This is a genomic window from Pandoraea oxalativorans (genome assembly GCF_000972785.3).
Taxonomy (GTDB): Bacteria; Pseudomonadota; Gammaproteobacteria; order Burkholderiales; family Burkholderiaceae; genus Pandoraea; species Pandoraea oxalativorans.
This window is the reverse complement of sequence record NZ_CP011253.3, coordinates 5,174,457-5,230,226: the sequence shown is the minus strand read 5'-3', so window position 1 is coordinate 5,230,226 and position 55,770 is coordinate 5,174,457. Positions and strand designations below refer to the sequence as shown.

61 protein-coding genes and 1 pseudogene (2 of these 62 running past the window's edge) are annotated in these 55,770 nt (G+C 61.2%); 52 read left to right on the top strand and 10 right to left on the bottom strand.

Features of this window, described 5'->3' with window-relative positions:
* Both MB84_RS23155 and MB84_RS23150 read right to left on the bottom strand, forming a co-directional pair.
* Positions 1-1,010: the 5' portion of a hypothetical protein gene (locus MB84_RS23155; RefSeq protein WP_052652711.1), read on the bottom strand. Its footprint begins 172 nt before the window's first position; only the first 1,010 of its 1,182 coding nucleotides appear in the window; its start codon is at positions 1,008-1,010; its stop codon lies beyond the left edge, outside the window.
* A gap of 190 nt (positions 1,011-1,200) precedes the next feature.
* On the bottom strand, positions 1,201-2,595 hold the full coding sequence (locus MB84_RS23150; protein ID WP_211279325.1) for an aminotransferase-like domain-containing protein: 1,395 nt from the start codon (positions 2,593-2,595) through the stop codon (positions 1,201-1,203).
* 451 nt (positions 2,596-3,046) lie between these two features.
* Here MB84_RS23150 and rpsL point away from each other — a divergent pair, with 451 nt between their 5' ends.
* The 35 genes from rpsL to dsbD all read left to right on the top strand — a co-directional run bounded on the left by rpsL (position 3,047) and on the right by dsbD (position 24,709).
* Entirely contained in the window at positions 3,047-3,421 is a 375-nt protein-coding gene (rpsL, locus tag MB84_RS23145; protein WP_010804142.1) for a 30S ribosomal protein S12, read from the top strand.
* Positions 3,422-3,547: 126 nt separating this feature from the next.
* Positions 3,548-4,018, top strand: coding sequence for a 30S ribosomal protein S7 (rpsG, locus tag MB84_RS23140; protein ID WP_023593821.1), 471 nt, complete (start codon positions 3,548-3,550; stop codon positions 4,016-4,018).
* A 117-nt stretch (positions 4,019-4,135) separates the two neighbouring features.
* The gene (gene fusA / locus MB84_RS23135; RefSeq protein WP_046290035.1) at positions 4,136-6,238 is read left to right on the top strand and encodes an elongation factor G; all 2,103 of its coding nucleotides are present in this window, start codon (positions 4,136-4,138) and stop codon (positions 6,236-6,238) included.
* An 82-nt stretch (positions 6,239-6,320) separates the two neighbouring features.
* On the top strand, positions 6,321-7,529 hold the full coding sequence (gene tuf, locus MB84_RS23130; RefSeq protein WP_046290034.1) for an elongation factor Tu: 1,209 nt from the start codon (positions 6,321-6,323) through the stop codon (positions 7,527-7,529).
* 113 nt (positions 7,530-7,642) lie between these two features.
* A complete protein-coding gene (gene rpsJ / locus MB84_RS23125) occupies positions 7,643-7,954 on the top strand; it encodes a 30S ribosomal protein S10 (RefSeq protein WP_010804138.1) in 312 nt (103 codons plus the stop codon).
* Positions 7,955-8,159: 205 nt separating this feature from the next.
* On the top strand, positions 8,160-8,816 hold the full coding sequence (gene rplC / locus MB84_RS23120) for a 50S ribosomal protein L3 (RefSeq protein WP_039401616.1): 657 nt from the start codon (positions 8,160-8,162) through the stop codon (positions 8,814-8,816).
* 2 nt (positions 8,817-8,818) lie between these two features.
* A complete protein-coding gene (rplD, locus tag MB84_RS23115) occupies positions 8,819-9,439 on the top strand; it encodes a 50S ribosomal protein L4 (RefSeq protein WP_010804136.1) in 621 nt (206 codons plus the stop codon).
* Positions 9,436-9,750 carry a 50S ribosomal protein L23 gene (gene rplW, locus MB84_RS23110; RefSeq protein ID WP_010804135.1) on the top strand — a complete coding sequence of 105 codons (315 nt, stop codon included), beginning with the start codon at positions 9,436-9,438 and terminating at the stop codon, positions 9,748-9,750. Before rplD ends, rplW begins: the two co-directional genes overlap by 4 nt.
* Before the next feature lie 2 nt (positions 9,751-9,752).
* Complete coding sequence (gene rplB / locus MB84_RS23105) at positions 9,753-10,580, top strand: 50S ribosomal protein L2 (RefSeq protein WP_039393727.1); 828 nt, start codon at positions 9,753-9,755, stop codon at positions 10,578-10,580.
* A 13-nt stretch (positions 10,581-10,593) separates the two neighbouring features.
* Entirely contained in the window at positions 10,594-10,869 is a 276-nt protein-coding gene (rpsS, locus tag MB84_RS23100) for a 30S ribosomal protein S19 (protein ID WP_010804133.1), read from the top strand.
* A gap of 10 nt (positions 10,870-10,879) precedes the next feature.
* Entirely contained in the window at positions 10,880-11,209 is a 330-nt protein-coding gene (gene rplV / locus MB84_RS23095) for a 50S ribosomal protein L22 (RefSeq protein WP_039393726.1), read from the top strand.
* A gap of 9 nt (positions 11,210-11,218) precedes the next feature.
* Positions 11,219-12,022, top strand: a complete 804-nt coding sequence (rpsC, locus tag MB84_RS23090; RefSeq protein WP_039393724.1) for a 30S ribosomal protein S3 — start codon at positions 11,219-11,221, stop codon at positions 12,020-12,022.
* Between the two features lie 2 nt (positions 12,023-12,024).
* Positions 12,025-12,441 (top strand): 50S ribosomal protein L16, encoded by a 417-nt coding sequence (gene rplP / locus MB84_RS23085; protein WP_010804130.1) that lies wholly within the window; start codon positions 12,025-12,027, stop codon positions 12,439-12,441.
* 14 nt (positions 12,442-12,455) lie between these two features.
* Positions 12,456-12,650, top strand: a complete 195-nt coding sequence (rpmC, locus tag MB84_RS23080) for a 50S ribosomal protein L29 (protein ID WP_046290032.1) — start codon at positions 12,456-12,458, stop codon at positions 12,648-12,650.
* Positions 12,647-12,919: a 30S ribosomal protein S17 gene (rpsQ, locus tag MB84_RS23075; protein WP_046290031.1), complete on the top strand. Its 273-nt coding sequence runs from the start codon at positions 12,647-12,649 to the stop codon at positions 12,917-12,919. Before rpmC ends, rpsQ begins: the two co-directional genes overlap by 4 nt.
* Before the next feature lie 265 nt (positions 12,920-13,184).
* Entirely contained in the window at positions 13,185-13,553 is a 369-nt protein-coding gene (gene rplN, locus MB84_RS23070; protein WP_010804127.1) for a 50S ribosomal protein L14, read from the top strand.
* 11 nt (positions 13,554-13,564) lie between these two features.
* Positions 13,565-13,873, top strand: coding sequence for a 50S ribosomal protein L24 (gene rplX / locus MB84_RS23065; protein WP_023593828.1), 309 nt, complete (start codon positions 13,565-13,567; stop codon positions 13,871-13,873).
* Between the two features lie 13 nt (positions 13,874-13,886).
* Entirely contained in the window at positions 13,887-14,426 is a 540-nt protein-coding gene (gene rplE, locus MB84_RS23060; RefSeq protein WP_023593829.1) for a 50S ribosomal protein L5, read from the top strand.
* Between the two features lie 7 nt (positions 14,427-14,433).
* Entirely contained in the window at positions 14,434-14,739 is a 306-nt protein-coding gene (gene rpsN / locus MB84_RS23055) for a 30S ribosomal protein S14 (protein ID WP_039393717.1), read from the top strand.
* 13 nt (positions 14,740-14,752) lie between these two features.
* Positions 14,753-15,148, top strand: a complete 396-nt coding sequence (gene rpsH, locus MB84_RS23050; RefSeq protein WP_046290030.1) for a 30S ribosomal protein S8 — start codon at positions 14,753-14,755, stop codon at positions 15,146-15,148.
* A gap of 15 nt (positions 15,149-15,163) precedes the next feature.
* Positions 15,164-15,697, top strand: coding sequence for a 50S ribosomal protein L6 (gene rplF, locus MB84_RS23045; protein WP_046290029.1), 534 nt, complete (start codon positions 15,164-15,166; stop codon positions 15,695-15,697).
* A gap of 11 nt (positions 15,698-15,708) precedes the next feature.
* Positions 15,709-16,074: a 50S ribosomal protein L18 gene (gene rplR / locus MB84_RS23040; protein ID WP_039393713.1), complete on the top strand. Its 366-nt coding sequence runs from the start codon at positions 15,709-15,711 to the stop codon at positions 16,072-16,074.
* A gap of 13 nt (positions 16,075-16,087) precedes the next feature.
* Positions 16,088-16,606, top strand: a complete 519-nt coding sequence (rpsE, locus tag MB84_RS23035; protein WP_039393711.1) for a 30S ribosomal protein S5 — start codon at positions 16,088-16,090, stop codon at positions 16,604-16,606.
* 11 nt (positions 16,607-16,617) lie between these two features.
* Complete coding sequence (gene rpmD, locus MB84_RS23030) at positions 16,618-16,800, top strand: 50S ribosomal protein L30 (protein WP_010804119.1); 183 nt, start codon at positions 16,618-16,620, stop codon at positions 16,798-16,800.
* Positions 16,801-16,811: 11 nt separating this feature from the next.
* A complete protein-coding gene (gene rplO / locus MB84_RS23025) occupies positions 16,812-17,246 on the top strand; it encodes a 50S ribosomal protein L15 (protein ID WP_039393709.1) in 435 nt (144 codons plus the stop codon).
* 23 nt (positions 17,247-17,269) lie between these two features.
* Positions 17,270-18,607, top strand: coding sequence for a preprotein translocase subunit SecY (gene secY / locus MB84_RS23020; protein ID WP_010804117.1), 1,338 nt, complete (start codon positions 17,270-17,272; stop codon positions 18,605-18,607).
* Between the two features lie 12 nt (positions 18,608-18,619).
* Complete coding sequence (gene infA / locus MB84_RS23015; RefSeq protein ID WP_007869286.1) at positions 18,620-18,838, top strand: translation initiation factor IF-1; 219 nt, start codon at positions 18,620-18,622, stop codon at positions 18,836-18,838.
* Positions 18,839-18,857: 19 nt separating this feature from the next.
* Complete coding sequence (rpmJ, locus tag MB84_RS23010; RefSeq protein ID WP_046290028.1) at positions 18,858-18,974, top strand: 50S ribosomal protein L36; 117 nt, start codon at positions 18,858-18,860, stop codon at positions 18,972-18,974.
* Between the two features lie 35 nt (positions 18,975-19,009).
* Positions 19,010-19,375, top strand: a complete 366-nt coding sequence (rpsM, locus tag MB84_RS23005) for a 30S ribosomal protein S13 (protein WP_039393701.1) — start codon at positions 19,010-19,012, stop codon at positions 19,373-19,375.
* A gap of 17 nt (positions 19,376-19,392) precedes the next feature.
* Complete coding sequence (gene rpsK / locus MB84_RS23000; protein ID WP_010804113.1) at positions 19,393-19,797, top strand: 30S ribosomal protein S11; 405 nt, start codon at positions 19,393-19,395, stop codon at positions 19,795-19,797.
* A 152-nt stretch (positions 19,798-19,949) separates the two neighbouring features.
* On the top strand, positions 19,950-20,573 hold the full coding sequence (rpsD, locus tag MB84_RS22995; protein ID WP_039393699.1) for a 30S ribosomal protein S4: 624 nt from the start codon (positions 19,950-19,952) through the stop codon (positions 20,571-20,573).
* A gap of 106 nt (positions 20,574-20,679) precedes the next feature.
* Positions 20,680-21,657, top strand: a complete 978-nt coding sequence (locus tag MB84_RS22990; RefSeq protein ID WP_039393697.1) for a DNA-directed RNA polymerase subunit alpha — start codon at positions 20,680-20,682, stop codon at positions 21,655-21,657.
* 152 nt (positions 21,658-21,809) lie between these two features.
* A complete protein-coding gene (gene rplQ, locus MB84_RS22985; RefSeq protein WP_039393695.1) occupies positions 21,810-22,202 on the top strand; it encodes a 50S ribosomal protein L17 in 393 nt (130 codons plus the stop codon).
* Positions 22,203-22,395: 193 nt separating this feature from the next.
* Complete coding sequence (gene cutA, locus MB84_RS22980; RefSeq protein ID WP_046290027.1) at positions 22,396-22,728, top strand: divalent-cation tolerance protein CutA; 333 nt, start codon at positions 22,396-22,398, stop codon at positions 22,726-22,728.
* Positions 22,631-24,709 carry a protein-disulfide reductase DsbD gene (gene dsbD, locus MB84_RS22975; RefSeq protein WP_245725587.1) on the top strand — a complete coding sequence of 693 codons (2,079 nt, stop codon included), beginning with the start codon at positions 22,631-22,633 and terminating at the stop codon, positions 24,707-24,709. The genes cutA and dsbD overlap by 98 nt, the downstream gene beginning before the upstream one ends.
* Positions 24,710-24,748: 39 nt before the next feature.
* On the opposite strand, the gene hemB is transcribed toward dsbD, so the two are convergent.
* Positions 24,749-25,747 (bottom strand): porphobilinogen synthase, encoded by a 999-nt coding sequence (gene hemB, locus MB84_RS22970; RefSeq protein ID WP_039393691.1) that lies wholly within the window; start codon positions 25,745-25,747, stop codon positions 24,749-24,751.
* Positions 25,748-26,284: 537 nt separating this feature from the next.
* Positions 26,285-26,953, bottom strand: coding sequence for a ribosome biogenesis GTP-binding protein YihA/YsxC (gene yihA, locus MB84_RS22965; protein ID WP_039393689.1), 669 nt, complete (start codon positions 26,951-26,953; stop codon positions 26,285-26,287).
* 298 nt (positions 26,954-27,251) lie between these two features.
* On the opposite strand from yihA, the gene MB84_RS22960 reads away from it, so the two are divergent.
* The 5 genes from MB84_RS22960 to MB84_RS22940 all read left to right on the top strand — a co-directional run bounded on the left by MB84_RS22960 (position 27,252) and on the right by MB84_RS22940 (position 33,376).
* On the top strand, positions 27,252-27,908 hold the full coding sequence (locus tag MB84_RS22960) for a c-type cytochrome (RefSeq protein WP_046290025.1): 657 nt from the start codon (positions 27,252-27,254) through the stop codon (positions 27,906-27,908).
* A 175-nt stretch (positions 27,909-28,083) separates the two neighbouring features.
* The gene (locus MB84_RS22955; RefSeq protein ID WP_046290024.1) at positions 28,084-30,219 is read left to right on the top strand and encodes a cytochrome c biogenesis protein ResB; all 2,136 of its coding nucleotides are present in this window, start codon (positions 28,084-28,086) and stop codon (positions 30,217-30,219) included.
* 11 nt (positions 30,220-30,230) lie between these two features.
* Positions 30,231-31,415, top strand: coding sequence for a c-type cytochrome biogenesis protein CcsB (gene ccsB, locus MB84_RS22950; RefSeq protein WP_046293178.1), 1,185 nt, complete (start codon positions 30,231-30,233; stop codon positions 31,413-31,415).
* 243 nt (positions 31,416-31,658) lie between these two features.
* Positions 31,659-32,657 carry a protein-methionine-sulfoxide reductase catalytic subunit MsrP gene (gene msrP, locus MB84_RS22945; RefSeq protein ID WP_046290023.1) on the top strand — a complete coding sequence of 333 codons (999 nt, stop codon included), beginning with the start codon at positions 31,659-31,661 and terminating at the stop codon, positions 32,655-32,657.
* A gap of 68 nt (positions 32,658-32,725) precedes the next feature.
* The gene (locus tag MB84_RS22940) at positions 32,726-33,376 is read left to right on the top strand and encodes a protein-methionine-sulfoxide reductase heme-binding subunit MsrQ (protein ID WP_084009944.1); all 651 of its coding nucleotides are present in this window, start codon (positions 32,726-32,728) and stop codon (positions 33,374-33,376) included.
* Between the two features lie 34 nt (positions 33,377-33,410).
* Here MB84_RS22940 and lysA read toward each other — a convergent pair whose 3' ends face one another.
* Both lysA and lptM read right to left on the bottom strand, forming a co-directional pair.
* The gene (gene lysA / locus MB84_RS22935; RefSeq protein WP_046290022.1) at positions 33,411-34,673 is read right to left on the bottom strand and encodes a diaminopimelate decarboxylase; all 1,263 of its coding nucleotides are present in this window, start codon (positions 34,671-34,673) and stop codon (positions 33,411-33,413) included.
* A 118-nt stretch (positions 34,674-34,791) separates the two neighbouring features.
* Positions 34,792-35,019: an LPS translocon maturation chaperone LptM gene (gene lptM / locus MB84_RS30080; protein WP_157122823.1), complete on the bottom strand. Its 228-nt coding sequence runs from the start codon at positions 35,017-35,019 to the stop codon at positions 34,792-34,794.
* A gap of 57 nt (positions 35,020-35,076) precedes the next feature.
* Between lptM and cyaY the strand changes: the two genes are divergently transcribed.
* The gene (gene cyaY / locus MB84_RS22925; protein WP_046290020.1) at positions 35,077-35,409 is read left to right on the top strand and encodes an iron donor protein CyaY; all 333 of its coding nucleotides are present in this window, start codon (positions 35,077-35,079) and stop codon (positions 35,407-35,409) included.
* Positions 35,410-35,530: 121 nt separating this feature from the next.
* Here the strand turns inward: cyaY and MB84_RS22920 are convergent, their stop codons facing one another.
* Complete coding sequence (locus MB84_RS22920; protein WP_046290019.1) at positions 35,531-37,987, bottom strand: penicillin-binding protein 1A; 2,457 nt, start codon at positions 37,985-37,987, stop codon at positions 35,531-35,533.
* Positions 37,988-38,230: 243 nt separating this feature from the next.
* Between MB84_RS22920 and pilM the strand changes: the two genes are divergently transcribed.
* The 8 genes and pseudogenes from pilM to MB84_RS22880 all read left to right on the top strand — a co-directional run bounded on the left by pilM (position 38,231) and on the right by MB84_RS22880 (position 46,922).
* On the top strand, positions 38,231-39,319 hold the full coding sequence (gene pilM, locus MB84_RS22915; RefSeq protein ID WP_084009943.1) for a pilus assembly protein PilM: 1,089 nt from the start codon (positions 38,231-38,233) through the stop codon (positions 39,317-39,319).
* Positions 39,316-39,981, top strand: a complete 666-nt coding sequence (locus tag MB84_RS22910; RefSeq protein ID WP_157122822.1) for a PilN domain-containing protein — start codon at positions 39,316-39,318, stop codon at positions 39,979-39,981. Before pilM ends, MB84_RS22910 begins: the two co-directional genes overlap by 4 nt.
* Positions 39,971-41,923 (top strand): secretin N-terminal domain-containing protein, encoded by a 1,953-nt coding sequence (locus MB84_RS22905; RefSeq protein ID WP_084009942.1) that lies wholly within the window; start codon positions 39,971-39,973, stop codon positions 41,921-41,923. The genes MB84_RS22910 and MB84_RS22905 overlap by 11 nt, the downstream gene beginning before the upstream one ends.
* 184 nt (positions 41,924-42,107) lie before the next feature.
* Entirely contained in the window at positions 42,108-43,091 is a 984-nt protein-coding gene (locus MB84_RS22900) for an IS110 family transposase (RefSeq protein ID WP_046290016.1), read from the top strand.
* Positions 43,092-43,137: 46 nt separating this feature from the next.
* A complete protein-coding gene (locus MB84_RS31735) occupies positions 43,138-44,004 on the top strand; it encodes a type IV pilus secretin PilQ (RefSeq protein WP_052652705.1) in 867 nt (288 codons plus the stop codon).
* Positions 43,910-44,428 (top strand): annotated as a pseudogene (locus MB84_RS30795) (shikimate kinase); the annotation flags it as partial. The gene MB84_RS31735 and the pseudogene MB84_RS30795, both read left to right, overlap by 95 nt.
* Before the next feature lie 264 nt (positions 44,429-44,692).
* Positions 44,693-45,769 (top strand): 3-dehydroquinate synthase, encoded by a 1,077-nt coding sequence (aroB, locus tag MB84_RS30790; RefSeq protein ID WP_046290014.1) that lies wholly within the window; start codon positions 44,693-44,695, stop codon positions 45,767-45,769.
* A gap of 16 nt (positions 45,770-45,785) precedes the next feature.
* A complete protein-coding gene (locus tag MB84_RS22880) occupies positions 45,786-46,922 on the top strand; it encodes a deoxyguanosinetriphosphate triphosphohydrolase (protein WP_046290013.1) in 1,137 nt (378 codons plus the stop codon).
* A 155-nt stretch (positions 46,923-47,077) separates the two neighbouring features.
* Here the strand turns inward: MB84_RS22880 and MB84_RS29175 are convergent, their stop codons facing one another.
* The 3 genes from MB84_RS29175 to MB84_RS22865 form a co-directional block, all read right to left on the bottom strand.
* Positions 47,078-47,455, bottom strand: a complete 378-nt coding sequence (locus tag MB84_RS29175) for an ElaB/YgaM/YqjD family protein (protein WP_052652704.1) — start codon at positions 47,453-47,455, stop codon at positions 47,078-47,080.
* A gap of 295 nt (positions 47,456-47,750) precedes the next feature.
* A complete protein-coding gene (locus MB84_RS22870) occupies positions 47,751-48,500 on the bottom strand; it encodes an OmpW/AlkL family protein (protein WP_046290012.1) in 750 nt (249 codons plus the stop codon).
* Positions 48,501-48,781: 281 nt separating this feature from the next.
* The gene (locus MB84_RS22865) at positions 48,782-49,630 is read right to left on the bottom strand and encodes an OmpW/AlkL family protein (RefSeq protein WP_046290011.1); all 849 of its coding nucleotides are present in this window, start codon (positions 49,628-49,630) and stop codon (positions 48,782-48,784) included.
* A gap of 198 nt (positions 49,631-49,828) precedes the next feature.
* On the opposite strand from MB84_RS22865, the gene MB84_RS22860 reads away from it, so the two are divergent.
* The 3 genes from MB84_RS22860 to MB84_RS22850 form a co-directional block, all read left to right on the top strand.
* The gene (locus MB84_RS22860) at positions 49,829-50,530 is read left to right on the top strand and encodes an REP-associated tyrosine transposase (protein WP_046290010.1); all 702 of its coding nucleotides are present in this window, start codon (positions 49,829-49,831) and stop codon (positions 50,528-50,530) included.
* A gap of 390 nt (positions 50,531-50,920) precedes the next feature.
* Entirely contained in the window at positions 50,921-55,654 is a 4,734-nt protein-coding gene (locus MB84_RS22855; protein ID WP_425415877.1) for a glutamate synthase-related protein, read from the top strand.
* Positions 55,655-55,752: 98 nt separating this feature from the next.
* Positions 55,753-55,770, top strand: the 5' end (the start) of a protein-coding gene (locus MB84_RS22850; protein WP_046290009.1) for a glutamate synthase subunit beta. Its footprint extends 1,449 nt past the window's final position; only the first 18 of its 1,467 coding nucleotides appear in the window; the start codon lies at positions 55,753-55,755; its stop codon lies beyond the right edge, outside the window.

Genomic DNA, 55,770 nt, shown 5'->3' with positions numbered 1-55,770 from the left:
CGCTTCACGCCGTTGTGCAGATATCTGGCGAGCGTCTGTTCGATGGTGCCCTTGCGGGGAATGCTGCGGAAGGTCGTGGCCTCCGGGGATTCCGACAGGTAGTTGGGACGGCGACCGAACGTCTGCCCGGAGTGACGAAAGAAGTGTTCGTGCAGCGCCCGGAATTCGACCTGGGAATCGGGATACGGCCCCGACTCCGCAAGCCATTCCTCGTAGCCGTTGTTGGCGGGCGGCCCTGATGGCCGGATGTCGTCGATGAGGTAAAAGCCCGCAAGCGAAACGATGAACGGTTGCACGGGGTGGTCCTTCGGTGGCACGACATACGCACCCAGCATGGCGTCGCGAAGGAAGCTGCGTCCGTCCATGACGAGCGAGGTGGCGTCGGGAGCGTTCGGTTTCACGCCATTGCGGCGGGCCTCATCGACGCCGGAGTAGAAGCGACGAAAACTGTGACGCGGTACCACGATCGATGTCTCGCTATGACGGAACGCCTGCTGGACGTCGTCCGGCATGGCATGAAGCGCGGTCCTGATCCGGGCCTCCAGCGACGCTATCGAATACTTGCCTCGTAGGTCGCGGCTGTATTGCTTTCGATACGCTCGTGCGAGTTGCCAGGCTTCGCGCTGCGTACTGGCCAGTTCGCACGCGATCGCCGGTGGCAGCGATCGGCTGCATCCGGACTCGACCAAGCGGCTGACCGGCACCATGCTCGGCTCACCGGGCGGCAGGTCGAGCAAGCAGTTCTTTCGGTCGTCGTGATGGCCGACGACGCACACGTCGACCAAATCGGCCAATCGGGTTTTCAGGAAATGGTGATAGGACTGCGGTTCGAGACCGATGGGCGGTAAAACGGGTTTGGGGACTTCGCGCGTGACATGGGGACATGGCGAATCCGACGTGATGTTGCGGGCGCGCTCAAAGGTCTGGCCGGGGCGATCCCTGAAGTTCGCGAACCATGGGGTGGCGCTCGCCGCCGCCAACACCTGCGTCGCAATATGGCTGATGTTCATGCGCTTGCTCCGGTAGATGGCGCGCGCAACACGGCACGCCCGACCGGACTTTGCGTGAGCCCGCCGGCAGGGGCTTCTGCCGTGCGCGCGGGGCCTGTCGGTATCGGGACGAAAGCGGGACGGAGGCGGGACGAAAGCGGGACGGAAGCGGGCCCCGATGCCTCCCGTACCCCGCTGCCGGCGGCAAGTCTCAGACGATCGCGGCGCGTAAGCTCGGCGGCGCTTCGCGCAGCAGCGACCGCAGACGCTTGAGCGCACTGGACAGGCGCTCCGGATCACGCACGCCGCCCAGTGAAATGCGGATCGCGTTGGGCGCGTCCGACGACAGGCAGAAGGCGTCTGCGGGCGTGACGGCGAGTCCCTCGGCGCGCGCGGCCAGGGTCAGTTCGCGGGCCGTCCACGGGGCGGGCAACGCGTGCCAGAGATGGATACCCTGAATCGGTGGGTCGCTAGCGTCACCCAAAATGTCGGCAGCGATGGCCTGACGCTGCGCAGCGGCTTCCTTTACACCCTCCATGAGGCGGTCGGCAGTGCCGTCATGGATCCACTGCGTGGCCAATCCCGCCATCAAGGGCGGTGCCATCAACGCGAACGAATGCAACGTACTGAGGAAGACATCGCGCTTGCGGTCGTCCGCCAGACGGACATATGCGGTGCGCAGGCCCGGCGTCAGACATTTTGACAGCGTGGATACATAGTGCACACGATGCGGCGAGAGGCGGGCGAGCGGCGGCGGGGCATCCGGCAGGAGACGCCAGTAGGGATCGTCTTCGATGAGCATCAGGTCGAGCTTGTCCGCCACGGCGAGCAGTTCCCGGCGGCGGCGCTCGGGCATCGTGCGCGTGGTCGGGTTCTGGAGTGTGGGGTTCAGATAGACGAGGCGTGCGTGATGCTCGCGGGCGGCAGCGGCCAGCGCGTCGGGCAGCATGCCGTCGGCATCGGCGGCCACACCCTCCAGACGACGGCCGAGCGAGCGCGCCGCACTGCGCACCCCCGGGTAGACGATCGGCTCACACAACACCGTTTCGTCCCGCTGGGTCTCGGTGAGCAGCAATGCCGCCAGCGTGGCTTGTGCGCCGGGGCAGACGAGCACGTCCGCCGGGTCGAGGGCGCCGAGCATCGGCGCAAGCCAGAGTGTGCCGGCCTGACGGTCGGCAACGCCCCCGTCCCCCAATTGATACGCCATGAGCATCGAGGCATCGGTATGCCGCAGGACTTCGTCGATTCCCTTCTGCAGCAACTCGCCAAGGAACTGCCCGGACGGCGCGGGCGGAATGTTCATGCCCAGGTCCAGCACCTGATCGAGCGCCACGCGCGGCTTGCTGACGAAGGTGCCTAGCGGGCCGCGTCCTTCGATGGCGCTCCGGTCGCGCGCCCGGTTGTACGCGCGTGTAACCGTGGTGAAGTCGATGCCCAGCCACGACGCCAGTTCGCGCTGCGCCGGCAGGCGGTCGCCGGGGCGCAGGCGACCGTCCGCGACCGACTGCTCGATGAAGCTCGCCAGCCTCAGATAGCGGGGGCCTTTGCCCGCAGTGAGCGCAGGTTTCCAGAAGGTGGCGCGAAGCGTGTCGTGGGAAGTGTCCATAACCATGTCGGTGTTATGTATGGAAATTCGTACGTAAATCAGCTGTGTATGCAGTGTAGTTTGCATACATGTGCGTCGCAAGTCTTGAATTTGGGAGGGAGGGACGCACCTTGAGCCGGGTGCCTGCGGCAGTGTGCGATCCGTGGTGACGACGACCATGACCGACCATGACCGACCATGACCGACCATGACCGACCATGACCGACCATGACCGTTAACAATCAACGACTTACGGCGAGAATTTGCGCGAGAGCGCGTTGACACTTGCCAAAGGCGGGGGTATAGTCGCAGGCTCCGGTTTTTCCGGCGGCATGCCCGTGTCCAATGCAAAGTGCTTATGCATCAAGCGTTTAGATGCGGACTATCCGCAAGAGCAGCCGGGGAGTACGCAGTAAAGTCGCATGACGGCCCGCCTTGGCTTTCATGCTTTTGACACGTTTAGGAAATCACAATGCCAACGATTAACCAATTGGTCCGCAAGCCGCGCACCTCTGCTCAAATCAAGAGCAAGAGCCCGGCCCTGCAGGACTGCCCGCAGCGTCGCGGCGTGTGCACCCGTGTGTACACCACGACGCCGAAGAAGCCGAACTCCGCACTTCGTAAGGTTGCCAAGGTGCGCCTGACGAACGGTTTCGAAGTCATTTCGTACATCGGCGGTGAAGGCCACAACCTGCAGGAACACTCGGTCGTGCTGATTCGCGGCGGTCGTGTGAAGGACTTGCCGGGTGTGCGTTACCACATGGTGCGCGGTAGCCTCGACACGCAAGGCGTCAAGGACCGTAAGCAAGCCCGTTCGAAGTACGGCGCGAAGCGTCCGAAGGCCTAAGCGGCTTAGCGGATATACGTTCGGTGATGGTGGTACATCGTCACTGAGTAAGTGGTCACTCGGCCCGAAAGTGGCTAGTAGGTGGCCTGGAGCCCAGCTCCAACTGAATCAATTAAGGAAGAAATCATGCCGCGTCGTCGCGAAGTCCCCAAGCGCGAAGTGTTGCCCGATCCGAAGTTCGGCAACGTTGAAGTCGCTAAATTCATGAACGTGCTCATGCTTGCCGGCAAGAAGTCGGTGGCAGAGCGCATCGTTTATGGTGCTTTCGAGCAGATCCAAACCAAGGCGGGCAAGGATCCGCTGGAAGTCTTCAACACGGCTCTCGGTAACGTGAAGCCGGTGGTTGAAGTCAAGAGCCGCCGTGTTGGCGGTGCAAACTATCAAGTTCCGGTCGAAGTGCGTCCGTCGCGTCGTATGGCATTGGCGATGCGTTGGTTGCGTGAGGCCGCGAAAAAGCGTAGCGAAAAGTCGATGGCTCTGCGCCTGGCTGGTGAGCTGATCGAAGCCTCGGAAGGTCGTGGCGGCGCCATGAAGAAGCGTGACGAAGTTCACCGCATGGCTGAAGCCAACAAGGCCTTCTCGCACTTCCGCTTCTGACGCTGGCAAGCAGTACCTAGAGCAGAAACCGGGGCGGGTGCGCATGAGAAATTGCGCCTCGCCCGTTTGTGTTAGTAGCCCCCTCAAAAATGGCGGCTACATTGAAAGAGGCTTAAAGTGGCTCGTACAACCCCTATCGAGCGCTACCGCAACATCGGTATTAGCGCTCACATCGACGCAGGTAAAACCACGACGACCGAGCGCATTTTGTTCTACACCGGTGTGAACCACAAAATCGGTGAAGTGCACGATGGCGCGGCGACGATGGACTGGATGGAGCAGGAACAAGAGCGCGGCATCACGATTACGTCGGCTGCCACGACCTGCTTCTGGTCCGGCATGGCCAGCAACTATCAAAAGCACCGCATCAACATCATCGACACCCCGGGGCACGTCGACTTCACGATTGAAGTCGAGCGCTCGATGCGTGTTCTCGATGGCGCGTGCATGGTGTATTGCGCTGTGGGTGGCGTGCAGCCCCAGTCGGAAACCGTGTGGCGTCAGGCCAACAAGTACGGCGTGCCGCGTCTGGCGTTCGTCAACAAGATGGACCGTACCGGCGCGAACTTCTTCAAGGTCTACGACCAGTTGAAGAACCGCCTGAAGGCCAACCCGGTGCCGGTGGTGGTGCCGATCGGCGCTGAAGAAAGCTTCAAGGGCGTGGTCGACCTCATCAAGATGAAGGCGATCATTTGGGACGAAGCTTCGCAAGGCATGAAGTTCGACTACGTCGACATTCCCGCCGAGCTGCAAGCTGAAGCCCAGAAGTGGCGCGAAGGCATGGTCGAGGCCGCTGCCGAGTCGAGCGAAGAGATGATGAACAAGTACCTGGAAGAGGGCGACCTCTCCGAGGCAGACATCATCAAGGGCATTCGTGTGCGTACCATCGCTTGCGAAATCCAGCCGATGCTGTGCGGTACCGCGTTCAAGAACAAGGGTGTGCAGCGTATGCTGGACGCCGTGGTCGACTTCCTGCCGTCGCCGGTGGACATTCCGCCGGTCACGGGTACGAATGACAAGGAACAGCCGGTCGAGCGCCGTGCTTCGGACGACGAGAAGTTCTCGTCGCTGGCGTTCAAGATCATGACGGACCCGTTCGTTGGTCAGTTGGCGTTCTTCCGCGTCTATTCGGGCGTTGTGAACAAGGGCGACACGGTGCTGAACTCGGTCAAGGAAAAGAAGGAACGCCTGGGCCGTATTCTGCAGATGCACGCGAACCAGCGTGAAGAAATCGACGAAGTGCGTGCGGGTGACATCGCCGCTGCTGTCGGTCTGAAGGATGTGACGACCGGTGACACGCTGTGCGATCCGTCGGCACCGATCGTGCTCGAGCGCATGGTGTTCCCGGAGCCGGTGATTTCGCAGGCTGTCGAGCCGAAGACCAAGGTCGACCAGGAAAAGATGGGCATCGCCCTGAACCGCCTGGCGCAGGAAGACCCGTCGTTCCGCGTGCAGACCGATGAAGAATCGGGTCAGACCATCATTTCGGGTATGGGCGAGCTCCACCTCGAAATTCTGGTCGATCGTATGAAGCGCGAATTCGGCGTGGAAGCCAACATCGGCGCTCCGCAGGTTGCTTACCGCGAAACCATTCGCGCGACGGCAGCCGACGTGGAAGGTAAGTTCGTCAAGCAGTCGGGCGGTCGCGGCCAGTTCGGTCACGCTGTCATTACGCTTGAGCCGAGCGAGCAAGGCGCTGGTTACAAGTTCTTCGACGAGATCAAGGGTGGTGTGATTCCGCGTGAATACATCCCGGCCGTTGATAAGGGTATTCAAGACACCCTGAAGAGCGGTGTTCTCGCCGGCTTCCCGGTCGTTGACGTGACGGTTCACCTGACGTTCGGTTCGTACCACGATGTGGACTCGAACGAAAACGCGTTCCGTATGGCTGGTTCGATGGCTTTCAAGGAAGCCATGCGCCGTGCCAAGCCGGTCATCCTCGAGCCGATGATGGCCGTGGAAGTGGAAACGCCGGAAGACTACATGGGTAACGTGATGGGCGACTTGTCGAGCCGTCGCGGCATTATCCAGGGCATGGACGACATGGTCGGCGGCGGCAAGATCGTGCGCGCTGAAGTTCCGCTGTCGGAAATGTTCGGCTATTCGACGTCGCTGCGTTCGGCCACGCAAGGCCGCGCCACGTACACGATGGAGTTCAAGCACTACGCTGAAGCTCCGAAGAACGTGAGCGAAGCCATCATCAGCAACAAGAGCAAGTAATTCATTTGTAGGGTGTCCGCATCATCCGGTGCGGCACCCGACACACTGTTTAATCGTCTATTCAGTATCTGAGGATTCGGAAATGGCAAAGGAAAAATTCGAGCGGACTAAGCCGCACGTGAACGTCGGTACGATTGGCCACGTTGACCACGGCAAGACCACCCTGACGGCTGCTATCGCAACGGTTCTGTCGGCCAAGTTCGGCGGCGAAGCCAAGAAGTACGACGAAATCGACGCGGCGCCGGAAGAAAAGGCACGTGGTATCACGATCAACACGGCACACATCGAGTACGAAACGGCTTCGCGCCACTACGCACACGTTGACTGCCCGGGCCACGCCGACTACGTCAAGAACATGATTACCGGTGCTGCCCAGATGGACGGCGCAATCCTGGTTTGCTCGGCTGCTGACGGCCCGATGCCGCAAACGCGTGAGCACATCCTGCTCGCCCGTCAGGTCGGTGTGCCGTACATCATCGTGTTCCTGAACAAGTGCGACATGGTCGACGACGCCGAGCTGCTCGAGCTGGTCGAAATGGAAGTTCGCGAGCTTCTCTCGAAGTACGACTTCCCGGGCGACGACACGCCGATCATCAAGGGTTCGGCCAAGCTGGCGCTGGAAGGCGACAAGGGCGAACTGGGCGAAGTGGCGATCATGAACCTGGCCGACGCGCTGGATTCGTACATCCCGACGCCGGAGCGCGCTGTTGACAAGCCGTTCCTGATGCCGGTGGAAGACGTGTTCTCGATCTCGGGTCGCGGCACGGTGGTCACGGGTCGTATCGAGTCGGGCGTGGTCAAGGTCGGCGAAGAAATCGAAATCGTCGGTATCAAGATGGACGGCGACAAGCCGCACATCGACAAGACGACCTGCACGGGCGTTGAAATGTTCCGCAAGCTGCTCGACCAAGGTCAGGCAGGCGACAACGTTGGTCTGCTGCTGCGCGGCACGAAGCGTGAAGACGTTCAGCGTGGTCAGGTTCTGGCCAAGCCGGGCTCGATCAAGCCGCACATGGAATTCACGGCCGAAGTGTACGTGCTGTCGAAGGACGAAGGTGGTCGTCACACGCCGTTCTTCAACAACTACCGTCCGCAGTTCTACTTCCGTACGACGGACGTGACGGGCTCGATCAGCCTGCCGGCCGACAAGGAAATGGTCATGCCGGGCGACAACGTGTCGATCAGCGTCAAGCTGATCGCCCCGATCGCCATGACCGAAGGTCTGCGCTTCGCAATCCGCGAAGGTGGCCGTACGGTTGGCTCGGGCGTCGTTGCCAAGATCGTCGCCTAATAGCGGATTGAACGACGATGCGGGGTTTCGGCCTCCATCGTCGTGATTCTGTTTGCTCTTTGTGATTTACCCGGCGCCCGAACGAGGGTTGCCATGCTCTTTGGTGAAATTCCATGCAGAACCAAAAGATCCGTATCCGCCTGAAGGCTTTCGACTACCGCCTGATCGACCAGTCGGCTGCCGAAATCGTTGAAACCGCCAAGCGCACCGGCGCAATCGTCAAGGGCCCGGTGCCCCTGCCGACGCGCATCGAGCGTTTCGACATCCTGCGTTCGCCGCACGTCAACAAGACGTCGCGCGACCAGCTCGAAATCCGCACGCACCAGCGCCTGATGGACATCGTCGATCCGACGGACAAGACGGTTGACGCGCTGATGAAGCTCGACCTGCCGGCTGGCGTCGACGTCGAAATCAAGCTGCAGTAAGGCTTGAGAGCGATTTCGCTCTTGAAAGCCCCGCCAATGCTGGACCGGCGGGGCTTTTGTTATGTGATTTAGCAACACTTGTCAAGCGATAAAAGTCCGCCTATAATGGCGGGCTCAAGTGTAGTTTTGAAAAGATGGCCCACATCCGTGGACCATCCTTTTGTCATTTAGGCCCGGCCAATCGCAGTCGGGAATGGAGAAAATCATGAGCCTTGGCCTTGTCGGTCGCAAGGTTGGCATGACGCGTATTTTCACGGACGACGGCGATTCGATTCCCGTCACCGTGCTCGACGTGTCTAACAACCGTGTGACGCAAATCAAGACGGATGAAACGGACGGCTATACCGCCGTTCAAGTCACTTTCGGCAATCGTCGCGCTTCGCGCGTGACCAAAGCCGCCGCCGGTCACTATGCGAAAGCTGGTGTTGAAGCCGGTGAAATCCTCAAGGAATTCCGCATCGATGCTGCCAAAGCTGCTGAACTGCAGCCGGGCGCAGCCGTGGGTGTCGATCTGTTCCAGGTAGGCCAGAAGGTCGACGTGCAAGGCGTGTCGATCGGTAAGGGCTACGCAGGTACCATCAAGCGTTACAACTTCGCTTCGGGCCGCGCATCGCACGGTAACTCGCGTTCGCACAACGTGCCGGGTTCGATCGGTATGGCGCAGGATCCGGGCCGTGTGTTCCCGGGTAAGCGCATGACGGGTCACCTGGGTGACGTCACGACGACGGTACAGAATCTCGAAATCGCGCGCATTGACGCTGAACGTGGCCTGATCTTCGTGAAGGGTGCCGTTCCGGGCGCCAACGAAGGCAAGGTTTTCGTGACCTCGGCAGTCAAGGCCAAACTCGCGAAGGGAGCGTAACAATGGAACTGAAGCTCCTGAATGAGCAAGGTCAGGAAGGCGCTGCGGTCAACGCGTCGGACGTCGTGTTCGGCCGTGACTACAACGAAGCGCTGATCCATCAGGTTGTGGTGGCTTATCAAGCCAACGCCCGCAGCGGCAATCGTGCGCAGAAGGACCGTGAACAGGTCAAGCACACGACGAAGAAGCCGTGGCGTCAGAAGGGTACGGGCCGCGCTCGTGCCGGTATGTCGTCGAGCCCGCTGTGGCGCGGCGGTGGCCGCATCTTCCCGAATTCGCCGGAAGAGAACTTCACCCACAAGGTCAACAAGAAGATGTACCGCGCCGGTGTGTGCTCGATTCTGTCGCAGCTCGCCCGTGAAGGTCGTCTGTCGGTGGTCGAGGACATCAAGCTGGATGCGCCGAAGACCAAACTGCTCGCTGAAAAGATCAAGGCCATGGGTCTTGAGTCGGTGCTGCTGATCACGGATAGCGTGGACGAGAACCTGTTCCTGGCCTCGCGCAATCTGGCTCACGTTGCCGTCACCGAGCCGCGTTTCGCCGACCCGCTGTCGCTCATCTACTTCAAGAAGGTGCTGCTGACGAAGGGCGCGATCGCCAAGATTGAGGAGATGCTGTCATGAGCGACGTGCGTAAAAACGACCATCGTCTGTACCAGGTCTTGCTCGCGCCGGTGATCTCCGAAAAGGCGACGCTGGTGGCTGACAAGAATGAACAAGTGGTGTTCCAAGTTGCACGCGACGCGAACAAGCAAGAAGTGAAGGCTGCTGTTGAGCTTCTCTTCAAGGTTGAAGTCGAGTCGGTGCAGATCCTGAACCGTAAGGGCAAGCAAAAGCGCTTTGGCCGCTTCATGGGTCGTCGCGACCACGAGAAGAAGGCTTACGTGAGCTTGAAGCCGGGTCAGGAAATCAATTTTGAAGCGGAGGCCAAGTAATCATGGCACTCGTCAAAACGAAACCGACGTCGCCGGGCCGCCGTTCGCTGGTCAAGGTCGTCAACAAGGATCTGCATAAGGGCAAGCCGTTCGCCCCGCTGCTCGATACCAAGAGCAAGACCGCTGGCCGTAACAACAACGGTCACATCACCACCCGTCACATGGGTGGCGGTCACAAGCAGCACTACCGTATCGTCGATTTCCGTCGTAACAAGGACGGCATCACGGCGAAGGTTGAGCGTCTTGAGTACGATCCGAACCGCAGCGCGAACATCGCACTGCTTTGCTACGCCGACGGCGAGCGTCGTTACATTCTTGCACCGAAGGGCATGACCGTCGGCCAGCAAGTGGTGAGCGGCTCCGAAGCCCCGATCAAGGCTGGCAATGCACTGCCGATCCGCAACATTCCGGTCGGTACCACGATTCACGGCATCGAACTGCTGCCGGGCAAGGGCGCCCAAATCGCTCGTGCCGCTGGTACGTCGGCAATGCTGCTGGCTCGTGAAGGCACGTACGCTCAAGTGCGTCTGCGTTCGGGCGAAGTCCGTCGCGTGCACATCGAGTGCCGCGCCACCATCGGTGAAGTCGGCAACGAAGAGCACAGCCTGCGCCAGTTGGGCAAGGCCGGTGCAAAGCGTTGGCGCGGTATTCGCCCGACCGTTCGCGGTGTGGCGATGAACCCGGTGGATCACCCGCACGGTGGTGGTGAAGGTCGTACGGCAGCTGGTCGTCATCCGGTCAGCCCGTGGGGTCAGCATACCAAGGGTAAGCGTACCCGTTCGACCAAGCGCACCGACAGCATGATCGTTCAGCGTCGCAAGAAGCGCTAATTGGAGCTAGCAAATGACTCGTTCTGTTAAAAAAGGTCCGTTTTGCGACGCTCATCTGCTGAAGAAAGTGGAAGCGGCAGCTGCATCGCGTGACAAGAAGCCGATCAAGACCTGGTCGCGTCGTTCGACCGTCCTGCCCGATTTCATCGGCCTGACGATCGCCGTACACAATGGCCGTCAACACGTGCCGGTGTACGTGACGGAAAACATGGTCGGCCACAAGCTGGGTGAGTTTGCACTTACCCGTACCTTCAAGGGCCATGCGGCCGACAAGAAGGCGAAGAAATAAGGGGCCGATCATGGAAGTGAAAGCAATTCACCGCGGTGCCCGTATCTCGGCGCAGAAGACGCGTCTGGTCGCTGACCAGATCCGCGGCCTGCCGCTGGAACGTGCACTGAATGTACTGACCTTCTCGCCGAAGAAGGCCGCGGTCATCATCAAGAAGGTGCTGGAGTCGGCAATTGCCAACGCCGAGCACAATGAAGGTGCTGACATTGACGAACTGCGCGTTAAGGGCATCTTCGTTGACAAGGCGACCTCGCTCAAGCGTTTCACCGCGCGCGCCAAGGGCCGTGGTAACCGCATCGAGAAGCAAACCTGTCACATCACTGTGACGCTGGGCAACTAAGGGGTCACGATGGGACAGAAAATTCATCCGACTGGCTTCCGTCTGGCTGTCAGTCGTAACTGGGCTTCGCGTTGGTACGCGAACAACCAGGATTTCGCGAAAATGCTGCAGGAAGATATCGGGGTTCGCGATTACCTGAAGAAGAAGCTGAAGAACGCTTCGGTTGGCCGCGTGGTCATCGAACGTCCGGCCAAGAATGCTCGCATCACGATTTTCAGCTCGCGTCCGGGCGTTGTGATCGGCAAGAAGGGCGAGGACATCGAAATCCTCAAGGCTGAGCTGCAAAAGCGCATGGGCGTGCCCGTGCACGTGAACATCGAAGAAATCCGCAAGCCGGAAACCGATGCGCAGCTGATCGCCGATTCGATCGCTCAGCAGCTTGAGCGCCGTATCATGTTCCGTCGCGCAATGAAGCGCGCGATGCAGAACGCGATGCGTCTGGGTGCCCAGGGCATCAAGATCATGAGCGCTGGCCGTCTGAACGGTATCGAAATCGCCCGTACCGAGTGGTACCGCGAAGGCCGTGTGCCTCTGCACACCCTGCGCGCTGACATCGACTACGCAACCTCGGAAGCGAAGACGACGTACGGCATCATCGGTATTAAGGTGTGGGTGTACAAGGGTGACACGCTGGGCCGCAACGACGCTCCGGTGGCTGAAGAGCCGGCCGAAGAAAAGCGTCCGCGCCGCAATGCGCGTCCGGGCGACCGTCGCCCCCGTCGTGACGATGCTGGCGACAAGGCCGGTGCGAAGCGCGGTGGTGCACGCCGTCCGGCTGGCAAGCCTGAAGGCGACGCCAAGACTGGAGAATAATCATGCTGCAACCGAAACGCAGAAAGTATCGCAAAGAGCAGAAGGGCCGTAACACTGGCGTCGCCACCCGTGGCAACGAAGTGTCGTTCGGCGAATTCGGCCTGAAGGCGGTCGGTCGTGGTCGTCTGACGGCTCGTCAAATCGAAGCTGCTCGTCGTGCCATGACCCGCCACATCAAGCGCGGTGGTCGTATCTGGATTCGTATTTTCCCGGATAAGCCGATCTCGCAAAAGCCGGCAGAAGTGCGTATGGGTAACGGTAAGGGTAACCCGGAGTACTACGTCGCCGAGATTCAACCGGGCAAGATGCTGTACGAAATGGACGGTGTGGATGAAGCGCTGGCACGCGAGGCGTTCCGCCTGGCTGCCGCTAAGCTGCCGATTCAGACGACGTTCTTTGTACGTCGCCTTGGCGCCTGAAGGGAGAATTTGAAATGAAAGCATCCGAACTTCGTGCCAAGGATGCCGACGGCCTGAACAAGGAACTGTCGGATCTGTTGAAGGCCCAATTCGGTCTTCGCATGCAGCAAGGCACCCAACAGCTGAGCAATACCAGCCAGCTGAAAAAGGTGCGCAAGTACATCGCGCGTGTGCGTACCGTGTTGACTGAGAAGGCGAGCCAGAAATGAACGATACCGCTAAGACTTCGCTGAAGCGCACCCTCACGGGTCGCGTTACCAGCGATAAGATGGATAAGACGGTTACCGTGCTGATCGAGCGTCAAATGAAGCACCCGCTCTACGGCAAGTACATCGTGCTGTCGAAGAAGTATCACGCGCACGACGAAACCAACCAGTACAAGGAAGGCGACCTGGTCGAGATTCAAGAATCCCGCCCGCTGTCGAAGACCAAGGCCTGGACGGTTACCCGTCTCGTGGAAGCTGCCCGCATCATCTAAGGTAGGCTGAAGCGAAGGCTTGACTTGCAAGTCCAGAATTATCATTGTATAATTCTGGACTTTCCGCTTCTTTCGCTAAAACCGGTCTTTGGTTTCGCAAGGGAGTGGATGGCTTCCGAGGCCGACTCGTATCCTCTATGAGTCCGGGTGAGGTAGCAAAGTTGTCCACTTTTGAACGACTCAACCCAAACGGCACCCTTTGGTGCTGACGGGGACCAAGACTGACCGACGCTTATGTGTCGGATTAAGTTGGGAAGATAACACCATGATTCAAACTGAAACCCGGCTCGAAGTAGCCGACAACACCGGTGCGCGCGAAGTGATGTGCATCAAGGTGCTGGGCGGCTCCAAGCGTCGCTACGCCGGCATTGGCGACATCATCAAGGTCAGCGTGAAAGATGCTGCCCCGCGTGGTCGCGTCAAGAAGGGCGAAATCTACAACGCAGTGGTCGTGCGCACCGCCAAGGGCGTGCGTCGCCAGGACGGCTCGCTGGTCAAATTCGACGGCAATGCCGCCGTGCTGCTTAACACCAAGCTCGAGCCGATCGGCACCCGTATCTTCGGGCCGGTTACGCGTGAACTGCGTACCGAACGCTTCATGAAGATCGTGTCGCTGGCCCCGGAAGTGCTGTAAGGAGCCGACACATGAACAAGATTCGTAAGGGTGACCAAGTCATCGTTCTGACGGGTAAGGACAAGGCCAAGCGTGGCACGGTTCTGGCCGTTGATGGTGACAAGCTGGTCGTCGAAGGCGTGAACGTCGCCAAGAAGCACGTCAAGCCGAACCCGATGAAGGGTACGCAAGGTGGCGTGGTCGACAAGACGATGCCGATCCACGTTTCGAACGTGGCGCTGGTGGATGCCAATGGCAAGCCGTCGCGCGTGGGCATCAAGGTCGAAGACGGCAAGAAGGTCCGCTTCCTCAAGACGACCGGTGCGGTCGTCGGTGCCTAAGGGAGTATAGATAATGGCCCGTTTGCAAGAATTCTATAAGGACAAGATTGTCGCCGAGCTCACCAAGCAGTTCGGTTACAAGTCCGTGATGGAAGTGCCGCGCATCACCAAGATCACCCTGAACATGGGCCTTGGTCAAGCCGTCGCTGACAAGAAGATCATCGAGCACGCCGTTGGCGACCTGACGAAGATTGCCGGTCAAAAGCCGGTGGTGACGAAGGCTCGCAAGGCTATTGCCGGTTTCAAGATCCGCGAAGGTTACCCGATCGGTACGATGGTGACGCTGCGTGGTGAACGTATGTTCGAATTCCTGGATCGTTTCATCACCGTGGCTCTGCCGCGCGTGCGTGACTTCCGTGGTATTTCGGGTCGTGCGTTCGACGGTCGTGGCAACTACAACATCGGTGTGAAAGAGCAGATCATTTTCCCCGAAATCGAATACGACAAAATCGACGCACTGCGTGGTCTGAACATCAGCATCACGACGACTGCGAAGACTGACGAAGAAGCCAAGGCTCTTCTGTCGGCGTTCAAATTCCCGTTCCGTAACTGAGGTAATCGTGGCTAAACTGGCACTTATCGAACGCGAAAAGAAGCGCGCCCGTCTGGCGGCGAAGTACGCTGGCAAGCGTGCTGACCTCAAAGCGATCATCGAAGACACCAGCAAGTCGGAAGACGAGCGTTATGAAGCACGCCTGGCGCTGCAACAGCTGCCGCGTAACGCCAACCCGACGCGTCAACGCAATCGTTGCGAGCTGACCGGTCGTCCGCGCGGCACGTTCCGCAAATTCGGCCTGGCCCGTAACAAGATCCGTGAAATCGCCTTCCGTGGCGAAATCCCGGGCGTGACCAAAGCAAGCTGGTAATAGGAGAAGCACCATGAGCATGAGCGATCCTATCGCCGATATGCTGACTCGCATCCGCAACGCTCAGATGGTTGAGAAGGCATCGGTGAAGATGCCCTCGTCCAAGCTGAAGGTCTCGATCGCCAAGGTCCTGAAGGACGAAGGCTACATCGAAGGCTTCGCGGTTGAAGCAGAAGAAACCAAGCCGGTGCTGAACATCGCACTGAAGTACTACGCTGGCCGTCCGGTGATCGAGCGCCTCGAGCGCGTTTCGCGCCCGGGTCTGCGTGTGTACAAGAGCCGCAACGATATCCCGCAGGTCATGAATGGCCTGGGCGTTGCAATCGTCTCGACCCCGAAGGGCGTGATGACGGATCGCAAGGCACGCGCCACTGGCGTGGGCGGCGAAGTCATCTGCTACGTGGCCTAACCGAGGAGAGTTGAAATGTCTCGAGTAGGTAAGAGTCCCATTGCACTGCCGAAGGGCGTTGAAACAACGCTGGCTGGCAATGTGCTGACGGTCAAGGGTGCCCTGGGTTCGCTGACCCGTGGCGTGAACGCCCTTGTGAACGTCAAGATTGAAGACGGCACCATCACCTTCGCCCCGGCTGACGAAAGCCGTGAAGCGAATGCGCTGTATGGTACGGAACGTGCACTGGTCAACAATATGGTGACCGGTGTGAGCAAGGGTTTCGAGAAGAAGCTGCAACTCGTTGGCGTGGGTTACCGTGCCAAGGCTGAAGATAACAAACTGAAGCTTGAGCTGGGTTTCTCGCACGATGTTGTGCATGCCATGCCGGAAGGCGTGAAGGTCGAGACCCCGACGCAGACGGAGATCATCATCAAAGGCGTTGATAAGCAACGCGTCGGACAAGTGGCTGCGGAAGTTCGCGGTTACCGTCCGCCCGAGCCCTACAAGGGTAAGGGTGTCCGCTATGCGGACGAGACGGTGATCCTCAAGGAAACCAAGAAGAAGTAAGGGTGCGAAACATGGACAAGAAACAATCACGTGTGCGCCGCGCTCGCCAGACTCGTATCAAGCTGGCAGCTCAGAAGGTGCATCGCCTTTCCGTGCATCGCACCAACGTGCACATCTACGCGCAAGTTTTCTCGGAAGACGGCACGCAAGTGCTGGCCAGCGCTTCGACGCTGGAAGCCGAAGTGCGCAAGGAACTGGGCGACAAGGAAGGCAAGGGTGGCAACGCTGCCGCTGCTGCGTTGATCGGTCGTCGTATCGCCGAAAAGGCGAAGGCTGCCGGCATCGAAAGCGTGTCTTTCGACCGCTCGGGCTTCCGCTATCACGGTCGCGTCAAGGCTCTCGCCGACGCAGCCCGTGAAGCCGGCCTCAAGTTCTAAGTAAGGATCCGTCATGGCAAAGATGCAAGCGAAAGTTCAGGCTGACGAACGCGACGACGGCCTTCGCGAGAAGATGATCGCGGTCAACCGTGTCACGAAGGTTGTGAAGGGTGGCCGTATTCTCGGTTTTGCCGCGTTGACCGTGGTTGGTGACGGCGATGGCCGCATCGGCATGGGCAAGGGCAAGGCGAAGGAAGTCCCGGTTGCTGTTCAAAAGGCAATGGAACAAGCCCGCCGCAATATGTTCAAGGTTGCTCTGAAGAACGGCACCCTTCAACACAACGTTCTCGGCCAGCATGGCGCCTCGCGCGTCCTGATGTCGCCGGCGAAGGACGGTACCGGCGTGATCGCCGGTGGCCCGATGCGCGCGGTGTTCGAGGTGATGGGCGTGACCAACGTGGTGACGAAGAGCCTTGGCTCGACGAACCCGTACAACCTGGTCCGCGCCACGCTCGACGGCCTGAAGAAACAATCGACTCCTGCTGACATCGCCGCTAAGCGTGGCAAGTCGGTGGAAGAGATCCTCGGCTAAGGGTGATCAATATGTCGCAGCAAACTGTGAAAGTTAAGCTGGTCAAGAGCCTGATCGGTACGCGCGAAGAACATCGCGCCACCGTGAAGGGCCTCGGCCTGCGTCGCCTCAATTCGGTCAGCGAGTTGCAGGATACGCCCGCTGTGCGGGGCATGATCAACAAGGTCTCGTACCTTGTGAAGATCGTCGACTGAGCGAGGGCAAAATGGAATTGAATTCGATTAAGCCGGCAGAAGGCGCCAAGCACGCTAAGCGCCGCGTCGGCCGTGGCATCGGTTCGGGTCTGGGTAAAACCGCCGGCCGTGGTCACAAGGGTCAGAAGTCGCGTTCGGGTGGCTTCCACAAGGTGGGCTTCGAAGGCGGTCAAATGCCGCTGCAACGTCGTCTGCCGAAGCGTGGTTTCAAGTCGCTGACGCGTCGTTTCGTGGGCGAAGTTCGCCTGTCGGACCTGAACAACCTGCCGGTCGACGAGATCGATCTGTTGGTTCTGAAGCAGGCCGGTCTGGTGAGCGAGCTGTCGCTTTCGGCCAAGATCATCGCCGCTGGCGAGATCACCCGCAAGGTCGTTGTGAAGGGTCTGGGCGTCACCAAGGGTGCGCTCACCGCCATTCAAGCGGCTGGCGGTTCGGTCGCAGAGTAAGTTAGGACACCCCGGAGCCATCATTGGCCAAGTCTCCTAATCTCGCTAAGCCTGGTACGCAGGGCCCGAAGTATGCGGATCTGCGCCGGCGGCTGGTTTTCTTGCTGCTGGCGTTGATCGTCTACCGTATTGGTGCGCATATCCCGGTGCCGGGCATCGACCCCGATCAGCTGGCGCAGTTGTTCCAGCGCCAGTCGGGCGGGATCCTGGGCATGTTCAACATGTTCTCTGGCGGTGCGTTGTCGCGGTTCACGATCTTCGCGCTGGGGATCATGCCGTACATTTCGGCGTCGATCATCATGCAGTTGCTGGCGATGGTTTCGCCTCAACTGGAAGCATTGCGTAAGGAAGGCCAGGCCGGACAACGCAAGATCACGCAGTACACCCGGTATTTCACGGTGGTGCTTGCGCTCTTCCAGGCAGCTGCAATCGCGGTGACGTTGGAGAGCGAGCCGGGGCTCGTCGTCGATCCGGGCATGTTGTTCCGCCTGACGACGGTGATCACGCTCGTGACCGGCACGATGTTCCTGATGTGGCTTGGTGAGCAGATCACCGAACGCGGTCTCGGTAACGGCATTTCGATCATCATCTTCGGCGGTATTGCGGCAGGTTTGCCGAACGCTGTGGGTGGTTTGTTCGAGTTGGTCGGTACCGGTTCGATCGGTCCGTTCTCGGCGATCGTGATCTGTGCCCTGGTGGTGCTCGTGACGTTCTTCGTCGTTTTCGTCGAACGTGGTCAGCGCAAGATCCTGGTGAACTACGCGAAGCGTCAGGTCGGCAACAAGGTGTACGGTGGTCAGGCTTCGCACCTGCCGCTCAAGCTGAATATGGCAGGCGTGATTCCGCCGATCTTTGCATCGTCGATCATCCTGTTCCCGGCAACGATCGCGAATTGGTTCGGCGCAGGTGATAACGCGCGCTGGCTCAAGGATATCGCGGCGAAGTTGTCGCCGGGGCAGCCGATCTACGTGATGCTCTACGCACTGGCGATCGTGTTCTTCTGCTTCTTCTACACCGCTCTGGTGTTCAACAGCAAGGAGACCGCCGAGAACCTGAAGAAGAGCGGAGCGTTTGTTCCGGGCATCCGTCCGGGCGACCAGACCGCGCGTTATATCGATAAGATCCTGACGCGATTGACACTGGCCGGTGCAGCTTACGTCACCTTGGTGTGTTTGCTGCCTGAGTTCCTGGTGTTGCGCTGGAATGTCCCGTTCTACTTCGGTGGAACCTCACTGCTGATTATCGTGGTGGTGACGATGGACTTCATGGCGCAAGTGCAGTCGTATGTGATGTCGCAACAATATGAGTCGCTGCTCCGCAAGGCGAATTTCAAGGGCGGCAATAACATGACGCTTCGCTGATCATCCAGGATCATGTCGAAAGACGACGTTATTCAAATGCAGGGTGAGGTCGTTGAAAACCTCCCCAATGCCACCTTCCGGGTAAAGCTGGAAAATGGTCATGTAGTACTTGGTCATATCTCAGGCAAGATGCGGATGCACTACATTCGCATCCTCCCCGGAGATAAGGTGACGGTAGAGTTGACGCCCTACGATCTGTCGCGTGCGCGGATCGTCTTCCGGGCGAAGTGATTAGAGAGAGGGAATTGTCATGAAAGTTTTGGCATCTATTAAGTGCATGTGCCGCAATTGCAAGATTGTGAAGCGCAAAGGCGTGCTCCGCGTGATCTGCAGTTCCGATCAGCGCCACAAGCAACGTCAGGGCTAATCGGCCTTTAACGCTATTTAGTTGGGGAATTACGAATGGCTCGTATCGCAGGGGTTAACATCCCGAACCACCAGCACACTGTCATTGGCCTGACGGCTATTTACGGTGTCGGTCGCACGCGCGCTCGCCAGATTTGCGATGCCGCCGGTGTGGCTCACTCGAAGAAGGTCAAGGACCTCGACGACGCTGATCTCGAAAAGTTGCGTGATCAAGTTGGTCAACTGACGGTTGAGGGCGACCTTCGCCGTGAAACGACCATGAGCATCAAGCGCCTGATGGACCTGGGCTGCTATCGTGGTATGCGTCACCGCAAGGGCTTGCCGCTTCGCGGTCAGCGTACCCGTACCAATGCGCGTACCCGTAAGGGCCCGCGTAAGGCCGGCGTCTCGCTGAAGAAGTAACCAGAGGATAGGAACTCATGGCTAAGCAACAGAACAACGCCGCTTCGCAGCGCGTTCGCAAGAAGGTCAAGAAGAGCGTTGCAGAAGGCGTCGTGCACGTCCACGCTTCGTTCAACAACACCATCATCACGATCACCGATCGTCAGGGCAATGCGCTGGCATGGGCGACGTCGGGTGGCCAGGGCTTCAAGGGTTCGCGTAAGTCGACCCCGTTCGCTGCCCAGGTTGCTGCTGAGTCGGCTGGCCGCGTGGCACTGGAATACGGCGTGAAGAACCTCGAAGTTCGCATCAAGGGCCCGGGCCCGGGTCGCGAATCCGCGGTTCGTGCGCTGAATGCGCTGGGTATCAAGATCACGGCCATTTCGGACGTGACGCCGGTCCCGCACAACGGCTGCCGCCCGCCGAAGCGTCGTCGTATCTAAGACGCTTCAGAAAATCCTGCTATAATCGCGGGTTCGCGCACGGTCTCGGCCGTGCGCGTAGTAATTTCTAAGACCACCGTCCGGTACATTGGTACCGGACTTGCGTAGTGGACAAAGTTCGCTGCGTCAAATTTTGAGATAAAGGAACAACCGTGGCACGTTATATCGGCCCGAAGGCCAAACTCTCCCGTCGTGAAGGTACTGACCTCTTCCTGAAGAGCGCACGTCGCTCGCTCGCCGACAAGTGCAAGCTGGATAGCAAGCCGGGTCAGCATGGCCGCACGTCGGGTGCTCGTACGTCGGACTACGGCAACCAGCTGCGCGAAAAGCAGAAGGTCAAGCGTATTTACGGCGTGCTTGAGCGTCAGTTCCGTCGTTATTTCGCGGAAGCCGACCGCGTCAAGGGCAACACGGGTGAAAACCTGCTGCAACTGCTCGAGTCGCGCCTGGACAACGTCGTGTACCGCATGGGCTTTGGTTCGACGCGCGCTGAAGCGCGCCAACTCGTTGGCCACAAGGCCATCGTGGTGAACGGTGTCGTTTCGAACATCCCGTCGATCAAGGTCAAGGCCGGCGACGTGATCAGCATTCGCGAAAAGGCCAAGAAGCAAGTGCGTATTCAAGAAGCGCTGACGCTGGCTGAGCAAGTCGGTTTCCCGATCTGGGTTTCGGTTGACGCCAAGAAGATGGAAGGCACTTTCAAGGCACTGCCGGAACGTAGCGATATCGCGGGCGACATCAACGAAAGCCTGATCGTCGAATTGTATTCGCGTTAATCCGTATGATGCTTGACGCGCCTCACGGCGCGTTTTGCGTTCCGTGCAGGTTGTCACCCATCAGCCTTATCGGTGTAACGAGCCGAGGGTATTGAAAAGGAAACCTATGCAAACCAGTTTGTTGAAGCCCAAGATTATTGCGGTTGAGCCGGTCGGTGAGCATCACGCCAAAGTCGTGATGGAGCCGTTCGAACGTGGCTATGGCCACACCTTGGGCAACGCGCTTCGCCGCGTGCTGTTGTCATCGATGGTGGGCTACGCGCCGACCGAAGTGACGATTGCTGGCGTTGTGCATGAATACTCCACCATCGATGGTGTCCAGGAAGATGTCGTCAACTTCCTGCTGAACCTCAAGGGTGTCGTGTTCAAGCTGCATAACCGTGACGAAGTCACCGTTACGCTGCGCAAGGATGGTGAAGGTGTGGTGCGCGCTTCGGATATCGAGGTGCCGCATGATGTGGAACTGATCAACCCCGATCACGTGATCGCGCATCTGGCGAAGGGCGGCAAGCTCGACGTTCAGATCAAGATCGAAAAGGGTCGCGGTTATGTCCCGGGTAACGTGCGCCGTTATGGCGACGAATCGGCCAAGGTTATTGGTCGTATCGTCCTCGACGCGTCGTTCTCGCCGGTCAAGCGTGTGAGCTACGCGGTCGAGTCGGCCCGTGTGGAACAGCGTACGGACCTGGACAAGCTCGTGATGAACATCGAAACCAACGGTGTGGTGTCGCCGGAAGAAGCGATTCGTCAATCGGCTCGCATCCTCGTCGACCAACTGTCGGTGTTCGCTGCGCTGGAAGGCACGGAAGCCGCCAGCGAAGCGCCGTCGCGTGCGCCGCAGATCGATCCGATCCTGCTGCGTCCGGTGGACGATCTCGAGTTGACGGTGCGTTCGGCCAACTGTCTGAAGGCCGAAAACATCTACTACATCGGCGACCTGATCCAGCGTACCGAGAACGAATTGCTCAAGACCCCGAATCTGGGTCGCAAGTCGCTCAACGAGATCAAGGAAGTGCTTGCCTCGCGTGGTCTCACGCTCGGCATGAAGCTCGAAAACTGGCCGCCGGCCGGTCTCGAGAAGTAATGTAACGACATGGCCGCCTTCGGGCGGCCGTGTTGCTACGTAAGTGCGGCACGTCGGCATGTCCGATACGGCCGATAGCGAAGGTACCGGCCCGCGGTGGTTGTCACCGATAGAAGAGCTTGGTCGAAAACTCTGTTTAAAGGAAAGTAAAAATGCGTCACCGTCATGGTTTGCGTAAACTGAACCGTACCAGCAGCCACCGTCTGGCCATGCTGCGTAACATGTCGAATTCGCTGCTCCAGCACGAAGCCATCAAGACCACGCTGCCGAAGGCCAAGGAACTGCGTAAGGTCGTCGAGCCCCTTATCACGCTGGGCAAGAAGGACTCCGTCGCTAACCGTCGTCTGGCGTTCAACCGCCTGCGCGATCGTGAAATGGTCACGAAGCTGTTCAACGAACTCGGCCCGCGTTTTGCCAACCGTCCGGGCGGCTACCTGCGTATCCTGAAGATGGGTTTCCGCGTGGGTGACAACGCTCCGATGGCTTTCGTCGAACTGCTGGATCGTCCGGAAGTCGACACGGAAGCGCCGGAAGTCGCTGAGTAAGCGATTCGCGCAACGGTCTGTCGAAGGCCGTCAGCCGTAGAAAAAAGCCAGGTCATTGACCTGGCTTTTTTTGTTTCTGGGCATCGTCCGAGCAGGCATCAGCGCCAGTCTGGAAATCGCTTGCCACGCGTACATCTTTGCCTGTGTCGGTGTACAGTGAACACCTCTCACGCCGAACGGTCTACAGCACACCATGGACGCCCTTCTCATCGTCATGACGACATTTCCCGACGAGGCCAGCGCAGAAGCGGCCATTGACGGCATGCTTGCCGGACGTCTGGCGGCCTGCGTGCAGCAAATGGCGCCGGTGCGGTCGAGTTATCGCTGGCAGGGCAAGCGTGAAACGAGCGTAGAAGTGCCGCTGATGATCAAGACGACTGCCGCGCGTTATGGCGCGTTGGAGCAGTACATCAAAGAACACCATACATATGATGTCCCGGAGATTGCGGCGTGGCCCGCCACTGCGGCGCTGCCGGCTTATGCGCGATGGGTCGAGAATGAGACGCGGGGGGAACTGCATGTTTGATGTGAAGACGTTGGCCGGGCCGGGATTGGTCGTCGCCAGCAGCCCCCGGAGAGCGACGATGCCACATCGTGTCCAGCGACTCTGGATGCTTGCACTGACCGTGCTGGCGATCATGCTGACGTTGGGCGCGGGCCGCGCTCATGCGGCAGACGACTTCCTTGATCCCGACGTCGCTTTCAAGGTGTCGAAATCGGAACAACCCGGGGTCGTGGTGCTGCATTTCGACGTCGCAAAGGGGCACTACCTCTATCGTGAACGGTTCGCCTTCACCGCGGATAATCCCGCTGTCAAACTCGGCGCGCCGGTATTCCCGAAAGGCGAGGTCAAGCACGACGACACCTTCGGCAAGGATATGGAGGTGTATCACGAGCCGATCGATGTCCGGGTTCCGGTCGATCAGGCGAGCGGGCCCTTTACGCTGAACGTCTCGCTGCAGGGATGCGCAGACAAGGGGTTGTGCTATCCGCCAATGGACAAACCGCTGAAGATTTCCGCTGCGGCGATTAGCAACGCGAGCGGTGGCACTTCCAGCGCCGGTTCCCCGGTCGGCCCGGCGACCCAGGCATTGCTGGGCGGCGGTGCACAGGGGGCTGGAAGCGCTTCGGTCGCATCCCCCGCCGTGGTCGGTCCCACGGGGAGCTCAGCAGGCGGATGGTTGTCCGCGCGAGACGACTACAACGAAGCGGAGCGGATTTTCTCGGGCGGCAGCTTTGCGTTGGCGTTGGGGATTTTCTTCGTGTTAGGTCTCGGGCTCGCCTTCACCCCGTGCGTTTTGCCGATGGTGCCAATCCTTCTGTCGATCGTTGCGGGTCAGGAAGCCAGTCGTTGGAAAGCGGTGCGTCTGGCCGTCGCGTACGTTCTCGGCATGGCCATCGTGAACACCGTCATTGGCGTGGCCGCCGGACTGCTTGGGCAGGGTTTGATTGCCTTCTTGCAGGCCCCTTGGGTGCTCGCCCTGTTTGCGCTGCTGATGGTGGTTCTGTCCCTTTCGATGTTTGGGATGTACGAGATCCAACTGCCTGCCGCGCTGCGTGACCGGATCGACAATGCCGCGCGCAAGCAGCAGTCGGGACAGTGGGTCGGCGCGGCAATGATGGGTGTCCTGTCCGGGTTGATCGTCAGTCCTTGCGTGACGGCACCCCTGGCGGCAGCGTTGGCATTCATCGCCAAAACCGGGGACGCCGTTTTCGGCGGTGCGACGCTCTTTGCGCTATCGCTGGGGATGGGACTGCCGCTTGTGATCCTTGCCGGTGGCGGGAGCACGTTGTTGCCGCGCGCGGGCGCATGGATGGACGGCGTGAAGCGTTTCTTTGGCTTCCTGCTGCTTGGCGTTGCGCTGTGGATCGTTCGCCCCCTGCTGTCGACGCCGGTCTTGCTGCTCGGCGCGGGCGTTCTCCTGCTGGTTGCGGCCACGTTTATGCGCGTGTTCGACAATTTGCCCGAGGGGGTTAGCGGCGCGCGACGTCTATTGAAAGGCCTCGGTGTTGTCGTGGCGCTGCTGGGTGCCGTAGCACTCGTCGGTGCCGCCGCCGGCGCGCGCGATCCATTAGCGCCGTTAGCTGGCTTGTCGACCGTGGCGTCGGGGAGTGCCAATGCTGGCGCGCCTGCTGTCGAGGGCGTGAAATTCCAGCGCGTTCGTAGCGTGGCGGAACTGGATCAGGTGGTGGCGAGCGCCGGGCGTCCGGTGATGTTCGATTTCTATGCGGACTGGTGTATCAGCTGCAAGGAGATGGAGCGTTTCGTTTTCACGGATCCGCGTGTAAAAGCCCGCCTCGATCAAGTGTTGCTCGTGCAGGCTGACGTCACGGCCAACAATGCAGACGATCAGGCGCTACTTAAGCGCTTCGGTTTGTTCGGGCCGCCGGGCATCATCTTTTTTGATGGGAGCGGCAAGGAAGTCACCGGAACGCGCGTGATCGGCGCGCAGTCGGCGGATCTGTTCTTGCGAAGCCTCGAAAAAGCATTCGGGCCGGCTGCCTGAGGCACCGACCCGAATCGACCTGAATCGATCCGAACCGCCTTACGCCTGTGCGCGAAGCAAGCGTGCGGCGTCGAGTGCGAAGTAGGTCAGAATACCGTCCGCACCGGCTCGCTTGAAGGCCAGCAGCGATTCCATCATCACCTTGTCGTGATCGAGCCAGCCGTTCTGTGCGGCGGCTTTGAGCATCGCGTATTCGCCACTGACCTGATAGGCATACGTGGGGAAGCGGAACTCGTCCTTCACGCGACGCACGATGTCGAGGTACGGCATGCCGGGCTTGACCATCACCATGTCGGCACCTTCCTCGATGTCGAGCGCCACTTCACGAATCGCTTCGTCCGAGTTGGCCGGGTCCATCTGGTAGGTCATCTTGTTGCTCTTGCCGAGGTTCGCGGCCGAGCCGACAGCGTCGCGGAACGGACCATAGAACGCCGATGCGTACTTGGCCGCGTACGCCATGATCCGCGTATGGATATAACCGCCGGCTTCCAGGGCCTCGCGCACGGCGCCAATGCGGCCGTCCATCATGTCCGAGGGGGCAACGATATCTACGCCCGCTTCCGCCTGCGTGAGCGCTTGCTTCACCAGCAGATCCGTCGTCACGTCGTTGATGACGTAACCGTTCTCATCGAGTACGCCATCCTGTCCGTGGCTGGTGTACGGATCGAGCGCGACATCGGTCAGAACGCCGAGATCGGGGAAGTTGCGCTTGAGCTCGCGCACCGCGCGGGGGATCAGACCGTCGGGGTTGGTCGCCTCGATGCCGTCCGGCGTCTTGAGCGAGGCTTCGATGTTCGGGAACAGCGCAATGACGGGTACGCCGAGCGTTACGCACGTGTCGGCCACACGCATCAATTCGTCGACGGAAACACGTTCGACGCCGGGCATCGAATCGACAGCCTCGCGGCGTTTCTCGCCTTCGAGCACGAACACCGGGTAGATGAGGTCGTCGCAGGTCAGGCGGTTTTCGCGCATCAGACGGCGCGAGAAGTCATCGCGTCGCATGCGGCGCGGACGAAGCAGGGGGTAGGAACTCATGCGATCGGTCCTTTGGACGAAGAATGGCGCGTCGGAAATTCCCGTGACTCGGACATTTTGACGTGTCCCGAAAACGGTGCTGTCGTTGCGACTGGCTCAACGATTCCGTAAGAGGGAAGGCGCGCAAAAAAGGGCGCTTGCCGGGAAACTTTCGAACGCATGGTATATCATACCAACCGGATGTTCGCACTGCGTGTGACGTCCCCCGCTTCTCCTCCCTGAGCGGGCGCCTGTCGTTCTACGATAAGGCTTATTTAAACCCGCCGTGCCTACACGGCGGTTTTTTTATGTGCGCTCGAATCGTGTCGTAACGGCACTGCAACCTCCCGGATCGTCTCGCTTTCCGGTGAGTTCACGCAGACATCATCCGTTCGGCCGATACGGTGGCTCGCCGCGTCGGCCCCATCGATTTCCCTGAGACGATCCCGAAACGTCGGTCGCCCACCTGGCTTCGCCGCGACGATTTGTCGCGCACGACCGGGGTGCCGAACGTCTACCTTTGGAAGCTGGACCCGCGAGGGGCCCGTGCACCGGTGCTTACTTCTTGGCCTTCTCGCGCGCCGGAATGGCAAGCCAGTCTTCGAGCGTGCGCTGCGCGGCGTCGACGCCGGTGCGCTTGAGCGACGAGAACAGTTGTGCCGTGAATTGCGGCGCAATCGTCGGGTCGTCGGACGGCAGCCCATCGGTGCGCGGCAGCGCGGACAGGCGTTTCTGCGTCTCGCGCAACACGTTCGTGGCTTCCTGACGCGTCAGCTTGTCGGCTTTCGTCAACAGGGCATGGATCGGACGTCCGGTGGGCATGAACCAGTCGATCAGTTCGCAATCGAGGTCCGTGAACGGGCGGCGCGAGTCCATCACCAGCACGAGGCCGCGCAATTGGGGACGCTGGACGAGGTAGTCGCCGAGCAGTTGTTGCCAGTGCACCTTCACACCGCCGCCGACCTCGGCATAGCCGTACCCCGGCAAATCGACAAGGTAGCCGTAAAGGTGTTCGAGGTGGGCGATCTCGAAATAGTTGATGTGCTGCGTGCGGCCCGGCGTCTTGCTCGAGAAGGCCAGCCGCTTCTGATTGCACAGGATGTTGAGCGCGCTGGATTTGCCCGCGTTCGAGCGACCCGCGAAGGCGACCTCGGGCACGGCCGTAGGCGGCAGGTCGCGCAGATGATTGACGGTCGTAAAGAAGCGGGCTTGATGAAGTAGGGACATGACGGAAACCGGGGAGCGCCGCAGCCACTGGAATCGGGCCGCAACGCGGGCGCAGGCACGCAAGACGGTGGGGTTGAGCACTCACCGGCGACAGGCCGGGAAGCCCCGTTCTGCGGCCTTCTACATGGAAATCCCCTAAAGCCGGGGAAAGTCTTTATTGTACAATATGAAAGTTAACCTTGGCCTTGCCAAGGCTTGCCCGAACGTCTCGCGCGCCGTGAGGTTGGAGGAGAAACGCGGCGTCGGACGGTGAGTTCGAACGACCGATTTCCCGACAAAACAGATATAAGGTGTGCGAATGAACCGAGGAGTGTGGAAGTCTCTCGCTGCAACACCGTTGGCGCTGGCATGCTTTCTTCTGAGCGGTGCGGCACAAGCCGCCGAGCCCCAGACGCCCGCAAAACCCGACCTGGCCCGGGGACAGGCCATCGCTACGCAGGTGTGTGCGGCCTGCCACGCGGCAGACGGCAATAGCCCTGGCGGCGCTTATCCGAAGCTGGCCGGCCAGCATGCCGAATATCTCTACAAGCAGCTCGTCGACTTCAAGGCGCAGCCCGGCAAGACACCGGCGCGCAACAACCCCATCATGGCCGGCATGGTCGCGGCATTGAACGAGCAGGACATGCGCAACGTGTCCGCTTACTTCGCCTCACAGACCGAGAAGCCGGGCGTGGCCCGCAACAAGGACACCGTGCCGCTCGGCGAGAAGATCTACCGTGGCGGCATCGCGGAGAAGGGCGTGCCGGCGTGCGCGTCTTGCCACGGCCCGACCGGTGCGGGCATGCCGTCGCAGTACCCGCGCCTGTCCGGGCAATGGGCGGAATACACCGAGGCACAACTCATCGCCTTCCGTAACGAGACGCGCGGCAACAACGCGCCGATGCATACGATCGGCGGGCGTCTGTCGGATAAGGAAATCAAGGCCGTCTCCGATTACGTGGCCGGTCTGCGCTAAGCGTGATGATCGGGAGCCCTGCCCTGACATCGTGTGAACGTCAGGGTATATTCGCTGACTTATAACGAAACCCGCTACGGTGCCGCAGGGCGACCGGGGGTAACTGGTTTAGCATACACAGGGTGGCGGGCGCGTGAGATACGCGTCCCCGCCCTTTTTTGTTGTCGGAAACAGAATGAGCATCAGTACCTCCGGAATGCAGATCAAGGGAGCGCAGCGTTGGGTGCGCGATGGCGTCGAGCTTGTCAGTTCGATGCGTTTCGCCATCAGTCTGCTGACCGTGCTCGCGATTGCCAGCATCGTTGGCACCGTGCTCAAACAGGGCGACCCTTACCCCAATTACGTCAACCAGTTCGGTCCGTTCTGGGCGGACGTTTTCCGCTCGCTCGGCCTGTACACGGTGTACAGCTCCTGGTGGTTCCTGCTGATCCTCTTTTTCTTGATGGCGTCCACGACGCTGTGCATCGTGCGTAATGCACCGAAGATGATCGCGGATATCCGCAGCTGGCGCGATCACGTGCGCGAAGGGAGTTTGCGCGCGTTCGGTCACAAGGCCGAGTACGTCGGTCCTCTCTCTCGCACGGATCTGCTCAAGCGTGTAACGGGCTATCTCGGACATCGCGGTTACCGCTTCGTCGTGCGCGAGCGCGAAGGGGCGACGCTGGTGGCTGCCAAGGCCGGGGCCATCAACAAGATCGGCTACATCTTCGCGCACAGCGCCATCGTGATCATCTGTCTGGGCGGTCTGGTCGACAGCGACCTGCTGATTCGCGTCCAGATGGCGCTGTTCGGCAAGTCACCGCTGCAAGGTAACGCTGTCATCGCACAGATCCCCGAGAACCATCGTCTGTCGGCGAACAACCCCGCGTTTCGCGGCTACGCATTCGTACCGGAAGGCGGTAAGTCCACCACGGCAATTCTGAATTTTCAGGACGGCTCGGTTGTGCAGGACCTGCCGTTCTCCATCGAACTGAAGAAATTCCACGTCGACTATTACTCGACGGGCATGCCCAAGCTGTTTGCCAGCGACATCGTGGTGACGGACCCCGAAACCGGCAAGTCGATGGATGCGACGGTCAAGGTCAACGAACCTTTCATCTACAAGGGCGTGGCGATCTACCAGTCGAGCTTCGAGGACGGCGGCAGCAAGCTGAAGCTGACCGGCTACCCGATGCGCGGCGCGACCGATCGTCCGTTCGCGTTCTCCGGCGACATCGGCGGGTCGACCCAGTTGCGCGGTGGCGCTGCAGGTAAGGACGCCTACACCGTCGAGTTCAGCGACTTCCGCGCCATCAACGTCGAGAACATCAGCAATGGTGGTGGCGAGCGCGACGTGCGCGGCGTCGCCCGTAAATCGTTGCGCGACGAACTGGGGGCGCAACTGGGTTCCGGTGCACGAACCGACGTGGGCAAGGATCTGCGAAACGTCGGTCCGTCGGTGCAATACAAGGTGCGCGACCGCAGCGGTCAGGCCAAGGAGTACCGCAACTACATGCTGCCGATTCTGGTGGAGGACGGCGAGCGTGTGTTCATGACGGGCGTGCGCGACACCCCGGACGGTCCGTTCCAGTACCTGCGCATTCCGGCGGATGCCGATGGCTCCGTCAAGCAGTGGATGTTGCTGCGTGCGGCGCTTCAGGACGATGGCGCGCGGACCGAAGCGGCGCGCCGGTTTGCCATGCAATCGCTACCGTCGCAGACGTCCGCCGAGTTGCGCGGACAATTGCAGGAAAGCGCCAAGCGCGAACTGGACCTTTTCGCCGGTGCGATGCCAGCGAGCAAGAATGGCCACGCGACAGGTGGTTTGCAGGCGATTGCCGAGTTCGTGAACGAGAAGGTGCCGCAAGAGCAGCAATCGAGTGCGGCCGACATGTTCCGCCGCATTCTGGACGGTACGATCTGGCAACTGTGGCAGGTCGCGCGTGAGCAGGCGGGGCAGCCGGCGGTGGTGCCGTCGCCGGAGACCGAGCGTTTCGTGCACACGGCCACCAATGCGCTGTCCGACAATTTCCTGTACGACGCCCCGGTGTTCCTGCAACTCGATTCGTTCGAGCAGATCCAGGCGAGCGTCTTCCAGCTCACGCGCTCGCCGGGCAAGAAGATCGTGTATCTTGGCAGCTTGCTGCTGGTGCTGGGCATCTTCTCGATGTTCTACGTGCGCGAGCGGCGTCTGTGGCTGTGGGTCAAGGACACGCCGGAAGGTGGCAGTTCGGTATTGATGGCAGTGTCGACGACGCGTCGCACCCTGGATTTCGAAAAGGAATTCGCCCGCACGAAGGCGGAGATGAACGAGATCGTCACAAAACGATGAAGGTGAGGCAGATGGAGTTATCCCAAGGCTATTCAGAGGTCTCGTGGCTGCGCCGTCGCAGCATCGGCGACTGGTTGTCCGCACTGGCGCTGGCGCTGGGCGCGGGCTTCGCGCTCAACCGCTACGGCCACTTCATGGACTATTACGAGCACACGATTCTGGTGCTCTCCGTCCCGACGTTCGCGTTGCTCGGCTGGCACTGGCGTTCGGTGCGCTGGCTGATGGCGGGGATCGCGATTCTCGCGCTCTCGGGCATCGGGATGTATCACCATGATCTGGCGCGGGCCGATCAGGCGTTCTTCCTCAAGTACTTCCTGTCGAGCCAATCCGCTATTTTGTGGATGAGCGCGCTGTTTTTCCTGTCGACACTCTTCTACTGGGGCGGCCTCCTGGCACGTTCGCCGTTTGGGGCGAGCGTCGGTTCGTCGCTGTGCTGGGCGGCGGTGCTGCTCGGCTTCACCGGCATGATGGTGCGCTGGTACGAGTCCTATCTGGTGGGCGCAGACGTCGGCCATATTCCGATCTCGAATCTGTACGAAGTCTTCGTGCTGTTCTGCCTGATTACATCGCTGTTCTATCTGTACTACGAGCAGCGTTACGAGACGCGCTCGCTCGGCCCGTTCGTGCTGCTCGTGATCAGTGCCGCCGTCGGTTTCAACCTCTGGTACAGCGTGGCGCGCAGCGCTTATGAAATCCAGCCGCTGGTGCCTGCGCTGCAAAGCTGGTGGATGAAGATTCACGTGCCAGCGAACTTCATCGGCTACGGCACATTCGCCCTCGCAGCGATGGTGGCGGTGGCTTACCTGCTCAAGTCAGGGGAGAACAAGCGTCTTGCTGCCAATGGCAAGCCGCTCGACAGTGGATTCTTCTCGTCGCGCCTGCCGTCGCTCGAACTGCTCGACGACGTGATGTACAAGGCGATTGCCGTCGGTTTCGCGTTCTTCACGATCGCTACGATTCTCGGGGCGCTGTGGGCGGCAGATGCCTGGGGCGGCTACTGGAGCTGGGATCCGAAGGAGACCTGGGCGCTGATCGTCTGGTTGAACTACGCGGCCTGGCTGCACATGCGTCTGATGAAGGGCCTGCGCGGCGTGGTGGCGGCGTGGTGGTCGCTGACGGGCCTGCTGATCACGACGTTCGCATTCCTTGGCGTGAACATGTTCCTCTCCGGACTGCATAGTTACGGACAGCTCTGACGGCGCAACGCCCCTGTCACAGAGGGGGGCTGCAAGGTCATCGCGTTTGAAAAGCCGCCGCACTCACGTGCAGGCGGCTTTTTTCATCCGGATATGTGATTTTTCACAACGCTGCGATGGGAGCGGCGTTCTTTGGATGTCGGTCACATCGCCTATAGGTGACAATGGGGCGGCGCGTAGACCGCAACTGGGCGGCACGTCGGTCGGTGTAGACAACTCGGATACGTTCGGGAGGCAGGCATCATGAGTACGAGCAAAGCGCGTCTGCGCGGGGCAGATATCCCGGCGAGCAGCATTACGCCGCGGGAAGTGGCGACAGGTCGGCGGCGTTTCTTGCAGGCGTCCGGCATTGGCTTGACGGGGATGGGCGGTGCGGCACTCGGTTTGCTTCCGGCCGGTGAGGCGTTCGCGGCCGAAAGTCCCGGCACCGGGCTGGCCAAGCTGGCAGCGACGCGCAACGCGCAATACGTCGTGACCGACAAGCCGACCGATATCAAGGACGTCACCACCTACAACAACTTCTACGAATTCGGCACTGACAAGTCCGATCCGGCACGTCGCGCCAGCACGCTGAAGCCACGGCCCTGGCAGGTAGCCATCGAGGGCGAGGTCAAGCAACCGAAGATCTACGATCTCGATGCGTTGCTGAAACTCGCACCGCTCGAAGAGCGCATCTATCGCATGCGCTGCGTCGAGGGCTGGTCGATGGTGATTCCGTGGGTCGGTTACTCGCTCTCAGCGCTCATCAAGCAGGTGCAGCCGACGGGCAACGCGAGGTACGTAGAGTTCGTGACGCTGGCCGATCCGAAGCAAATGCCGGGACTGTCGTATCCGGTACTGAGCTGGCCGTACGTGGAGGGACTGCGCATGGACGAAGCCATGCACCCGCTCTCACTGTTGACGTTCGGCCTGTACGGCGAAGTGCTGCCGAATCAGAACGGCGCGCCGGTGCGCATGGTGGTGCCGTGGAAGTACGGATTCAAGAGTGCCAAGTCCATCGTGAAGATCCGTTTCGTCGAGAAGATGCCGCAGACGAGCTGGAATCGGGCGGCGTCGAACGAATACGGCTTCTATTCGAACGTGAATCCCGAGGTCGATCACCCGCGCTGGAGTCAGGCGACGGAGCGCCGCATCGGCGACGGCGGCATCTTCACGCCCAAGCGCAAGACGCTGATGTTCAACGGGTATGCCGATCAGGTCGCCAGCCTGTATCAGGGCATGGATCTACGTAAATTCTTCTGAGTCGACGCGCCGTGCTGCCATCCCCTTCCCGGTTGCCTCCTGCGTCGACACCCGGCAACGCCGCCTCGATGTCCAATGCTCGCGACGGCAGTCGCTCAGCGAACCGTCCGAATCGGTGGGTGCCGTGGGCCAAGGTCGTCGTCTTCCTGCTCGCGCTCGCGCCGCTGTTGCGGCTCGTGGTCTACGGACTGACGGACCAGCTTGGCGCGAATCCAGTCGAATTCATCACGCGTTCGACGGGAACGTGGACACTCGTGATGCTCTGCATCACACTCGCCGTCACGCCGGTGCGACGCGTGACAGGCATGTCGTGGCTGCTGCGATTTCGCCGCATGCTCGGGCTATTCGCGTGCTTTTACGCCGCCCTGCATTTCGCAACGTATTTCTGGCTCGACCAATGGTTCGATTGGGCCAGCATCTTGCGCGACGTGACGGGCAAACGGCCCTTCATCACGGTGGGATTCGTGGCGTTTGTCCTGATGGCGTTGCTTGCGATAACGTCACCGCACGCGGTGATGCGTCGTCTGGGCGGGCGGCGCTGGCAGCGCCTGCATCGCGCGATTTATGCGATAGCCGTGCTTTCGATCCTGCACTACTGGTGGATGAAGGCGGGCAAGAACGATCTTGCCGAGCCGCTGATCTACGCAATCGTGGTGACGGGCCTGCTGGGCGCCCGTGTGATCTGGGCGCTGCGCAGGCCGTTGCGGCGGCAGTCTTAGGCGGGAAGGTGGTGTATCCGGCGGATCGCGAGGATCAGGCCGGGAGGCGCCGTTCGCCGGCAAAGAGCGATTCGACCGTCTCGCGTTCGCGCACGAGATGGGCTTCATTGCCGTCGACCATGACTTCGGCGGCGCGCGGACGCGTGTTGTAGTTTGAGCTCATGGTGAACCCATAGGCACCGGCGGATCGAATGGCGAGCAGGTCACCGGCGTCGATCGCCAGCGCGCGGTCACGGCCGAGCCAATCGCCACTCTCGCAGACCGGGCCGACGACGTCGAATGTCGCGGTATCCCCGGCGCGACGCACCACCGGATCGATTCCGTGATACGCCTCGTACATGGCCGGACGGGCCAGATCGTTCATCGCGGCATCGACGATGGCGAAGTTCTTCGTCTCGCCATGCTTGAGGAATTCCACGCGCGTGAGCAGCACGCCGGCGTTGCCGACCAACGAGCGGCCCGGTTCGAACAGCACCTGACGGTGGCCGTGGCCACGCTTGGCGATGTGGTCGAGCAGCGTCGTGGCGAACGCCGTGATGTCCGGCGGCGTCTCGTCGGTATAGGTGATGCCCAGACCGCCGCCCACGTCGATGTGATGCAGCGAAATGCCCGCCGCTTCGAGCTTCTCGACGAGATCGAGCACCTTGTCGGTCGCATCGAGGTACGGCGAGATTTCGGTGATTTGCGAGCCGATGTGGCAGTCGATGCCGACGACTTCGAGATTGGGCATGGCGGCCGCCGCGCGGTAGGCGTCGAAGGATTCTTCATACGCTACGCCGAACTTGTTGCCGCGCAGGCCCGTGGAGATGTACGGGTGCGTCTTTGCGTCGACGTTCGGGTTCACGCGCAACGACACGCGCGCCCGCTTGCCGACTTGCCCGGCCACCGCGTTCAGACGATCCAGTTCCGGACGCGATTCCACGTTGAAGCAGAACACATCCTTTTCCAGGGCGAAACGCATTTCGTCCGCGTGCTTGCCAACGCCGGAAAACACAGCGCGCTTCGGATCTCCGCCTGCAGCGATGACGCGTGCCAGCTCACCCGCCGAAACAATGTCGAAGCCCGCGCCCAAATTGGCGAACACGCCGAGGACCGCAAGGTTCGAATTGGCCTTGGCAGCATAGTGAACTGCGGCATTACGACCTTCGCAGGCCTTGGCATAAGCCTGATAGGCGTTCGTCAGAGCGGCCTTCGAGTAGACATACAGCGGCGTGCCGAAGCGCTCGGCGAGGGCGGGCAGCGCTACGCCTTCGGCGTGAAGTACGTCGTCGCGGTAGGAGAAGATGGCGTCGGACATCGGAGGTGCTCGGTAATCAACGGGAAAAACAAGGGATCGCCAGACAGGCCGAAGGCGATGTGCCCCGAATGTCGAGGGCACATCCGCCGGAATTCGGCCAACATTGGCTAATTTACGCTTATTCCGGCTTTGCTGCGGGGCGCGAGGCGGCTGGCGGCACATCGACGGACGGCCCGCGCTCAGGCGTGGGCACGAGCGGCGGCGGCGGCAGTGGGGCACCCGGCGGCGGCGTCGGTTTCACCGGTTTGGCGGGGAAGTAGAGCGGGCCGGCCTGACCGCAGCCAGCCAGTGCGCTCAACAGAGCAATCGACGCTACAATCGCGCAGGTTCGAATAGGTGCAGTCATGGGGGTATCGCCGCGTGGTGCGGCATGCTAACGATGACGCAAACCGTGGAGTTTAGCATGACGGAAAGTGAATTCCTGGCGCTCGCCGAGGCAGTGCTGACGCAGGTGGAGGCGGCGGTCGAGGCGGTGGTCGACGACAGCGATGTGGATATCGATTGCGAGCGTACGGGGAATGTCCTGACGCTCGAATTCGACGATGGCAGCAAAATCATCGTCAATGTCCAGACGCCGATGAGCGAGATCTGGATTGCCGCCCGCTCGGGTGGTTTCCACTTCCGCCTGAAGGGCGACAAGTGGCGCGACACGCGCGACGATTCCGAGTTGTTCGAAGCCCTGTCGCGCTTTGCATCGCAACAGGCCGGAGAGACGGTCACGCTTGAGTCGGCCTGATCGCTTTTCGGGTCGTTCGCTGTCACTACTGAATTGCAAGCGCCTGCGGATCACGGACGCGCTTCAGATCACCGCAGCTCGATGGGCTGCGGTGACCGAAAGTCCCGTCATCCGTGGTTCGTCAGGGCTTGCTGTTGAACATATCCAGGATGCGCTGACGCTCCTGGCGGTCCACCGGGGCGGGCGCGGGTGCAGGCACCCCGGGTTGCGCCGGCATCTGACCGGGCAGGGCCCCCGTCGACGGACCCGGCGCCGCCGAGCCGTCCGGTGCCGTCTCGGCACTCAGGCCGACGGTGCTGACGGCGCGTCCCGGCGGATAGTCGTCGTAGTAGTAATCGCCATTCGCCTGAATGACACCCGGCGGCATCGCGCGAGGGGACTCCGGCACCCCACGCAGCGCCTTCGACATGTAGTCGATCCAGATCGGCAACGCCAGACCGCCACCGGTTTCACGATCGCCCAGATTGCGCGGTTGATCGAAACCGATCCACGCAACCCCCACCAACTGTGACTGATACCCGGCGAACCATGCATCGTGCGAATCGTTCGTCGTGCCCGTCTTGCCCGCGAGATCGCTGCGCTTGAGCGCATTGGTCTTGGCAGCGGTGCCGCGCGTCGCCACGTCGTGCAGCATCGAGTTCATGATGAAAGCGTTACGCGCCGGAATGGCACGAATCGACTCGTCGCCTGCCGCGACCGGCTTCTCTTCCATAATCACGTTGCCCTTCGAATCGGTGATGCGGGCCACGATGAAAGGATTGACGCGGAAGCCGCCGTTAGCGAACACGGCAAACCCGCTCGCCATTTGCAGCGGCGTCACCATGCCCGCGCCCAGCGCCATCGGCAGATAGGCCGGATGTTTGTCTGCTTCGAAGCCGAAGCGCCCGATGAACTTCTGGGCATAGGCCGGCGTAATGCTCTGGAGAATGCGGATCGACACGAGGTTGCGAGACCGCATCAGCGCCACGCGCATCGGCTCCGGCCCGTCGAAGCCGCCGCCGTAGTTCTTGGGCTCCCACGGCTGTCCGCCGGTCTGGGCTGCAGAGAAGTACAGCGGGCCGTCGTTGATGATGGTTGCTGGCGCAAAACCTTTTTCCAGCGCGGCCGAGTAGATGAACGGCTTGAAGCTCGATCCCGGCTGACGCCATGCCTGCGTCACGTGGTTGAACTTGTTGCGGTTGAAGTCGAACCCGCCGACCAGCGAGCGGATGGCGCCGTTCTGCGGGTCGAGCGACACGAAGGCCGCTTCGATGTCCGGCATCTGCACGATGCGCCAATTGTCCTTCGAATCCTTCGTCACGCGAATGACCGAGCCCGGACGAATCCGCTGTTTCGGCTGTGCTTTGGCGCTCAACCCGGCGGCCGCGAATCGCAGTCCGTCGCCCGTCACGGTGACGTCGTCGCCGTTCAGAAGCACAGCTTTCACTTGCTGCGGCGATGCGGCGAGCACCACGGCCGCGACCATGTCGCCACTGTCCGGATGCTCGACCAGCGTGTCGTCGATCAGTTGCTCGCGCTCGTCCTTGCCGTCGGGCAGGTCGATATTTGCTTCGGGGCCACGGTAACCGTGGCGCAGCTCGTACGCCATGACGCCCGCGCGCAGCGCTTCGTACGCTGCTTCCTGATCCGCCGAATTGATGGTGGTGTAGACGTTGAAGCCGCGCGTGTAGATCTCGTCCTTGAACTGCGCGTAGAGCAGTTGACGCACCATTTCCGCCACGTATCCGGCATGTACGCTGAATTCGCTGCCCAGCCCGCGCACCACCAACTCCTGCGCGATCGCCTGATCGTATTCGGCCTTGGATGCATATCCGAGGTCGTACATGCGTTTCAGGATGTATTCCTGACGCACGCGTGCACGCTTGTAGTTGACGATCGGGTTATAGGCCGAGGGCGCTTTCGGCAGCCCGGCAAGCATGGCGGCCTCGGCGAGCGTGATGTCCTTCAGATCCTTGCCGAAATAGACGCGCGCCGCGCTGGCGAAGCCGTAGGCACGCTCTCCGAGGTAGATCTGATTCATGTACAGCTCGAGAATCTGATCCTTCGTCAGGCGCGATTCGATCTTGTAGGCGAGCAGCGCTTCGTAAATCTTGCGCGTGTACGTCTTCTCGCTGGAAAGGAAGAAGTTACGTGCCACCTGCATGGTGATCGTGCTCGCGCCCTGCGACGAGCCGCCACGGGTGAAGTTCGCGACGCCCGCACGGAAAATGCCGATGAAGTCGACGCCGCCGTGCTGATAGAAGCGGTCGTCCTCGATGGCGAGGACGGCTTTCTTCATGACGTCGGGAATATCGGCGAAACGCACGAGATTGCGACGCTCTTCGCCGAATTCACCAATCTGGATTTCGTCGGCCGTATAGATGCGCAGCGGAATCTTCGGCCGGTAGTCGACGATCGTGTCGAGCGACGGCAACTGTGGCGTCATCACCACCAGGATGTACCCCGCGAGCAACGCGCCACAGACGGCCATCGCAGCGATCAGGCCTACGAACCATAGTGCGATGCGCAGCCAGATGGAGCGGCGCGGTTTGGGCGGACGCTTGTCGCGGGGTGTCTCGGTTTGGGGTGTGCTTGCCATGGGAGAACCGGAAAAAACGATGGGCCGATTATAACGAACGCCCCGCACCCCCCCTCGACAGCCCCCCGAAATCGGAGTTTGAGCCTATGGGGGCTAGGAATCGTCCGAGCCAAAATCGGCATGAATTCCGAAAGCGCCTTTCGCTTGCCGTTCCTTCGCCAGTATTCGGAATCGTCCGATTGGACCCCTTTGCCATGACCGATAGCATCGATCGCATCGATACGACGAAAGGCAGGAGGAGCCATGATCGCAGCGGTTTTGCGCGGGATGCGTCACGTAAGAAAGCAGTGGGCGACGAGAAGGCCGGGCAACGGTGGCGGTTGCGGAATTCACTTCGACGCCAATGGCATGCAATTCGTTCGGATCACGCGAACACCGGGGAGCGACGGATTGCGTCTGGACGCGTATGGCGCTGCCGCGCTGGAGGACGACATGCTGCGTGGCGCACTGATCGTCAAGCCGGAGGCCGTGGCGCGTCGCCTGGAGGAGTTGTTGGAGCGTCTGGGCACGCGGGCGGAGGCGTTGCGGCACGACGCCATCGTCCTGGCGCTTCCGTCGCACGGACTGAAGACGCAGGTGATCGATTGTCCGGCGGACCTGCCGCCGCGCGCGCTGCGGGCGTGGTGTCAGCGTCGCGCTGCGCTTTTGCTGCCAGGTGACGGCGACCTCGATTTGCGCAGCCGTGTTGGCGTGGCGTGGGCCGAACCGGGCAGCCATCGTCTCCGGCTGTATGCCTGTGAAGCGACCGTGGTCGACGACAGGATGGCCGTGCTTGAAATGTCGGGGCTACGTGCGCAAGCCATCGATGCCGCGCATCAGGCGGGGCGGCGAGCGTTCCTGTGGGCGCAACATGCAGCCGGGCGAACGTCCGCACCGAACGACCGCGAGGCATTCGCGCACGCGGCCCCTGTCGGCAAGGATCGAACGGGCGGGCCGTGCGCGCTATTGCAGCTCGATGCGCAGACACTCGATCTGGCGGTATTCGAGGGTGAGGTTTGCGTCGGGGATGTTCGTGAGCGCTTTGACGGCGTTCGCGGGCACCCGGAGGCGTTGGCAAGCGTGGTTCGCGATCTGACGCGAACTTTGCCGGTCTCGCCGCGCGTTATCGATGTCGCGACGCAAGGGGCTAGCTCGGCGGAGCTGGCGGAAATCTGTGACGCCGTCGCACGGGCATGCGGCATGACTGTGCGTCCGTTCGACCCGTTCGCGACATTCGAGGGTTCCGCTCCCGCTGGACAGCGTCAGGAGACGTTTTTGCCGCGTGCGGCGCTCGCTGTGCCCTGTGGGCTGGCGCTGCGAGCCATGTCGATGCAGGGGGGCGCATGCGGGTGACGAAGGCATTTCCGCCGCTCGATTTCCTTCCCACGCTGGCACAGTGGCGACGCCGCGATATGCGTCGCCAATGGCGAATCTGGGCATGCGTTGCGGTGTGCGGTGCCACCGCTTCGCTGGTGCCCATTGCATGGGACCTCCATCAGCGCCGCGAAATGCAGGCGCAGCAAATGGCATTACGCGCGACGAACGAGAGGCTGGCCGCTGAGGTGGCGGCGTTCGACATGACGCGGCGACAGCTTGCCGAACTGCGGGCTCACCGCAGGAGCGTCGTTGCGCTGGTTGAGCGTCGGCCTGCTGTGGCCGAGCGTCTGCTCGACATCATGCGGGCCTGCGCCGATGGGGTGCGGCTGTCGATGGTGAAAACGGCCAACGCGCATCTGCGAATCGAAGGCTATGCGACGACGCAATCGCGGGTGCGTGAAACGCAGAAGCGGCTGCGTGCGTTGCCCTGGGTCCGCAAGGTCACCGAGGTCGAATCGAGTGTGGTGCCGGAGAGCGTCCGACGCCAATGGGCGGACGCGCAGACGCAGGCCGGGGCACTGAACGTTCGTCGCTTTACGTTGCGCATCGCGTTGAAACCCGTGCCGACGCCCGTCGTCTTGGCCGGTGTTTCGGATCTCGACGGCCAAACGACGGAGGAGGTGCCGCATGTACGGTGAAAACCACCCTCCAGACGACGTGCGTGACATGTTTCAGGATGTGAGGGCGCGTTGGCGTGCGCGCTGGGTGACATGGCTGTCCATTCCACCGACCGAATGGTCGCCGGGCGTACGGTGGGGGCTCGCGATCGCCGCGGCGCTCACGGGTTTCTGTCTTGCTTGGTCGATTGAGTGGTTGATGAGTCTCCCGGCGCGCGCGGCCCTGAAACAGGGGCTCGAAGTCGAGCGGCAGATGCTGACGCGTGCCACTGACGCTGTCGACCGTTTACCTGCGCTCATGCGCCGACTTCAGAACGAAGCGGCGGAAACCCGAACATGGCAACGCATGCTGCCCGTCGTCGAGCCGGAGGCAGAGGAGGTTGCAGGGGCGTCCGTCGGCGAGTCGTCAGCTTCGTCGACCTTGTCAAAGCATGGGAGCGATGCTCCCGAGGCCGACGACGAGGCCCTTGCAGCATGGCGTGCCGATCTTGAGCGGCTGGTTTCTCGCAGTGGGCTGACGTTGGCGTTTTCGCGTCCGGGACCGGCGGCAGTATCCGGCGAACTGGAAACCGAGCGCGCCGAGTTGCGTGTTCGAGGCTCGGTGGCAAATTTGCTCGGCTGGCTTGCTGAGGTGGACCGGCTGCCACGACACCTGGCCGTCGAGCAGTTCTCGCTGGAGGGCCCTCCCGTGCAAACGGGCACAATCGGCACAGTCGGCACCACCGGCAGTGCAACCCATTCCGACGGCGCAGAAGCGTCGTTGAGCGTCACCGTGTCCGCATATCGTTGGCGCCGCACGGCCGAGCCCGCCGAGTCGCCCGACGTTCTGACGACACATGCGCTCCCTGCGCTGCCTGAACCGCCACCTCGATGGGAGATGCCGGCGGACACCGTCGACGTCTTTCGCACGCCCATGACGCGTCGGTCCGCACAAGATGCTGTGATCATGACCGAATCGACGCCTCAGGGGCCCGTCGAGAATGCTGAGCCTGTAGGGACAATGCGGGCGGGTGCTCGCCGCGTCGTGTTGCGCCGGACCTCGGCCGCCGGGCTGTCGGCCACCTGGAGCGATGACGGGGCATTGCCGGGCAAGGTGCTGTCGAATCCCGACCCTTCGACGGTAGACGTGGTGTTGCACGGTGCTGAAGCGGCAGACGCGCTACGGGTGTTTGCGAGGTTGACCGGCCGGAGTGTGGCGATCGGTGAGCGCGTCGCGGGGCGACTCGACATGGAGGTGACGGGGGTGTCTGCGGCGACGGCGTTCGACGTCATGATCCGAAGTGCGGGCCTGGGCGTGCAATCCGTGAACGGCGTCGACTGGATTGCGCCGCGTGCCGATTTGCTGGCCGACGAGCGAACGCAACTGGAAGCTGCGGCGAAACGTGAGGCGTTGCAGCCGCTGGCGGCGCGCCGGTTCCGGCTGAACTATCCGCGGGCCGAGGCGTTGCGGGAGATCATTCTCGGACAGAAGGACAGCAAGGGGCAGCGACTCTTGTCCGCGCGCGGCGGTCTCATTGCGGGTCCCCGGACAAATCAGCTATTCGTGACCGACCTGCCTGAGAAGCTCGATGCACTGGCGTCGTTCATTGCGCGCATCGATGTGCCTGTTCGGCAGGTGCTAATCGAAGCCCGTATCGTCGAAGCCGATGACCGGTTCAGCGAGTCGCTCGGCGTCCGGCTGGCGGGACAACACGGTGCCGAGAATGCGGGGCGGGGTGGCGACAAGCGCCCGAAGTCGGATGCGGGTTCGTTTGATGTGGGGGCTGGCGGGCGCGTCGCGAACGGTGGCGCACGCGCAATGGACGGCGACACGAGCGCTCCCGGCAGCGCGGTGGATGTCGGGCTTTCGGCGGCGGCGCTGGCGGGCGTGGCGCCTCCGAGTCTCGCGATCACGTTATTCGGCCGGTCCGCAAGCCGTTTCCTGCAATTGGAGCTCTTGTATCTTCGTCTTCGTGATGGTTAGCTACCGTCACATGAGGTGAAGTGAGCATGTTTGGAGCCTGAAGGCTTGGACCTTGCTGTGGAGATAATGCCCTTCGCCTCGCCCTCACCAGCACAGACACTGAACGGTAGCCAAGGGCGTGGACCCTGTATGTACAAGGCAAGTGGGTGAGTTGGTATTGATTCCTCGATTAAGGATCAAATTGATGTTCTACCTCGGTATTGATGTTGCCAAAGCCAAGCTGGATTGCTGCCTGCTGGACATGACAAACGGCAAGCGTAGTACGAAGGTTGTTGCCAATAGCCGCGCCGGCCTAACCGATCTGTTGGGCTGGTTGGGCAAGAGACACACCGAGCCGAGCCACGTACATGTCGCGCTCGAAGGTACCGGCGTCTATCACGAGATGGCCGCGTGTGGCCTGCACGATGCCGGGCTCTCCGTGTCTGTCGTTAATCCTGCGCAGGTGCGTGCTTTTGCGACGGGAATGGGCGTGCGCACGAAGAACGACATGGTAGACAGCCACGTGTTAGCGCGCTTTGCGATGCACGCACAGCCAATGCGCTGGAGTCCTCCAGCGCCCGAGGCTCGCATACTTCAAGCACTGATGGCGCGCCGTGAAGCGCTTGCACAAGATCTTCAGCGTGAGCGCAACCGGCATGAGAAAGCGGAAATCACGGCTCCAACGGCGCTAGTCCTGCATTCGATTCTCGAGACGATCGAGTTTTTGGAGCGCCATTTAGCCAGCCTGCAACGCGAGATCGATGATCACATTGCTGCCCATCCGGGCCTTAAAGCAAACTTGATGCTGCTGCAAAGTATCCCGGCAGTTGGCCCTCAGGTAGGCCGCACGCTGCTTGCCATCATGCACGCGCGCCACTTCGATTCTGCAGAACAACTTGCGGCGTATCTCGGCCTGGTGCCGGTGCAGAGGCAGTCGGGATCGTCGATCCAGGGCCCTTCACGTTTATCGAAGGCCGGGCCGCCCAAGGTACGGGCAACTCTCTACATGGCGGCCGTCGTCGCTAAACGCTATAACCCCCACATCAAGGCATTGTGTGAACGCTTGGCAGCGCGTGGCAAATCCACCATGTCTATACTCGGCGCTGCAATGCGTAAGCTTGTGCATCTGTGTTTCGGCGTTCTGAAGACACGACAGCCTTATCGGGCGAACTACGTCGCAATCGCTTGACGGGCAAGACGGTATCTCCGCACTGGAGACCAGCGGGCGAGGGAGGGTGGTCTCCCGCCCGCGGGTGGTCACGGCGGACAAGGTGCAGGCGCTCATCGAGCAAGGCACGGAATTGCCTTACCAAACGCGCAACGGTCGGCGCAATGGGGCATCCGTACAGTTCCGCAAGGCGACCCTGAGGCTGGAAGTCACGCCGTTGATTACGCCGGACGGGCAAGTGATATTGGATGTGGATGTGCGCAAGGACAGCGTGGGGCAGGCCGTCGGCGAAGGCTTCGCCGTCGATACCCGGCACGTCCGGACGCAGGTGCAAGTCGAAAGCGGCGGCACGGTCGCCATCGGCGGGATATACCAGGAGGTGAAGCGGGACAGCCGCGCAAGCGTTCCCTGGCTGGGAGACGTGCCGGTGCTGGGCGCACTTTTCCGTAACCGCGCCAATGAGGACCGGCGCACGGAGTTGCTGGTGTTCCTGACACCCAGCGTGGTGCCGGACGGCGCGGCGGTCGGGGCTCCGGTCGCGTTGGACGACGGCACGCCAGGGCGGAGCGCGGCAGCGCCGGAGCGGACAACCTCGGCGCAAGCCGTGACAAACGCAGACGAGATGCCTGACGCGCCTGGGGTGTCGGATGTGCTTGGGGTGCCCGATGTGCCTGGCGCGAGCGCCGGCGCGGCGTCGCCACCCTTGTCGGACGACCTGCGTGATGACCTGCCACCCGGCCATCCCCGGCTTCTCGGGGTGTTCCCCGAGGCGACGCGTTCCGCACGCCCGACGCAGATACCGGTATCATCAGGGATTGGAACCCAAATATCAGCGATTTATGCTGGAAAACGTAATACTTGTCGGACTGATGGGGGCGGGCAAGACCACGGTTGGACGCGCAGTGGCACGACGGCTTGGACGGCAGTTCTATGACTCCGACCATGAGATCGAGGCGCGCACGGGCGTGCGCATTCCGGTCATCTTCGAGCACGAGGGCGAGGACGGCTTTCGTCAGCGCGAAACCCAGACCATCGACGAACTCACTCAACGCAGCGGAATCGTTCTCGCCACTGGCGGGGGCGCGGTGTTGCGCGCAGAAAACCGCGAGTACATCAAATCGCGCGGCACGGTGGTGTACCTACGCGCCAATCCGCGCGATCTGTGGTTACGCACGCGTCGCGACAAGAATCGTCCGTTGCTGCAAACGGCAGATCCGCGTGCGCGACTCGAACAGTTGTATCAGGAGCGTGACGGGCTCTACCGGGAATGCGCGACGTTCATCATCGAAACCGGGCGGCCAAGCGTCAATGCGCTCGTCAACATGGTGCTGATGCAGTTGGAAATGGCGGGCATCGTGCCGAGCAACGCAGCGCTATTGCCTGATGCTTCGGATGCGACGGATGCAGCGAATGCGACAGACGGCTCGCAGAGCGCGCATGGCGATGCCGAAGCGGAACAGCTGCGTCCGGATGATGTCGGCGCGACGCATGCCGTGGACACCGGCGAGTCGATATCGACAGCGCCTGTGACGCCTGAGCGTGATACCTTCCCTCGCTGATAGTGGCCCGCACGGACCGCACTGCCCGATTTCGCAGAACATGAAAACAAGCCAACAAGCGGCATGATTACTCTGAAACTCGACCTTGGCGAGCGCGCCTATCCTATTCACATCGGCACCGATCTGCTGACGCAGGACGCGCTGTTTGCGCCGCACGTGCGCGGCACGCATGCCGTGATCGTGACGAACACGACCGTCGATCCGCTTTATGCGGAACGGGTCGCAGCGACATTGCAACGTCTCGGGAAGCGCGTAGTAAAGGCGGTGCTGCCCGATGGCGAGGCCTACAAGAACTGGCAGACGCTCAACCTGATCTTCGACGAACTGCTTGGCGCGCAAGCGGACCGCAAGGCCACGCTGATCGCACTGGGCGGCGGCGTGGTCGGTGACATGACCGGGTTCGCCGCCGCGTGTTATATGCGCGGCGTGCCCTTCGTGCAGGTGCCGACTACATTGCTTTCGCAGGTTGACTCTTCGGTCGGCGGCAAGACGGGTATCAATCACCCGCTCGGTAAGAACATGATCGGTGCCTTCTGGCAGCCGAGCGCCGTGCTGGCCGATATCGGCACGCTGTCGACGTTGCCGGATCGTGAGCTGGCGGCGGGTATGGCCGAAGTGATCAAGCACGGCGCGATTGCGGACGAGAAGTACTTCGACTGGATCGAAGCCAATATCGATGCCCTGAACGGTCGCGATACGGCGGCGCTGACGTATGCCGTGCAACGCTCTTGCGAAATCAAGGCGCAGGTCGTGGCCAGCGACGAACGCGAGCAGGGGCTGCGCGCCACACTCAACTTCGGTCACACGTTCGGTCACGCGATCGAATCCGGCCTGGGCTACGGCGAATGGCTGCACGGGGAGGCCGTGGGCTGCGGCATGGTGATGGGGGCGGATTTGTCGGCCCGTCTTGGCTTTATCGACGAGACGATGGTGCAACGAATCAAGGCACTGGTCGCAGCGGCCAAGCTGCCCGTGACGGGGCCGGACCTCGGCGAGGACCGGTATATCGATCTGATGCGCGTCGACAAGAAGGCAGAAGGCGGCGATATCCGCTTTGTGCTGCTCAACCGGTTGGGGCAGGCGTTCATGACGAGCGTGCCCGACGCCGAACTCCGCGCCACGCTGCGCGCTAACGTCTGAGACAGGAAGGCTGGCGATGATCGATTACGAAGCGTCGCTTGCTCCCTACGCGGCGCGCTCCACCGCATCACGTGGCCGTCGCTTCGCGGAAAGCGCCCCCACGACACGCACCGAGTTCCAGCGCGACCGGGACCGCATCATCCACTCGACGGCCTTTCGGCGTCTCGAATACAAGACACAGGTCTTCGTGAATCACGAAGGCGATCTGTTCCGCACTCGTCTCACGCACAGTCTCGAAGTCGCGCAGATCGGACGGTCGATCGCGCGAAATCTGCGCGTCAACGAGGATCTTGTCGAAGCGGTCGCGTTGGCGCACGATCTCGGCCATACACCGTTCGGTCATGCGGGGCAGGACGCGTTGAATGTCTGCATGCAGGACTACGGCGGGTTCGAGCACAACTTGCAGAGTCTCATCGTTGTCGATGAACTCGAAGAGCACTACGGCGGCTTTAATGGATTGAACCTCTGCTTCGAGACGCGCGAAGGCATTCTGAAGCACTGCTCGCGAGCCAACGCGCGCGGGCTGGGCGAACTGGGCGAGCGCTTTCTCAAGGGGCTTCAGCCTGGCATCGAAGCGCAGATCGCGAATCTGGCCGACGAGATCGCCTATAACAACCACGACATCGACGACGGTGTGCGATCCGGTCTGCTCACGCTCGAACAACTCGATCAGGTGCCGCTCTGGCACCGTTACTGCACGGAAGCCAAGCTCGCCTGGCCGGACATCTCCGGTCGCCGTCTGGTGCATGAAACGACGCGACGCATCATCAACGCGCTGATCGTCGATCTGATTGCGACAACGCGTCAACGCGTGGCCGACGCCTCACCGTTCTCCATGGATGACGTGCGTGCGTCGGGGCCGCTCGTCGCATTCAGTGCCGAGATGCGCGAACAGGCGGGAAGTCTCAAGCGGTTCCTGTTCGACAACCTTTACCGACACTATCTCGTGATGCGAATGGCTGCGAAGGCGCAGCGCATCGTGCAGGAGTTGTTCGAAGCCTTCATTTCCGAACCGCGCCTGTTGCCGCCGAACTACCGCCCGGAGAATCCGGAAGATCAGCCGCGCTGGATTGCCCACTATGTGGCCGGTATGACCGACCGCTACGCGATCAAGGAATACCGCAGACTTTTCAGCGTCGAACCGACGCTTTGAGCCTCGGATGTCGGAGGTTCGTAAGGTTTCGGTTACGAGGTGGGCGACGAGGCGATGATGTGGCGAGGCGCCGAGGGACGGGAGCAAAGCACAAAAAAACAGCCGGCATTTGCCGGCTGTTTTCGTACCGCGCCGCTACCGCGCAACCATCGGAATCAGCTGCGACCGAGGATAAAGCCGAGCACCAGAGCTGCTGCGGCCACCGTACCAACGGTCTGCCACGGGCGCTCGTGTACGTAGCCATCGGCCTCTTCCCAGACTTCATTGGCGCGACGGCGCAGATTCGCACGTGCATCGCCGAAGTCGTCGCGCGCCTGACGCAGCTTGTCGCCGATCTCCGCACGAAGCGCTTCGACATCCGACGCCGACTTGGCGTTGGATAGCGCGTGGTCCAAATCGTCGAGCAGATCGCGGACTCGCGACGACACATCGCCGCTTGCCAACCGCGCAGCGCGCGCCGTACGACGACCGGCAAAGCGTGCGTCTTCCAGGCTGCTGTTGAGTGCCGTTTCCGCTTTCGAGGCAATTCCCATTTTCAGACTCCCAAGAGGTGGTATTGAAATGCGACGTCCGGTAAGCCCGGGAGGACGAACGTCGGTGGAACCCTGAGGCGAGCGGCCATTATGGCCCGCCCACTTGCGTGCGTACACCTGGACAGACAGTTTTGAAAAAAAGAAAGTTGCGGCGTGTTGGCTGAAGATAATGTCGGAATACGCCGACATGCGCCGAGATGGTGGCTATCGCGCCCGGAAATGCGAAAACGCCGCACAGGGCGGCGTTTTCGGTACAACTTGATGCGAGTTGACGCAACTTGCGTCGTGCGGCGACTTAGAAGCGGTAGCCGAGCGACAGGAACGTCACGACCGGGTTCAGCTTGACCTTCGCTTCGCTGGTCGTCGTGATCGGACCGCGCGTCGTCGTCAGCTTGGCCGTCGTGCTCACCGGGATGTACGACACCGAGAATGCCAGCGTCCAGTGCTTGTCGACGTTCCAGTTCAGACCTGCGTTGAACACCGGTGCCCACGAGTTGGTGAGCGATGCGGTGGTGTTGCCACCCGCGCCGCCGGTCAGGCTTGCGCTGGCCAGTTGCTGGAAGCCCGGCGTCAGTTCGATGTTCGAGTACCAGAAGTAGCTCGCGCCGATACCGAGGAACGGACGCCATGTATCACCCGCCTTACCGAAGTAGTACTTCAGCAAGATGGCCGGGCTCCACTGCTTGGCCGAAGCCAGCGAGCCTCCGCCCGGCAGCGCCAGGCTGCCCGTGCCATACAGGCGGAACTTGGGCGGCACGCCGAACACGCCTTCGACGGCGATGTTGTCGGTGAAGAAGTGGGTCAGCGTGAGGCCGAGCGTGTCGGCGTCATCGACATTGGCACCCGTGTTGCCCAGACGGCTGTTCACCACATTGGCCAGTCCCGGGACGTTCGATCCGGTCACGTGCAGCGGATCACTCGAAACCTGGGGCGAGAGATGGAACCAGCCTGCGCTGACCATCGTATCCCCGGCTTGCTGTGCGAAGGCGGCCCCCGATGCCGTCAGCATAGCCGCGGCAGCAATCGTCAAATGCTTCAACTTCATCGATTTCGTCTCCTGCTCAAGATTCTTTATTGTCGAGAATTTCGTTAAATGAAATTCAGGGCCATTATGCCGACCGTGGAAATTCGCGGATAGCGCGACTCTGGAGGTGTCGCTCTAAAGGTGTTGTATCCACGCATCGACCTATGGAATGCCCCTAGGAAAAAGCGCTGGACGAAAGAAAAGCGCGCCCTTATACGTCTGGCACGCTTTCGGAAATAACTGCGGAGTCCGATATTCTGGCCGCAACTGTCGGAACGCAATTAGCGTCCCGCCTGCTGGGTTTAGAACTTGTAGCCGACCGATACGAAGGTCACAATCGGGTTGAGCTTGATTTCGGCGTCGGACGACGAGAGTACCGTTCCGTCCTGCGCCTTGATTTTGATGTTCGCAGTGGTTTTGAGTGGCAGGTAGGAGACCGACGCCCCGGCGACCCAGTGCTTGTCGAATGCATAAGAAACACCGGCGTTGAAAACCGGTTGCCACGACGCCGACGATTTGGCTTCGACCGTCGTCGGCCCGTTATGTCCGGAAGTAAAAGCCAGCACACTGCCGAAATTCTGATTTAGCGCCGCTTCAAAATTCGGATTGAGATTGACGTTCGTGAAGAATGTATAACTCACGCCGACACCCAGAAAAGGGCGCCACGTCGAATTGGCTTGACCAAAGTAGTACTGCAGCACGAGCGCTGGGCTCCACTGGCGCACACTTTGCACGATCGGGTTGTTTTGTGCCGCGCCGAGGTCGATACTCGTGAGCGCACCGGCCAGTCCCGGTGGCGCAATCACGCCTTGTCCGGTGAGCTTGAACTTGGCCGGCACGCCGGCCACGGTCTGCAGGGCGATGTTGTCGGAAAAGAAGTGCGTGATGACGAGCCCGAGCGTGTCGGCGTTGCTGACCTTCGCGCCGCTGCCGGGTGAAGTAAAGTTCGATGGCACCAGTGTAGGTGTGAGGCCCTCCTGAGTGACGCTGGTGGTCATCGGTTTGCTGGAGTCCTGCGGGGCGATGTGGAACCAGCCGAGGTTGACGACGTTATCGCCTGCTTGTTGTGCACTGGCGCTGGTGGACGCCAGGGAAATGCCGAGTCCGAGCGCGCATAAGCACGCCGCGGACCGATAGGTCCGAGTTGTCATTTGTCTTTCCTCCCAAGATTATTTATTTATTTTTCGATGCATTATGCGCTTGGGATTTCGGTGCGCAATCGTCGGATCTAGAACTTTTGTACGAATCAACGGGGTTTAGCTAGATATCAGTATTTAAAGAGATTTTTCATGGTGAAAGTCTCTCGCAAATCGTGATGTCCAGCTTTAAAGCATTACATTTGAATCAGCATGGCCCGATTACCGAGACTCTTCATTCCGCGTCAGCCGCAGCACGTGATTCTGCGGGGCAATAACCGGCAGCCGATCTTCGTCGACGACGAGGACCGGCGCGTGTTCCACGACCGTCTGCGCGACGCCGCACGTGCCAACGGCCTGGCCATCCACGCCTGGTGCATGATGCCGAACCATCTGCATCTGGTCGCTACACCCGCCGACGAGCGCAGCCTGCCCACCACGTTGCAGGCGGTCGGCCGCTACTACGTGCTCTATTTCAACCGGCGCCATCAGCGCACGGGCACGTTGTGGGAGGGCCGATATCGCGCCACGGTGATCGAGGCGGAGCACTATCTGTTACTCGCCAGCCGCTATGTCGAGCTCAATCCCGTTCGTGCCGGTCTGGTCGACGCCCCGGGTAATTACCTGTGGTCGAGTTACAACCATCACGTCGGTCTGACGGTCGACAGTCTCGTGACGGACCACGCGCTCTATTGGGAGTTGGGCAACACGCCGTTCGAGCGTCAGCGCGCTTACGCGGAGGGGTTCTCGATTCCGCTGCCGGCGCACGAAGTCGACGCACTGCGTACAGCGACGCAGAAGGGATGGCTCCTCGGCGGTCCCGAATATCAGGCGAGAATGTCGCTCGCCGCGAATCGCCGGGTGAGCCCGCTCACGCGCGGGCGTCCCCGTAAACCGGCAGCCAACGCCCTCTGATGCAAGCCTCCGACAGGCCGGTTCCGGCTTGTCGCTCTCCCCAATAAGCTCGACAAGCGTTTGAAATTACGGATTTTTCTGTCAAATCTTCGTTGCACGAAATTAATCTGACCCCAATAAAATCAAGCCTTCTTTTGGTGCGGTTTTTAATTGGAATCTGACCCCGTTAAATTCTTTTGTCATTGTGAATTTCATGGCGTATATTCCAACTTCGGCCGATTGGTGCGATGCGGAAAACCGTGCGCGCTGAGTCGGCGCCCTGTGGCGACGCCCGAGGATGACCTCGACGCGTGCGAATCCGCAGTGCTGGCCCGCCCGGCCAACCCCACTTAACCCGGTCGACCGCGACGATCATGCGCGCGGCGGCCTCGCCAAGAGACGGTGTAACTCGTGGAAAAGAAACAGCAACCGATTGCGACGGCAGCAGCGCTGCCGGGTGAGGCGTACTTGGCGCCGGACGCACAGGGCATGTACGACCCGGCCAACGAACACGATGCCTGCGGCGTTGGCTTCGTGGCACACATCAAGGGCGTGAAGAGCCACGCCATCGTCGAACAGGGTCTGAAGATTCTCGAAAATCTGGATCACCGGGGTGCCGTGGGCGCCGACCCGTTGATGGGCGACGGCGCGGGCATCCTGCTCCAGATTCCCGACCAGTTCTATCGCGAAGAGATGGCCAAGCAAGGCGTGACGTTGCCGCCGGCTGGCGAGTACGGCGTCGGCATGATCTTCCTGCCGAAGGAACATGCATCGCGCCTGGCCTGCGAACAGGAACTCGAGCGCACCGTGAAGGCGGAAGGTCAGGTCGTGCTGGGCTGGCGCGATGTCGCGATCGATCGCGACATGCCGATGTCGCCCAACGTGAAGGCCACCGAGCCGATCATCCGCCAGATCTTCATCGGCCGTGGTCAGGACATCATGGTGACGGACGCCCTCGAGCGTAAGCTGTACGTCATCCGCAAGACCGCCAGCCACCGCATTCAGGCGCTCAAGCTCAAGCACGGCAAGGAATACTTCGTGCCGTCGATGTCGGCGCGCACGATCGTCTACAAGGGCTTGCTGCTGTGCGATCAGGTCGGCCGCTACTACCGCGACCTGTCCGACCCGCGCACCGTCTCGGCACTCGCCCTCGTTCACCAGCGTTTCTCGACGAATACGTTCCCCGCATGGGAACTGGCGCACCCGTACCGCATGGTCGCGCACAACGGTGAAATCAACACCGTGAAGGGCAACGTCAACTGGATCAACGCCCGCACGGGTGCGATCTCGTCCGCCGTGCTCGGCAACGATCTGCAAAAGCTGTGGCCGCTGATCTACCCGGGCCAGTCGGACACGGCATCGTTCGACAACTGCCTCGAAATGCTCACGATGGCCGGCTACCCGCTCGCCCACGCCGTGATGATGATGATCCCGGAAGCCTGGGAACAGCACACGCTGATGGACGAGAACCGCCGCGCGTTCTACGAGTACCACGCAGCGATGATGGAGCCGTGGGACGGCCCCGCCGCCATCGCGTTCACCGACGGTCGTCAGATCGGCGCGACGCTCGACCGTAACGGTCTGCGTCCGGCGCGTTTCGTGATCACGGACGACGACGTCGTCATCCTGGCCTCGGAATCGGGCGTGCTGCCGATCCCCGAATCGAAGATCGTCAAGAAGTGGCGTCTGCAGCCGGGCAAGATGTTCCTGATCGATATGGATCAGGGCCGCATCATCGATGACAAGGAACTCAAGGACAACCTCGCCAACGCGAAGCCGTACAAAAGCTGGATCGACGCCGTGCGCATCAAGCTCGACGAGATCGAGCCGAAGGTCGAGGAAGCCGGCGTGCATCACGACACGGCTACGCCGCTGCTCGATCTGCAACAGGCGTTCGGTTACACGCAGGAAGAAGTGAAGCTGCTGATGACGCCGATGGCGATCAATGGCGAAGAAGCCGTGGGCTCGATGGGCAACGACAGCCCGCTCGCGGTCATGAGCAACAAGAACAAGACGCTCTATCACTACTTCCGTCAGCTGTTCGCGCAGGTGACGAACCCGCCGATCGACCCGATCCGCGAAAACATGGTGATGTCGCTGGTGTCGTTCATCGGCCCGAAGCCGAACCTGCTCGACACGAACAACATCAACCCGCCGATGCGTCTCGAAGTGTCGCAGCCGGTGCTGGACTTCAAGGAAATTTCGAAGATCCGTCACATCGACAAGTACACCGGCGGCAAATTCCGCTCGTACGAGTTGAACATCTGCTACCCGGTTGCCTGGGGCAAGGAAGGTATCGAAGCGCGCCTCGCCTCGCTGTGCGCGGAAGCGGTCGACGCCGTGAAGTCGGGCTACAACATCCTCATCGTCTCGGACCGTCTGACGAACCGCGAACAGGTCGCCATTCCCGCGCTGCTCGCCACGTCGGCCGTGCACCAGCATCTGGTGGCACAGGGTCTGCGTACGAGCACGGGCCTCGTGGTCGAAACGGGTTCGGCGCGTGAAGTGCACCACTTCGCACTGCTCGCAGGCTACGGCGCAGAAGCCGTTCACCCGTACCTCGCGATGGAAACGCTCGCACAGATCGCTCGCAAGCAAGGCGGCGACCTGACGCCCGAGAAGGCCATCAAGCACTTCGTGAAGGCCGTCGGCAAGGGCCTGCACAAGGTCATGTCGAAGATGGGCATCTCGACGTACATGTCGTACACGGGCGCTCAGATTTTCGAAGCGATCGGTCTGTCGCAGGAACTGATTCAGAAGTACTTCCAGGGCACGGCGTCGAACGTCGGCGGTATCGGCATCTTCGAAGTGGCCGAGGAAGCGGTGCGTCTGCATCGCGATGCGTTCGGCGACAACCCGGTGCTCTCGAACATGCTCGACGCCGGCGGCGAATACGCATTCCGCATTCGCGGCGAAGACCACATGTGGTCGCCGGACGCCATCGCCAAGCTCCAGCACTCGACCCGCTCGAACTCGTACCAGACGTACAAGGAATACGCGAACCTCATCAACGACCAGAGCAAGCGCCACATGACGCTGCGCGGTCTGTTCGAGTTCCGCGTCGATCCGCAGCGCGCGATCCCGCTCGACCAGGTGGAATCGGCGAAGGACATCGTCAAGCGTTTCGCTACGGGCGCCATGTCGCTCGGTTCGATCTCGACCGAAGCGCACGCTACGCTGGCCGTCGCCATGAACCGTATCGGCGGCAAGTCGAACACGGGTGAAGGCGGCGAAGACCCGCGTCGCTATCGCAACGAACTCAAGGGCATTCCGATCAAGAAGGGCGAATCGCTCGCCTCGATCGTGGGTCACGACGTCATCGAGACGGACATCGAACTGCAAGACGGCGACTCGCTGCGCTCGAAGATCAAGCAAGTCGCCTCGGGCCGCTTCGGCGTGACGGCGGACTATCTGGTCTCCGCCGATCAGATCCAGATCAAGATGGCGCAGGGCGCGAAGCCGGGCGAAGGCGGTCAGTTGCCGGGTCACAAGGTGACCGAGTACATCGGCAAGCTGCGCTACTCGGTGCCGGGCGTGGGTCTGATCTCGCCGCCGCCGCACCACGACATCTACTCGATCGAAGATCTGGCACAGCTCATTCACGATCTGAAGAACGTGAACGCGTCGTCGTCGATCTCGGTGAAGCTCGTGTCGGAAGTCGGCGTGGGCACGGTGGCGGCCGGTGTCGCGAAGGCCAAGGCCGATCACGTGGTGATCGCCGGTCACGACGGTGGTACGGGGGCATCGCCGCTCTCGTCGGTGAAGTACGCCGGCACGCCATGGGAACTGGGCCTGGCCGAGACGCAACAGACGCTGGTGCTCAACCGCCTGCGTGGTCGTATCCGCGTGCAGGCCGACGGTCAGATGAAGACCGGTCGCGACGTGGTGATCGGTGCGCTGCTCGGCGCAGACGAATTCGGCTTCGCGACGGCACCGCTCGTCGTCGAGGGCTGCATCATGATGCGCAAGTGCCATCTGAACACCTGCCCGGTCGGCGTCGCGACGCAAGATCCGGTGCTGCGCAAGAAATTCCAGGGCAAGCCGGAGCACGTCGTCAATTACTTCTTCTTCGTGGCCGAGGAAGTGCGCGAGATCATGGCGCAACTGGGCATCGCGAAGTTCGACGACCTGATCGGTCGCGCCGATCTGCTCAACACCAAGTCGGGTGTCGAACACTGGAAGGCGAAGGGTCTCGATTTCAGCCGCATCTTCCACCTGCCGGAAATGGAAGCCGACGTTCCGCGTCTGCACGTCGAGACGCAGGACCACGGTCTGGCCGGTGCACTCGATCACGCACTGATCGAGAAGGCAATGCCGGCGCTGGAGAAGGGCGAGCACGTCTCGTTCATCCAGCCGGTGCGTAACCGTAACCGTACGGTCGGCGCGATGCTCTCGGGCGAAGTGGCCAAGCGCTACGGTCACGAAGGGCTGCCGCAAGACACGATCCACGTGCAGCTCAAGGGCACGGCGGGGCAGAGCTTCGGCGCGTTCCTCGCACGCGGCATCACGCTGGACCTCGTGGGCGACGGTAACGACTACGTCGGCAAGGGTCTGTCGGGCGGTCGCATCATCGTGCGTCCGACCAACGACTTCCGTGGCAATGCCGAAGACAACATCATCGTGGGCAACACCGTGATGATCGGCGCCATCGAAGGCGAAGCGTTCTTCAACGGCGTGGCCGGCGAGCGTTTCTGCGTGCGTAACTCGGGCGCAACGGCGGTCGTGGAAGGCACGGGCGACCATGGTTGCGAATACATGACGGGCGGCACGGTGGTCGTGCTGGGCGAGACCGGCCGTAACTTCTCGGCAGGTATGTCGGGTGGTGTGGCTTACGTGTACGACGCTGACGGCACGTTCGCCGCCAAGTGCAACACGGCGATGGTCGCGCTCGATCCGGTGCTGCCGCACGGCGAGCAGGAGCGTACGGTGAGCCAGGGTCTGTGGCATCGCGGCCAGACGGACGAGGCACAGCTGCGCGAGCTCATCGAGCGTCACTTCCAGTACACGGGCTCTACGCGTGCGAAGGCGCTGCTCGAAGACTGGGACGGCGCACGCCGCAAGTTCGTGAAGGTGTTCCCGAACGAATACAAACGCGCGTTGGGCGAAATGGCCAAGGCGGGCGACAAACAAGCACTGGCGGCCTGAACCCGCTGGCGCGGTCACGCCGCGCGGGGTGAGGGCCCCGCAGGCGTGCCGCGCGCGGGTGAGGCACGGTAACCACAAAACTTTCCGACTGAAGAAACATGGGCAAGGTCACAGGT

Excerpts from the sequence above, each read along its gene's own strand:
- MB84_RS22990 (WP_039393697.1), top strand. The coding sequence starts at position 20,680 with ATGCAAACCAGTTTGTTGAAGCCCAAGATTATTGCGGTTGAGCCGGTC.
- rplX (WP_023593828.1), top strand. The coding sequence starts at position 13,565 with ATGAACAAGATTCGTAAGGGTGACCAAGTCATCGTTCTGACGGGTAAG.
- rplB (WP_039393727.1), top strand. The coding sequence starts at position 9,753 with ATGGCACTCGTCAAAACGAAACCGACGTCGCCGGGCCGCCGTTCGCTG.
- MB84_RS29175 (WP_052652704.1), bottom strand. The coding sequence starts at position 47,455 with ATGGGAATTGCCTCGAAAGCGGAAACGGCACTCAACAGCAGCCTGGAA.
- hemB (WP_039393691.1), bottom strand. The coding sequence starts at position 25,747 with ATGAGTTCCTACCCCCTGCTTCGTCCGCGCCGCATGCGACGCGATGAC.
- rplC (WP_039401616.1), top strand. The coding sequence starts at position 8,160 with ATGAGCCTTGGCCTTGTCGGTCGCAAGGTTGGCATGACGCGTATTTTC.
- rpsG (WP_023593821.1), top strand. The coding sequence starts at position 3,548 with ATGCCGCGTCGTCGCGAAGTCCCCAAGCGCGAAGTGTTGCCCGATCCG.
- rpmC (WP_046290032.1), top strand. The coding sequence starts at position 12,456 with ATGAAAGCATCCGAACTTCGTGCCAAGGATGCCGACGGCCTGAACAAG.
- rplR (WP_039393713.1), top strand. The coding sequence starts at position 15,709 with ATGGACAAGAAACAATCACGTGTGCGCCGCGCTCGCCAGACTCGTATC.
- ccsB (WP_046293178.1), top strand. The coding sequence starts at position 30,231 with ATGGAGTTATCCCAAGGCTATTCAGAGGTCTCGTGGCTGCGCCGTCGC.
- MB84_RS22905 (WP_084009942.1), top strand. The coding sequence starts at position 39,971 with ATGTACGGTGAAAACCACCCTCCAGACGACGTGCGTGACATGTTTCAG.
- tuf (WP_046290034.1), top strand. The coding sequence starts at position 6,321 with ATGGCAAAGGAAAAATTCGAGCGGACTAAGCCGCACGTGAACGTCGGT.
- rpsK (WP_010804113.1), top strand. The coding sequence starts at position 19,393 with ATGGCTAAGCAACAGAACAACGCCGCTTCGCAGCGCGTTCGCAAGAAG.
- rpsE (WP_039393711.1), top strand. The coding sequence starts at position 16,088 with ATGGCAAAGATGCAAGCGAAAGTTCAGGCTGACGAACGCGACGACGGC.
- MB84_RS22865 (WP_046290011.1), bottom strand. The coding sequence starts at position 49,630 with ATGACAACTCGGACCTATCGGTCCGCGGCGTGCTTATGCGCGCTCGGA.
- msrP (WP_046290023.1), top strand. The coding sequence starts at position 31,659 with ATGAGTACGAGCAAAGCGCGTCTGCGCGGGGCAGATATCCCGGCGAGC.
- MB84_RS22860 (WP_046290010.1), top strand. The coding sequence starts at position 49,829 with ATGGCCCGATTACCGAGACTCTTCATTCCGCGTCAGCCGCAGCACGTG.
- MB84_RS22940 (WP_084009944.1), top strand. The coding sequence starts at position 32,726 with ATGTCCAATGCTCGCGACGGCAGTCGCTCAGCGAACCGTCCGAATCGG.
- yihA (WP_039393689.1), bottom strand. The coding sequence starts at position 26,953 with ATGTCCCTACTTCATCAAGCCCGCTTCTTTACGACCGTCAATCATCTG.
- MB84_RS23150 (WP_211279325.1), bottom strand. The coding sequence starts at position 2,595 with ATGGACACTTCCCACGACACGCTTCGCGCCACCTTCTGGAAACCTGCG.
- rplP (WP_010804130.1), top strand. The coding sequence starts at position 12,025 with ATGCTGCAACCGAAACGCAGAAAGTATCGCAAAGAGCAGAAGGGCCGT.
- lptM (WP_157122823.1), bottom strand. The coding sequence starts at position 35,019 with ATGACTGCACCTATTCGAACCTGCGCGATTGTAGCGTCGATTGCTCTG.
- rplV (WP_039393726.1), top strand. The coding sequence starts at position 10,880 with ATGGAAGTGAAAGCAATTCACCGCGGTGCCCGTATCTCGGCGCAGAAG.
- rplF (WP_046290029.1), top strand. The coding sequence starts at position 15,164 with ATGTCTCGAGTAGGTAAGAGTCCCATTGCACTGCCGAAGGGCGTTGAA.
- cyaY (WP_046290020.1), top strand. The coding sequence starts at position 35,077 with ATGACGGAAAGTGAATTCCTGGCGCTCGCCGAGGCAGTGCTGACGCAG.
- rpsJ (WP_010804138.1), top strand. The coding sequence starts at position 7,643 with ATGCAGAACCAAAAGATCCGTATCCGCCTGAAGGCTTTCGACTACCGC.
- lysA (WP_046290022.1), bottom strand. The coding sequence starts at position 34,673 with ATGTCCGACGCCATCTTCTCCTACCGCGACGACGTACTTCACGCCGAA.
- infA (WP_007869286.1), top strand. The coding sequence starts at position 18,620 with ATGTCGAAAGACGACGTTATTCAAATGCAGGGTGAGGTCGTTGAAAAC.
- rplD (WP_010804136.1), top strand. The coding sequence starts at position 8,819 with ATGGAACTGAAGCTCCTGAATGAGCAAGGTCAGGAAGGCGCTGCGGTC.
- MB84_RS22955 (WP_046290024.1), top strand. The coding sequence starts at position 28,084 with ATGAGCATCAGTACCTCCGGAATGCAGATCAAGGGAGCGCAGCGTTGG.
- MB84_RS22920 (WP_046290019.1), bottom strand. The coding sequence starts at position 37,987 with ATGGCAAGCACACCCCAAACCGAGACACCCCGCGACAAGCGTCCGCCC.
- rpmD (WP_010804119.1), top strand. The coding sequence starts at position 16,618 with ATGTCGCAGCAAACTGTGAAAGTTAAGCTGGTCAAGAGCCTGATCGGT.
- aroB (WP_046290014.1), top strand. The coding sequence starts at position 44,693 with ATGATTACTCTGAAACTCGACCTTGGCGAGCGCGCCTATCCTATTCAC.
- rplE (WP_023593829.1), top strand. The coding sequence starts at position 13,887 with ATGGCCCGTTTGCAAGAATTCTATAAGGACAAGATTGTCGCCGAGCTC.
- MB84_RS22880 (WP_046290013.1), top strand. The coding sequence starts at position 45,786 with ATGATCGATTACGAAGCGTCGCTTGCTCCCTACGCGGCGCGCTCCACC.
- cutA (WP_046290027.1), top strand. The coding sequence starts at position 22,396 with ATGGACGCCCTTCTCATCGTCATGACGACATTTCCCGACGAGGCCAGC.
- rplN (WP_010804127.1), top strand. The coding sequence starts at position 13,185 with ATGATTCAAACTGAAACCCGGCTCGAAGTAGCCGACAACACCGGTGCG.
- rpsL (WP_010804142.1), top strand. The coding sequence starts at position 3,047 with ATGCCAACGATTAACCAATTGGTCCGCAAGCCGCGCACCTCTGCTCAA.
- MB84_RS22900 (WP_046290016.1), top strand. The coding sequence starts at position 42,108 with ATGTTCTACCTCGGTATTGATGTTGCCAAAGCCAAGCTGGATTGCTGC.
- rpmJ (WP_046290028.1), top strand. The coding sequence starts at position 18,858 with ATGAAAGTTTTGGCATCTATTAAGTGCATGTGCCGCAATTGCAAGATT.
- rpsQ (WP_046290031.1), top strand. The coding sequence starts at position 12,647 with ATGAACGATACCGCTAAGACTTCGCTGAAGCGCACCCTCACGGGTCGC.
- rplQ (WP_039393695.1), top strand. The coding sequence starts at position 21,810 with ATGCGTCACCGTCATGGTTTGCGTAAACTGAACCGTACCAGCAGCCAC.
- rplO (WP_039393709.1), top strand. The coding sequence starts at position 16,812 with ATGGAATTGAATTCGATTAAGCCGGCAGAAGGCGCCAAGCACGCTAAG.
- rplW (WP_010804135.1), top strand. The coding sequence starts at position 9,436 with ATGAGCGACGTGCGTAAAAACGACCATCGTCTGTACCAGGTCTTGCTC.
- rpsH (WP_046290030.1), top strand. The coding sequence starts at position 14,753 with ATGAGCATGAGCGATCCTATCGCCGATATGCTGACTCGCATCCGCAAC.
- dsbD (WP_245725587.1), top strand. The coding sequence starts at position 22,631 with ATGATGTCCCGGAGATTGCGGCGTGGCCCGCCACTGCGGCGCTGCCGG.
- rpsC (WP_039393724.1), top strand. The coding sequence starts at position 11,219 with ATGGGACAGAAAATTCATCCGACTGGCTTCCGTCTGGCTGTCAGTCGT.
- rpsM (WP_039393701.1), top strand. The coding sequence starts at position 19,010 with ATGGCTCGTATCGCAGGGGTTAACATCCCGAACCACCAGCACACTGTC.
- MB84_RS22870 (WP_046290012.1), bottom strand. The coding sequence starts at position 48,500 with ATGAAGTTGAAGCATTTGACGATTGCTGCCGCGGCTATGCTGACGGCA.
- pilM (WP_084009943.1), top strand. The coding sequence starts at position 38,231 with ATGATCGCAGCGGTTTTGCGCGGGATGCGTCACGTAAGAAAGCAGTGG.
- rpsS (WP_010804133.1), top strand. The coding sequence starts at position 10,594 with ATGACTCGTTCTGTTAAAAAAGGTCCGTTTTGCGACGCTCATCTGCTG.
- MB84_RS22960 (WP_046290025.1), top strand. The coding sequence starts at position 27,252 with ATGAACCGAGGAGTGTGGAAGTCTCTCGCTGCAACACCGTTGGCGCTG.